At 67.6% G+C, this 49,424-nt stretch carries 56 protein-coding genes (1 of these 56 cut by a window edge); 33 read left to right on the top strand and 23 right to left on the bottom strand.

Annotated features, from left to right (window positions below; translation table 11 throughout):
* From KM176_RS03370 to KM176_RS03390, 5 genes are all read left to right on the top strand, one after another.
* Window positions 1-358, top strand: partial view of a carbohydrate ABC transporter permease gene (locus KM176_RS03370; RefSeq protein ID WP_160896308.1) — the 3' end only. The gene continues 473 nt to the left of window position 1, outside the view; the window shows 358 of its 831 coding nt (coding positions 474-831); its start codon lies beyond the left edge, outside the window; its stop codon occupies window positions 356-358.
* Window positions 359-368: 10 nt separating this feature from the next.
* Window positions 369-1,373, top strand: coding sequence for an ABC transporter ATP-binding protein (locus KM176_RS03375; RefSeq protein WP_160896307.1), 1,005 nt, complete (start codon window positions 369-371; stop codon window positions 1,371-1,373).
* 58 nt (window positions 1,374-1,431) lie between these two features.
* A complete protein-coding gene (locus KM176_RS03380) occupies window positions 1,432-2,898 on the top strand; it encodes a mannitol dehydrogenase family protein (RefSeq protein ID WP_160896306.1) in 1,467 nt (488 codons plus the stop codon).
* A gap of 255 nt (window positions 2,899-3,153) precedes the next feature.
* Window positions 3,154-3,708, top strand: coding sequence for a CHAP domain-containing protein (locus KM176_RS03385; protein WP_236045140.1), 555 nt, complete (start codon window positions 3,154-3,156; stop codon window positions 3,706-3,708).
* Window positions 3,709-3,886: 178 nt separating this feature from the next.
* Window positions 3,887-4,357 carry a DMT family transporter gene (locus KM176_RS03390; RefSeq protein ID WP_160896305.1) on the top strand — a complete coding sequence of 157 codons (471 nt, stop codon included), beginning with the start codon at window positions 3,887-3,889 and terminating at the stop codon, window positions 4,355-4,357.
* Window positions 4,358-4,361: 4 nt separating this feature from the next.
* Here the strand turns inward: KM176_RS03390 and KM176_RS03395 are convergent, their stop codons facing one another.
* From KM176_RS03395 to mnmH, 8 genes are all read right to left on the bottom strand, one after another.
* The gene (locus tag KM176_RS03395) at window positions 4,362-5,024 is read right to left on the bottom strand and encodes an ABC transporter ATP-binding protein (protein WP_160896304.1); all 663 of its coding nucleotides are present in this window, start codon (window positions 5,022-5,024) and stop codon (window positions 4,362-4,364) included.
* A 3-nt stretch (window positions 5,025-5,027) separates the two neighbouring features.
* Complete coding sequence (locus KM176_RS03400; RefSeq protein ID WP_160896303.1) at window positions 5,028-5,807, bottom strand: ABC transporter permease; 780 nt, start codon at window positions 5,805-5,807, stop codon at window positions 5,028-5,030.
* Complete coding sequence (locus KM176_RS03405; RefSeq protein WP_160896302.1) at window positions 5,807-7,021, bottom strand: lipopolysaccharide biosynthesis protein; 1,215 nt, start codon at window positions 7,019-7,021, stop codon at window positions 5,807-5,809. Before KM176_RS03405 ends, KM176_RS03400 begins: the two co-directional genes overlap by 1 nt.
* A gap of 6 nt (window positions 7,022-7,027) precedes the next feature.
* A complete protein-coding gene (locus KM176_RS03410; RefSeq protein WP_160896301.1) occupies window positions 7,028-9,100 on the bottom strand; it encodes a capsular polysaccharide biosynthesis protein in 2,073 nt (690 codons plus the stop codon).
* Window positions 9,101-9,241: 141 nt separating this feature from the next.
* Window positions 9,242-10,381: a polysaccharide biosynthesis/export family protein gene (locus KM176_RS03415; RefSeq protein WP_160896300.1), complete on the bottom strand. Its 1,140-nt coding sequence runs from the start codon at window positions 10,379-10,381 to the stop codon at window positions 9,242-9,244.
* The gene (locus KM176_RS03420) at window positions 10,378-11,739 is read right to left on the bottom strand and encodes a capsular biosynthesis protein (protein WP_160896299.1); all 1,362 of its coding nucleotides are present in this window, start codon (window positions 11,737-11,739) and stop codon (window positions 10,378-10,380) included. The genes KM176_RS03415 and KM176_RS03420 overlap by 4 nt, the downstream gene beginning before the upstream one ends.
* A 656-nt stretch (window positions 11,740-12,395) precedes the next feature.
* Window positions 12,396-13,454 (bottom strand): selenide, water dikinase SelD, encoded by a 1,059-nt coding sequence (gene selD, locus KM176_RS03425; protein WP_160896298.1) that lies wholly within the window; start codon window positions 13,452-13,454, stop codon window positions 12,396-12,398.
* The gene (gene mnmH / locus KM176_RS03430) at window positions 13,447-14,523 is read right to left on the bottom strand and encodes a tRNA 2-selenouridine(34) synthase MnmH (protein WP_160896297.1); all 1,077 of its coding nucleotides are present in this window, start codon (window positions 14,521-14,523) and stop codon (window positions 13,447-13,449) included. Before mnmH ends, selD begins: the two co-directional genes overlap by 8 nt.
* Window positions 14,524-14,762: 239 nt before the next feature.
* On the opposite strand from mnmH, the gene KM176_RS03435 reads away from it, so the two are divergent.
* From KM176_RS03435 to KM176_RS03475, 9 genes are all read left to right on the top strand, one after another.
* On the top strand, window positions 14,763-15,971 hold the full coding sequence (locus KM176_RS03435; RefSeq protein WP_160896296.1) for a D-alanyl-D-alanine carboxypeptidase family protein: 1,209 nt from the start codon (window positions 14,763-14,765) through the stop codon (window positions 15,969-15,971).
* A complete protein-coding gene (tmk, locus tag KM176_RS03440) occupies window positions 15,968-16,603 on the top strand; it encodes a dTMP kinase (protein ID WP_160896295.1) in 636 nt (211 codons plus the stop codon). The genes KM176_RS03435 and tmk overlap by 4 nt, the downstream gene beginning before the upstream one ends.
* Complete coding sequence (locus KM176_RS03445; protein WP_160896294.1) at window positions 16,600-17,721, top strand: DNA polymerase III subunit delta'; 1,122 nt, start codon at window positions 16,600-16,602, stop codon at window positions 17,719-17,721. The genes tmk and KM176_RS03445 overlap by 4 nt, the downstream gene beginning before the upstream one ends.
* Before the next feature lie 56 nt (window positions 17,722-17,777).
* Window positions 17,778-18,590, top strand: a complete 813-nt coding sequence (locus tag KM176_RS03450; protein ID WP_160896293.1) for a TatD family hydrolase — start codon at window positions 17,778-17,780, stop codon at window positions 18,588-18,590.
* Window positions 18,590-19,387, top strand: a complete 798-nt coding sequence (locus KM176_RS03455) for an MBL fold metallo-hydrolase (protein ID WP_160896292.1) — start codon at window positions 18,590-18,592, stop codon at window positions 19,385-19,387. Before KM176_RS03450 ends, KM176_RS03455 begins: the two co-directional genes overlap by 1 nt.
* 23 nt (window positions 19,388-19,410) lie before the next feature.
* Window positions 19,411-20,343, top strand: a complete 933-nt coding sequence (locus tag KM176_RS03460) for an AEC family transporter (protein ID WP_160896291.1) — start codon at window positions 19,411-19,413, stop codon at window positions 20,341-20,343.
* Window positions 20,344-20,433: 90 nt separating this feature from the next.
* Window positions 20,434-22,338 (top strand): sulfotransferase, encoded by a 1,905-nt coding sequence (locus KM176_RS03465; RefSeq protein WP_160896290.1) that lies wholly within the window; start codon window positions 20,434-20,436, stop codon window positions 22,336-22,338.
* A gap of 56 nt (window positions 22,339-22,394) precedes the next feature.
* Window positions 22,395-22,832 (top strand): type II 3-dehydroquinate dehydratase, encoded by a 438-nt coding sequence (gene aroQ, locus KM176_RS03470; RefSeq protein WP_160896289.1) that lies wholly within the window; start codon window positions 22,395-22,397, stop codon window positions 22,830-22,832.
* Window positions 22,833-23,323: 491 nt separating this feature from the next.
* Window positions 23,324-23,938, top strand: coding sequence for a hypothetical protein (locus tag KM176_RS03475; protein ID WP_160896288.1), 615 nt, complete (start codon window positions 23,324-23,326; stop codon window positions 23,936-23,938).
* An 82-nt stretch (window positions 23,939-24,020) separates the two neighbouring features.
* Here KM176_RS03475 and KM176_RS03480 read toward each other — a convergent pair whose 3' ends face one another.
* Window positions 24,021-24,266 carry an accessory factor UbiK family protein gene (locus tag KM176_RS03480; protein WP_160896287.1) on the bottom strand — a complete coding sequence of 82 codons (246 nt, stop codon included), beginning with the start codon at window positions 24,264-24,266 and terminating at the stop codon, window positions 24,021-24,023.
* A 114-nt stretch (window positions 24,267-24,380) separates the two neighbouring features.
* Here KM176_RS03480 and lgt point away from each other — a divergent pair, with 114 nt between their 5' ends.
* The 4 genes from lgt (at window position 24,381) to KM176_RS03500 (ending at window position 27,351) form a co-directional block, all read left to right on the top strand.
* Entirely contained in the window at window positions 24,381-25,274 is an 894-nt protein-coding gene (gene lgt / locus KM176_RS03485; protein ID WP_160896286.1) for a prolipoprotein diacylglyceryl transferase, read from the top strand.
* A complete protein-coding gene (locus KM176_RS03490) occupies window positions 25,271-26,362 on the top strand; it encodes a class I SAM-dependent methyltransferase (protein WP_375372135.1) in 1,092 nt (363 codons plus the stop codon). Before lgt ends, KM176_RS03490 begins: the two co-directional genes overlap by 4 nt.
* On the top strand, window positions 26,352-27,107 hold the full coding sequence (gene pgeF, locus KM176_RS03495) for a peptidoglycan editing factor PgeF (protein WP_160896285.1): 756 nt from the start codon (window positions 26,352-26,354) through the stop codon (window positions 27,105-27,107). The genes KM176_RS03490 and pgeF overlap by 11 nt, the downstream gene beginning before the upstream one ends.
* A 97-nt stretch (window positions 27,108-27,204) precedes the next feature.
* The gene (locus tag KM176_RS03500) at window positions 27,205-27,351 is read left to right on the top strand and encodes a hypothetical protein (RefSeq protein ID WP_160896284.1); all 147 of its coding nucleotides are present in this window, start codon (window positions 27,205-27,207) and stop codon (window positions 27,349-27,351) included.
* A gap of 4 nt (window positions 27,352-27,355) precedes the next feature.
* On the opposite strand, the gene KM176_RS03505 is transcribed toward KM176_RS03500, so the two are convergent.
* A complete protein-coding gene (locus KM176_RS03505) occupies window positions 27,356-27,856 on the bottom strand; it encodes an Lrp/AsnC family transcriptional regulator (RefSeq protein WP_160896283.1) in 501 nt (166 codons plus the stop codon).
* Between the two features lie 202 nt (window positions 27,857-28,058).
* Here KM176_RS03505 and trxB point away from each other — a divergent pair, with 202 nt between their 5' ends.
* Window positions 28,059-29,027: a thioredoxin-disulfide reductase gene (gene trxB, locus KM176_RS03510; protein WP_160896282.1), complete on the top strand. Its 969-nt coding sequence runs from the start codon at window positions 28,059-28,061 to the stop codon at window positions 29,025-29,027.
* A 264-nt stretch (window positions 29,028-29,291) separates the two neighbouring features.
* Here trxB and KM176_RS03515 read toward each other — a convergent pair whose 3' ends face one another.
* On the bottom strand, window positions 29,292-29,516 hold the full coding sequence (locus tag KM176_RS03515) for a DUF1150 family protein (RefSeq protein ID WP_160896383.1): 225 nt from the start codon (window positions 29,514-29,516) through the stop codon (window positions 29,292-29,294).
* 5 nt (window positions 29,517-29,521) lie between these two features.
* Window positions 29,522-29,935, bottom strand: coding sequence for an Hsp20 family protein (locus KM176_RS03520; RefSeq protein WP_160896281.1), 414 nt, complete (start codon window positions 29,933-29,935; stop codon window positions 29,522-29,524).
* 161 nt (window positions 29,936-30,096) lie between these two features.
* Here KM176_RS03520 and KM176_RS03525 point away from each other — a divergent pair, with 161 nt between their 5' ends.
* The 3 genes from KM176_RS03525 (at window position 30,097) to KM176_RS03535 (ending at window position 32,046) form a co-directional block, all read left to right on the top strand.
* Window positions 30,097-30,321 (top strand): YdcH family protein, encoded by a 225-nt coding sequence (locus tag KM176_RS03525; protein ID WP_160896280.1) that lies wholly within the window; start codon window positions 30,097-30,099, stop codon window positions 30,319-30,321.
* Window positions 30,322-30,488: 167 nt separating this feature from the next.
* The gene (gene purE, locus KM176_RS03530) at window positions 30,489-30,977 is read left to right on the top strand and encodes a 5-(carboxyamino)imidazole ribonucleotide mutase (protein ID WP_160896279.1); all 489 of its coding nucleotides are present in this window, start codon (window positions 30,489-30,491) and stop codon (window positions 30,975-30,977) included.
* A complete protein-coding gene (locus KM176_RS03535) occupies window positions 30,970-32,046 on the top strand; it encodes a 5-(carboxyamino)imidazole ribonucleotide synthase (protein WP_160896278.1) in 1,077 nt (358 codons plus the stop codon). Before purE ends, KM176_RS03535 begins: the two co-directional genes overlap by 8 nt.
* Before the next feature lie 77 nt (window positions 32,047-32,123).
* Here KM176_RS03535 and KM176_RS03540 read toward each other — a convergent pair whose 3' ends face one another.
* From KM176_RS03540 to groES, 4 genes are all read right to left on the bottom strand, one after another.
* Complete coding sequence (locus KM176_RS03540) at window positions 32,124-33,254, bottom strand: alpha-D-ribose 1-methylphosphonate 5-triphosphate diphosphatase (protein WP_160896277.1); 1,131 nt, start codon at window positions 33,252-33,254, stop codon at window positions 32,124-32,126.
* Window positions 33,255-33,335: 81 nt separating this feature from the next.
* A complete protein-coding gene (locus tag KM176_RS03545; RefSeq protein ID WP_160896276.1) occupies window positions 33,336-33,857 on the bottom strand; it encodes a GNAT family N-acetyltransferase in 522 nt (173 codons plus the stop codon).
* A gap of 272 nt (window positions 33,858-34,129) precedes the next feature.
* Window positions 34,130-35,770, bottom strand: a complete 1,641-nt coding sequence (gene groL, locus KM176_RS03550; RefSeq protein WP_160896275.1) for a chaperonin GroEL — start codon at window positions 35,768-35,770, stop codon at window positions 34,130-34,132.
* A 62-nt stretch (window positions 35,771-35,832) separates the two neighbouring features.
* The gene (groES, locus tag KM176_RS03555; protein ID WP_160896274.1) at window positions 35,833-36,120 is read right to left on the bottom strand and encodes a co-chaperone GroES; all 288 of its coding nucleotides are present in this window, start codon (window positions 36,118-36,120) and stop codon (window positions 35,833-35,835) included.
* A 335-nt stretch (window positions 36,121-36,455) separates the two neighbouring features.
* On the opposite strand from groES, the gene KM176_RS03560 reads away from it, so the two are divergent.
* Window positions 36,456-36,809, top strand: coding sequence for a nuclear transport factor 2 family protein (locus KM176_RS03560; RefSeq protein ID WP_160896273.1), 354 nt, complete (start codon window positions 36,456-36,458; stop codon window positions 36,807-36,809).
* Here KM176_RS03560 and KM176_RS03565 read toward each other — a convergent pair.
* Window positions 36,788-37,474 carry a DUF2161 domain-containing phosphodiesterase gene (locus KM176_RS03565; RefSeq protein ID WP_160896272.1) on the bottom strand — a complete coding sequence of 229 codons (687 nt, stop codon included), beginning with the start codon at window positions 37,472-37,474 and terminating at the stop codon, window positions 36,788-36,790. The genes KM176_RS03560 and KM176_RS03565 overlap by 22 nt on opposite strands.
* A 118-nt stretch (window positions 37,475-37,592) precedes the next feature.
* Here KM176_RS03565 and KM176_RS03570 point away from each other — a divergent pair, with 118 nt between their 5' ends.
* Window positions 37,593-38,513 carry a manganese-dependent inorganic pyrophosphatase gene (locus KM176_RS03570; protein WP_160896271.1) on the top strand — a complete coding sequence of 307 codons (921 nt, stop codon included), beginning with the start codon at window positions 37,593-37,595 and terminating at the stop codon, window positions 38,511-38,513.
* A 70-nt stretch (window positions 38,514-38,583) separates the two neighbouring features.
* Here KM176_RS03570 and KM176_RS03575 read toward each other — a convergent pair whose 3' ends face one another.
* Window positions 38,584-39,771 (bottom strand): MFS transporter, encoded by a 1,188-nt coding sequence (locus KM176_RS03575; RefSeq protein WP_160896270.1) that lies wholly within the window; start codon window positions 39,769-39,771, stop codon window positions 38,584-38,586.
* A gap of 96 nt (window positions 39,772-39,867) precedes the next feature.
* Between KM176_RS03575 and KM176_RS03580 the strand changes: the two genes are divergently transcribed.
* The 4 genes from KM176_RS03580 to KM176_RS03595 all read left to right on the top strand — a co-directional run bounded on the left by KM176_RS03580 (window position 39,868) and on the right by KM176_RS03595 (window position 42,873).
* Window positions 39,868-40,470, top strand: a complete 603-nt coding sequence (locus KM176_RS03580; protein ID WP_160896269.1) for a TetR/AcrR family transcriptional regulator — start codon at window positions 39,868-39,870, stop codon at window positions 40,468-40,470.
* Between the two features lie 119 nt (window positions 40,471-40,589).
* Window positions 40,590-41,462 (top strand): TIGR01459 family HAD-type hydrolase, encoded by an 873-nt coding sequence (locus KM176_RS03585; RefSeq protein ID WP_160896268.1) that lies wholly within the window; start codon window positions 40,590-40,592, stop codon window positions 41,460-41,462.
* Window positions 41,463-41,569: 107 nt separating this feature from the next.
* Window positions 41,570-42,010, top strand: coding sequence for a MaoC family dehydratase (locus KM176_RS03590; protein ID WP_160896267.1), 441 nt, complete (start codon window positions 41,570-41,572; stop codon window positions 42,008-42,010).
* 41 nt (window positions 42,011-42,051) lie between these two features.
* Window positions 42,052-42,873: a DUF817 domain-containing protein gene (locus KM176_RS03595; RefSeq protein WP_160896266.1), complete on the top strand. Its 822-nt coding sequence runs from the start codon at window positions 42,052-42,054 to the stop codon at window positions 42,871-42,873.
* A gap of 13 nt (window positions 42,874-42,886) precedes the next feature.
* Here KM176_RS03595 and KM176_RS03600 read toward each other — a convergent pair whose 3' ends face one another.
* On the bottom strand, window positions 42,887-43,261 hold the full coding sequence (locus KM176_RS03600) for a hypothetical protein (RefSeq protein ID WP_160896265.1): 375 nt from the start codon (window positions 43,259-43,261) through the stop codon (window positions 42,887-42,889).
* 133 nt (window positions 43,262-43,394) lie between these two features.
* Here KM176_RS03600 and KM176_RS03605 point away from each other — a divergent pair, with 133 nt between their 5' ends.
* The gene (locus tag KM176_RS03605) at window positions 43,395-44,159 is read left to right on the top strand and encodes an alpha/beta fold hydrolase (protein ID WP_160896382.1); all 765 of its coding nucleotides are present in this window, start codon (window positions 43,395-43,397) and stop codon (window positions 44,157-44,159) included.
* On the opposite strand, the gene KM176_RS03610 is transcribed toward KM176_RS03605, so the two are convergent.
* Window positions 44,135-44,395, bottom strand: a complete 261-nt coding sequence (locus tag KM176_RS03610) for a hypothetical protein (RefSeq protein ID WP_160896264.1) — start codon at window positions 44,393-44,395, stop codon at window positions 44,135-44,137. The genes KM176_RS03605 and KM176_RS03610 overlap by 25 nt on opposite strands.
* 222 nt (window positions 44,396-44,617) lie before the next feature.
* Between KM176_RS03610 and KM176_RS03615 the strand changes: the two genes are divergently transcribed.
* Together KM176_RS03615 and KM176_RS03620 are read left to right on the top strand one after the other, a co-directional pair.
* Window positions 44,618-44,755 (top strand): entericidin A/B family lipoprotein, encoded by a 138-nt coding sequence (locus tag KM176_RS03615; protein WP_160896263.1) that lies wholly within the window; start codon window positions 44,618-44,620, stop codon window positions 44,753-44,755.
* A 126-nt stretch (window positions 44,756-44,881) separates the two neighbouring features.
* Window positions 44,882-44,998, top strand: a complete 117-nt coding sequence (locus KM176_RS03620) for an entericidin A/B family lipoprotein (RefSeq protein WP_160896262.1) — start codon at window positions 44,882-44,884, stop codon at window positions 44,996-44,998.
* Between the two features lie 259 nt (window positions 44,999-45,257).
* Here the strand turns inward: KM176_RS03620 and lepA are convergent, their stop codons facing one another.
* On the bottom strand, window positions 45,258-47,057 hold the full coding sequence (gene lepA / locus KM176_RS03625) for a translation elongation factor 4 (RefSeq protein ID WP_160896261.1): 1,800 nt from the start codon (window positions 47,055-47,057) through the stop codon (window positions 45,258-45,260).
* A gap of 454 nt (window positions 47,058-47,511) precedes the next feature.
* Between lepA and KM176_RS03630 the strand changes: the two genes are divergently transcribed.
* Complete coding sequence (locus tag KM176_RS03630; protein WP_160896260.1) at window positions 47,512-47,856, top strand: hypothetical protein; 345 nt, start codon at window positions 47,512-47,514, stop codon at window positions 47,854-47,856.
* Between the two features lie 4 nt (window positions 47,857-47,860).
* On the opposite strand, the gene KM176_RS03635 is transcribed toward KM176_RS03630, so the two are convergent.
* Window positions 47,861-48,319, bottom strand: a complete 459-nt coding sequence (locus tag KM176_RS03635) for a low molecular weight protein-tyrosine-phosphatase (protein ID WP_160896259.1) — start codon at window positions 48,317-48,319, stop codon at window positions 47,861-47,863.
* A gap of 64 nt (window positions 48,320-48,383) precedes the next feature.
* Between KM176_RS03635 and KM176_RS03640 the strand changes: the two genes are divergently transcribed.
* Window positions 48,384-49,070 (top strand): NAD-dependent deacylase, encoded by a 687-nt coding sequence (locus KM176_RS03640; RefSeq protein ID WP_160896258.1) that lies wholly within the window; start codon window positions 48,384-48,386, stop codon window positions 49,068-49,070.
* Window positions 49,071-49,073: 3 nt separating this feature from the next.
* Here KM176_RS03640 and KM176_RS03645 read toward each other — a convergent pair.
* Window positions 49,074-49,424: SLC13 family permease (locus tag KM176_RS03645; protein WP_215558754.1), on the bottom strand; the 351-nt coding region annotated here is incomplete at its 5' end.

Here is a 49,424-nt window from a genome sequence, read left to right on the forward strand (position 1 = left end):
GCTCTACACCTACTTCAAGGAAATCCCCGTCGACATTCTGGAAGCCGCCCGGATGGACGGCGCCGGCCTGCGCAACGAGATCCTTTACGTGCTGACGCCGATGGCGGTGCCGGGGATCGCCTCCACGCTGCTTCTGAACATCATCCTGGCGTGGAATGAGGCCTTCTGGACCCTCAACCTGACGGCCGCCAAGGCCGCCCCCCTCACGGCCTTCATCGCCAGCTATTCCAGCCCCGAGGGCCTTTTCTACGCCAAGCTCTCGGCCGCCTCGACCATGGCGATCGCGCCGATCCTGATCATGGGCTGGTTCAGCCAGAAACAACTTGTCCGCGGCCTGACCTTCGGCGCGGTGAAATAGGAACGAAACGATGGGACGCATCACACTCGACAAGGTACGCAAGGCCTTCGGCCCCGTGGAAGTCATTCCGCCGCTGGACCTGACCATCGAGGATGGCGAATTCGTCGTCTTCGTCGGCCCCTCGGGCTGCGGGAAATCCACCCTGCTGCGGCTGATCGCCGGGCTGGAGGATGTCTCGGGCGGGGAAATCCGCATCGACCGGGTCGATGCCACCACCCTGCCCCCCGCCAAACGCGGCCTCGCCATGGTGTTCCAGAGCTACGCGCTCTATCCGCACATGTCGGTGCGCAAGAACATCGCCTTCCCGATGAAGATGGCGGGCGTGCCGAAGGACGAACAGGACCGCCGGATCGAGGCCGCCGCGAAGGCGCTGAACCTGACGGACTATCTGGACCGGCGTCCGGGGCAGCTTTCGGGCGGGCAGCGCCAGCGGGTCGCCATCGGGCGGGCCATCGTGCGCGAACCCTCGGCCTTCCTCTTCGACGAGCCGCTCTCGAATCTCGATGCCGCGCTCAGGGTCGGGATGCGGCTGGAAATCTCGGAGCTGCACGCGCGGCTGAAGACCACGATGGTCTACGTGACCCACGATCAGGTGGAGGCCATGACCATGGCCGACAAGATCGTCGTGCTGCGCGCCGGACGCATCGAACAGGTCGGCGCCCCGCTGGAGCTGTACCAGAGCCCGCGCAACACCTTCGTCGCGGGGTTCATCGGCTCTCCGAAGATGAACCTGATCGAGGGGCCCGAGGCCGCGCGCCACGACGCCCACACCATCGGCGTGCGCCCCGAACACATCGCCGTCTCGACCGAGGGCGGCCAGTGGCAGGGCCGCGTCGGGGTCAGCGAGCACCTGGGCTCGGACACCTTCCTGCATGTCCACGACACCGGGCTGGCCGAGGCGCTGACCGTGCGCGTCGGCGGCGAGGTCGCGCTGCACCAGGGCGATACCGTCTGGCTGAGCCCCGAGGCCGACAAGATCCACCGCTTCGACGCCGACGGGCTGCGGATCGGCTGACACCCCCCGGGGGCGGCCCGCCGCCCCCTTCCCGGAACCGCTTTACGGTAGATTTCTGATGAAACTGTCCAACGCCACCCTCAAGGATCTGCCCGACGGGATCGAGGGCCCGTCCTATGACCGGGCCGCGCTGAGCGCCGGCATCGTGCATATCGGGCTGGGCAACTTCCACCGCGCGCACCAGTCCTGGTACCTGCACCGGCTGATGCAGCAGGGCCTGGCCCATGACTGGGCGATCCTGGGCGCGGGCGTGCGCCCCTACGACGCCGCCATGCGCGACCGTCTGGCCGCCCAGGACTACATGACCACCCTGATCGAGCTGGACCCCGAGGGCAGCCGCGCCGAGGTCGTGGGATCGATGATCGGCTACCTGCCCATCGAGGACGGCAATGCCCCCCTGATCGCCGCCATGGCCGATCCGGCGATCCGCATCGTCGCGCTGACGGTGACCGAGGGCGGCTATTACATCGACCCGGTGACCAAGGGCTTCCACGCCGATCACCCCGACATGGTGCATGACGCGGCCCATCCCGACAGCCCCCGCACCGCCTTCGGGGCGATGATCGCGGCGCTTAAGATCCGCCGCGACGCCGGCACCGGCCCCTTCACCGGGCAAAGCTGCGACAACCTTCAGGGCAACGGCGCGATCCTGCGCCAGACGCTGGTGTCGCTGGCGCGCCTGTCGGACCCTGAGCTTGCCGACTGGATCGACAGGCACTGCACCTTCCCCAATTCGATGGTCGACTGCATCGTCCCCGCCACCGGCCCGAAGGAACTGGAGCTGGTGCGGACCTTCGGGATCGAGGACGCCGCCCCCGTCACCCACGAGAACTTTCGCCAATGGGTGATCGAGGACACTTTCTGCGCCGGTCGCCCCGACTGGGACCGCGCCGGGGCCACTTTCTCGGACGACGTGCATGCCTACGAGACGATGAAGATCCGCATCCTCAACGGTGGCCACCAGGTGATCGCCGATGTCGGAGAGGTGCTGTCGGTCGAAACCATCTCGGGCTGCATGGCGCATCCGCTGATCGGCCCCTTCTTCGAGAAGGTCGAACGAGAGGAGATCCTGCCCCATGTCCACGCCGTTCCGGGCTTTACCCCCGAACAGTACCTGGAGCTGATCCGCACCCGCTTCTCGAACCCGAAGATCGTCGACACGACGCGGCGGGTGGCTTTCGATGGCTCCTCCCGGCACCCGGGCTTCATCCTGCCATCGGTGCGCGAGGGGCTGAAGGCGGGCCTGCCGGTCGAGGGGCTGGCGCTGGTTTCGGCGGCCTGGGCGCGCTACTGCACCGGCACCCGCGAGGACGGCAGCACGGTCGCGCGGAACGATCCGTTCTGGGCCGACCTCCAGCCGCGCGCCGTCGCGGCGGCGGACAATCCGCAGCTCTGGCTGGAGAACCGGGTGCTTTACGGCGAGCTGGCCGACACCCCCGGATTCGCCGAGCCCTTCGCGCGCTGGATGAAGATCCTCACCGCCGGCGGCACCGAGGCCGCGCTGCGCAGCTACCTGGGCGTCTGAGCCCCTCCTCCAACGCCGCAAAAATGATCATTTTACGGGCCGTCCCGCGCCGCCGCCCGGGACGGCCCGAAGCTTTTTTGCCCCGATACGTGCATGTTCACATTCGGTTCCGCATGTCACCCGGCGGGAACCGGCAAGTTTCCTCCGATCACGAAAATGAACGCTTTGTTTCGCGGCAGTGATCGGGTCATGGTGCCCTCGGACCTCGTGGGGAACATTGCGGGGCCGGGACAGTGGGAAATATCGAGGGAATTCATGAGCGTGAAAAGCGCCCACGCGCGCCGGTTCGGCCTGCCGGCAGCCTGTGCTATGTTGTTGCTGACGGCCGCATGCACCACTCCGCACAATACCACCCAGGACATTCCGAGCATTGATCAGGACCGCAAGGCCCTGGCCTTCGCCGAGGTCAAGGACCTGCAGACGCGCGGCCAGCGCGTCTGGTGCGTGCCCTTCGCGCGCAACATCAGCGGCATCGACATCTACGGCGACGCCCGGACCTGGTGGAACCAGGCCAAGGCCGCGCTGTTCCCGCAGGACAACAAGCCCCAGATCGGGGCGGTGATGACCTTCAAGCCCACGAAGCGCATGCCCCTGGGGCACGTGGCGGTGGTCTCCAAGGTCGTCTCCGATCGCGAGATCCTCGTGGACCATGCCAACTGGCACAAGAACAGGATCTCCATGAACATGCGCGTCGTGGACGTGTCGAAGAAGAACGACTGGTCCGCCGTGCGTCTGGAAAGCAACCCCGGCACGCTTGGTTCGGTCTACCCGGTCGAAGGCTTCATCCTGCCCCAGCAGGCCGACAGCTAAGCCCCCCTTCCCCACATGTGCCCCGGCAGCCCGTCCCGGCTGCCGGGCCTGTTCCTTCGCGGCCCCTGCCGCGGCGTTCCCCCGGGCCGCAAGGGCGCTGATGCGGGCGCGCGCTCTGGCCCCTCCCGGCGTTCCCTGACAGCGTGCCGCCACGCCCAGATGCCCGGAGATCCGCCCGATGAACCTCTTCTACCTCGTGATGGCGCTTTGCGCCGGGTCCATGCTGTCGGTGCAGGCGGCGGTCAACAGTCGCCTCGGCGCGGGCCTGGGCGGGCAGCCCCTGGTCGCGGCCTTCGTCAGCTTCGCGGTCGGCACGGTCTTCCTGGGCGTGGTGGCCCTGCTGAAGGCCGACTGGCAGCCGGTGGCCTCGGGGCTGGGGCAGCAGGGCTGGTGGCGCTTTACCGGCGGCGTGCTGGGGGCCTGCTTCCTGTTCACCTCGGTCTTCCTTGCGCCCAGGCTGGGCGTGACCAACGCGATGTTCCTGTTCATCATCGGCCAGCTGTGCGCCGGGATGCTGATCGACGGGCTGGGGCTGATCCAGATGCCGGTGCGCCCGCTGCACTGGTGGAAATTCGCGGGCCTGGCGATCATGCTCGGGGGGCTGGTGCTGTTCACCTTCGGGGACCGCTTCTTCCGGTCCTGGAACTGAGGCCTCAGAAGCCTTCGCGCAGGGTGCGGCGGTAATCCTCGATCAGCGCCTCGACATCCTCGTAGAAGCGGATGCCCTGACGGGTCAGGAACAGCCCGCAGTTGCAGTAGTTGCGGATCTCGTTGACCGAGTGCGAGATCATCACGATGTTGCTGCGCTTCAGCTTCTCGGTGAAGACCTTCTTCGACTTGATGCGAAAGTTCTCATCCCCCACGGCGGTGATCTCGTCGATCAGGTAGGTGTCGAAGTCGATCGCCATGGAGACCCCGAAGGCCAGCCGGGCCTTCATGCCGCTGGAATAGGTGCGCACCGGCAGCCGGATCGAGGGGCCGATCTCGGCGAAATCCCTGACGAAATCCAGCACCTCCTCGGTGTCGGCGCCGTAGATGCGGGCCAGGAAGCGGACGTTCTCGATCCCGGTCATGGTGCCGTTGAAGCCGCCGGAAAAGCCCAGCGGCCAGCTGACCCGGGTCGAGCGGTAGATGCGCCCGCTGTCGGGGGGCTCGGTGCCCGCAAGCATCCGCATCAGGGTCGACTTGCCGGCGCCGTTATGGCCCATGATCGCCACGTTGCGGTCATCGGGGAAGGTAAAGTTCAGATCCTCGATGAGGTTCTTGCGCACGCCCTTCTGGGTGTAGCCCTTGCAGACATCGACCAGCTCGATCATGGCTCAGGTCCGTTTCTTGCGGGTCAGGCGTTCGCCGCCCAGCCCCAGCAGGGTCAGCCCGATGGCAATCCCCAGAGGATACCAGGCATCGAAGATCCGGCTGTCGTAATTCGGATAGTAGCCCATGCGGAACCACTCCACGAGGTGCAGGATCGGGTTCCACCACAGCACCGCCTGGGCCTCGGGGGGCAGCAGCGAGGGCACGTAGAACACGCCCGAGATGAACATCAAAGGCCGGGTCAGGATCTTCTCGATATGGCGCCAGCTTTCCCACTGCGACAGGATGACGGCATTCACCGTGCCAAAGCCGAAGCCGAGGAACCCGGTCACCAGCACCGCCTCGATCACCTTGTCGGGAAAGGCCGGGGCCTGGGCCAGTCCGAACAGCACCAGCCCGCCGAAGAACAGCAGCATGATCAGGATGTAGGTGGCGGTGATCAGGATGGTGCGGGCGAACAGCGTGTCCGTCACCTTGATCACCGGATAGGTCAGCAGCGCCTTGTTGGCATCCATCGCCCCGATCAGCCCGTTCGAAAGCTTGTTGAAGTACTCCAGCGTCAGCACCCCGGTGGCGAAGAACAGCGCGAAGCTGTTGCCGAAGGGCGGGCTGCGCCCGACAAGCGAGAAGATCGTCACCAGCACCGCGACGCTGGCCGCGGGCGTGATGATGGCCCAGAGATAGCCGATCTGCGACGACCCGAAGGTCGCGCGGGTCTCGCGCAGGACCAGGGCGCCGATCACGCGGACCTGTAGCGCCAGAAGCTGCCGGGTGCTGATCGCCATCAGGTCAGGTGATCCCGCACCGCGTAGACGATCAGCGTGCCGATGCCCCAGAGCGCGCCCAGCACCGACAGGATCAGCAGCACGCTGAGCGCCCGGCGCGGATACATGGCCTGCTGCGCCACCATCGGCTGGCTGTAGACGGCCAGATAGCGCTGCTGGCGGTCGGCATCCATCCGCGCCTGCTCAAGCGAGCTGAGCGCGGAGGCATAGCTTTTCTCGGCGAAGGTCTTGTCGACCTCCAGCGTCTCGTATTCCGACAGCAGGTCCGACATCTTCTTGCCGTCCGGATCATCCGAGATGCCGCCCGAGTAGTTGTCGATCTGCTGCTGGATCGAATCCTCCTGCCGCTTCAGCGCCTGCATCGAGGGGGCATTGGCATCCACGTTGCCCTCCAGCGCCGAGATCCGCGCGCGGATGTCCACCAGCTTGGACTGGAGCGAGCCCAGCAGCTCGATGTCGAGCTGGGCGCTGGCCGCCGGGTTGATGGAGCGCTCCTTCTCGCGGAAGGCACGCATCTGGGTCATCGACTCGCGCAGGCGATCCTCGGAACGCGACAGCTCGCCCTGGGCGAAGCGCAGCGCGTCCTGGCGGGCACTTTCCGACAGGTCGTTCACCAGGTCCTTCACATGCACAAGGATCGCCTTGGCGATGCGGTCCGCATCCCCGGGACTGAAGGCCTGGACCTCGAAGGTGATCATGCTGGAGGTGTTGTCGAAGGTGGTGCTGATCCGTCCGTCCCAGTACTGCACCACGTCCTCGATCGGCGCATCGGGATGCAGCCGCGACAGCGGATCGACCCCCTTGCCCTGGTAAAGCGCGGTCAGGTCCACGTCCTTTTCCAGAAGTTCCACCAGATCGCGGCTCTTGAGGTAGTGCAGGATGATGTAGCTGTCGGAGGTGGTAGAGCCCGCGCTGGCCAGCCCGGTCAGCGCCCCCAGCCCGTCCATCGACACGCCGCCGTCGATGCTGCGCACCGAGAAGCCGGCGGTCGAGACATAGCGGTCGGAGGCCACGAAGGCGTAATAGGCAGAGCCGATCAGCCCCGGGATCAGCACGCAGATCACGAAGGAGGCGGCCAGGTACATGCGCCGCCGCGCCTGCGGGCGGCGGGCGGATTTCTTGCCGGATCCCGGGGTCTTGGTCAGCTCGACCACGGTCGGGGCCGGCTTGGCCTCCTTCGGATCGGATTTGGGGGTTTCCTTGCTGTCAGCCATGGGATGTCACCCGTTCTTTTTCAGGCCAGAGGCGACCCAGAGCTGGAGGATGCGGCGCTTGCCGCGGCGCAGGAGGCCGGGACGCGACGGTCCCGCCTGCTTCCAGGCGACAAGCTCCTCGATGGCGCGCTCGGGGGTTGTGAAGTGTCCGCTCGTGCGGCTGATGTAGCGGGGATAGGTGATCAAGGCAACGGCGACCAGCTCCTCCAGCGTGCCGGGGCGGGTGCGGCGGGGATTGGGCAGCATGTCGGTGGTCAGCCCCCAGCCGGAATAGAAGGGCTGGCCGTAGCAGGTCACCGGCACGCCGCGCAGCAGCGCCTCGAACCCGATGAGGGAGGTCATCGTGTGCACCTCGTCCACCTGCCCCAGAAGCGAGACCGGATCGGCCTCGGTAAGCACCTCGTCGCAGTACTGTGCGGCCTCGCCCTCGCCCGCGCCCTGACGGCGCAGGCCGGCAACCACGTCGGGATGCGGCTTGTAAAGGATATGCGCGCCCGGATTGGCGGCCCGCACCGCGCGCAGCAGCGCGATGTTGCCGCGCACCCCCGGCGCGCCGTATTTCAGCGAGGCATCGGCCTCCACCTGGCCGGGCACCAGGATCACCTTCAACAGCCCGCCGGGGCGGCGCCAGGGCGCGGCGCGCAGGTTGTACTTGGTCACCCCCGCCGCAACGATGCTGGCGCGCAGCGCCTGCGCCCGGGGCAGCAGCGCCGGGTCGGGGCCCGCCTGCATCAGCTCTTCCAGCCGCGAGGGGCGCGTGCTGTCATAGTAGATCCCGCGATCATCCACGACCCAGGACAGCGGTCGCACCAGATCCGCCCCCAGCCCCGAAGAGCGCAGGAAGCCGTCCTCAAGCCGCAGGATCTTCACGTCCCGGGGCAGGCCCGGCGGCGTCTCGTTCCCCCAGAGCGCCAGAGTCGCACCCGCCGGCACCGCCTCGGGATCGCGCAGGAAGATCACCCGGGAGCCCTGAAGGAAATCGCGCAGCACCTCGCGCTTCCAGGGAGAGAAGCCGAGCGCATGGATCTCTTCGGGGAAGGCGCCGCGCAGGGCGCGCTGCAGCCCCATGCGGGCCACGGCGGCCTCGGGTGTGCTGCGGGCGCCGCGTTCGGGATCGACATAGGCCGGGTAGCCGATCAGCGTCGCGTGCACCAGCTGGGCCAGCGTCGCGCCTGCGGCACGGCGCGCGGGGGCCGGACGGGCATCCTCGGTCAGGCCCCAGCCGGCGTAGAAGGGCATCCCGAAGCACCGCACACGACTGCCGTGCAGCAGCGCCTCGAACCCCACCTGGGAGGTCACGGTGTAGACCACCTCGGCGCCGCGCAGCAGCCGCACCGGATGACAGGGCGTGCCAATGATGTGCAGGCGCGGGTGCGCCGCCAGCGCCTCCAGGTCGAAATGGCCGCTCCGCGCCCGGGTGAAGACATCGGGATGCACCTTCAGCAGCACCTCGGCCTCCGGGTTCTCTTCCAGGGCGGCCTCCAGCATCCGGGTGAAATCTGCGGGCTCTGCCCCGCCCCGGGGGATCGACAGATCGCCGGCCACCTGGTCCAGCACCAGCACGTAGCGCGGCGGCAGGTCGCCGGCATGATCGCGGCTGCCGTTGTATTTCGACACGCCCGCGCGGCGCCAGTCCAGCGCCAGTGCCATGGCACGGGCCTGGGCCTCGGGCGTCAGGGGCGCGCCGATCAGCGCCTCAAGCCGCGAGGGGGCGTGGCAGTCGTAGTAGATGCCCAGGTCATCCAGCACCAGCGAGACCGGCGCCTCCTCGCGTCCGAGCGAGCGCAGGAAGCCGTCCTCGACCACGATGCCGCGGGCGCCGCGTGCCTGCGCGACCGCCCGGGCCCGCCGCCCCGAGGCGCGCTGCCCCCAGCCGTAGATCTCGCGCGGGCGGCCGGGCCAGAGCCGCGACTGCACCTGAGGCGCCTCTCCTAGCACCGCCGCCAGCGCCGGCGTCCGGCACAACTCGACCGAAGTGGCAGTGACCTGCGGGGCCGGGCCGCCCAGGCGCCCCGCCATCGAGGCGCACCAGTAGCCGACGCCGCCCAGGCGCCGCAGCAAGAGCGCGCGCGGGATCATCGGGCCGCCTCCGCCGCCGTCTGCTCCGGACAGGTGCCGGGAAATTCCATGGGCCGGTCTCCTTCGTCCCGGGGTTCGGCCAGCGCCACGGCGCCGGCCCTCCGGAGGCCCCGCCACGCGCGATGGCGGGGCGGGACGGGATCAGTTCAGGTCGTTGACGTCGCTGACGGTGCTGACGAAGGGCGACAGGATGATCTGCATGAACTTGCGCAGCTCGGCCGCCGGTGCGTTGGCCACGTAGATCATGTCCTGGTCCTGCATCGCGAAGTTGCCGGCCAGGAAGAAGGCCTGCGGAGAGCGGAAATCGACCTGGTAGATCGTCGGCACCCCGGCCTTGGGCCAGCTTTGCGGCAGCGACACGCCGGCGGCCCGCAGCCGTTCGGGGCTTTCGTAGCGGAACAGGAAGACGCCGCCGGCATCGGCCAGGGAATCGTTCAGGCCGCCGGCCTGCGCCAGCCCCTGCGCCAGGGTGACATGCTGGGTCTTCAGCTGGTTCAGGCTTTGCTGGCGCACCGCGCCGAAGGCCATAAAGCTGCGCGGACGGCTGGTCACCTGGACCACGTCGCCGGGATGCATCCAGACGTTGTTGGAAGCCCGCTCCACCACCGATTCCAGCCGGATATCGGCGGTCCGCCCGGCGCGCAGCAGCGTCAGCTCGGTGTCGTAGGCGGGCTGTGCGGGGCCGCCGGCCAGGGCCACCGCGTCCAGCAGCCTCATGCCGTTCTCGGGCACATCGAAACGTCCCGAATGATTGACGTCGCCCTCGACCGACAGCTCCCGGCCGATCTTGCCGGTCAGCTCGACCTGGACCTGGGGTTCCACCGCCTTGCCCTGAAGCCCATCGGCAATCGCCCGGCGGGCATCCTCGACCGAGCGCCCCTCGACCTGGATCTGGCCGACATAGGGGAAGAAGATCGTGCCATCGGTGCCGACCGTGGTCTGCAACGCCGTGCTCTTCTGTTCGGAGGTCGAGAACAGCCCGTCCGGAGAGCTTTCCCAGACCGCGATCGAAAGCTGGTCGCCCACCCCGATGATCCGCCCCGAGCGCGACGGCGCATTGCTGCGGAAGGCCTGGGGAATGATCTGCGGGGCCGGCTCGCCCAGCTGGTCGGCCAGCGCCGGGGTCAGCTTGACCACGGCGAATTCACGCGCCAGCGCATCGGCATTGTCGGAATTGGTCAGGGCCACATCGACGGTACTGGGACCGGTCCCGGGCAGAGAGGCACAGCCTGCCACGGACAGGACGATGCAGAGCGCTTGCAGCGCCGGTAGTGACTTCATGTACCGACCTTCCGCGGCATTTGGTATTCTGCCGCGGCACGGGCCGCGGGCTTTTCGTAATCCATTGTAGGCCGCAGAACCGGCATGTCGATCCTCGGACCGTCATTCAGCACGCGGGCGACGCTGGAACAGGCGGTTTCGATGCCGGCCCGGCTGTAGAAATCGCCCGGCACCAGCGCCTCGGTCTTCAGCCAGGCCAGGAAGGTGCGGCGCAGCTCGGGGCGGGCAACATGGCCGCCGCTCCACCAGTCGTCGAAATCGGGCTGGCCCTGGGCACAGGTCGCCAGCGCCGGATGGGCGTAGATCGCCTTGCCCAGCACCATCAGGCGGCAGCCGTGGCTGATCGCCGACAGGCCGGAGGTCGAGTTGATCGTGATCATCCCGGCGCTGTGCCGCGCCAGCAGCCCCAGCGATCCGGTGTCGATCACGTCCACCCGGTCGGCGACGCCGCAGGCGGCGGCGGTATCCAGGATCAGCGGCGTCAGGGAATTGTGACCGCGCTCCATCGGGTGGGTCTTGAAGACCAGCCGGGTGCCTGCGGGCGCGCGCCGCGCGAAGGAGGGGATCAGCTCGGCGATCAGACGGGCCGAGTTCCAGCCGCAGGCGGCAGTGCCCATGTTGCTGTCGGCGGCGACCTGAAGCGGGACGATGTAGTAGCGCCCGTCGTGATGCTCCAGCAGGCGTTCGATCCGGCGGAAATCGCGTTCGCCGTTGAAGATCCGGCGGGTCGCGTTGCGCGTCCAGTATAGGATCTCCATCAGCAGGGTCATGCGGCGATGGTAGAGTTCGCGCTGAGGGCCGATCCCGAACAGGCCCCGGGCGGTATAGTAGAAGCCGCCAAGCCAGCACATGCGGTTGAAATTGGCGCCATTCACGTCGGGCTTGGGCACCTGGGGCACGAAATCGGCGGGCGGCAGGCGCCCGGCCAGAGGCGAGGCGGCGTTGTTGCCGCCCTCCTCCACCGTGACATAGCCCGGGCGGATGTAGCCCTCTTCCAGCGCCAGCACGCGCACGCCCAGCTTTTTGCAGACCTCGCGCGCGATGCGATGCGCCGGACGGTCGGAGCCGAAGAGGATCAGCGTCTCGAACCGGCCATCGGCCAGCAGCGCCTCAAGCCATTTCTGCCATTCCATCTTGCCGCCGAAAAAGCGGATCACCCGCTTGCGCGGCGCAAACAGCAGATCGCCCGCGTTGAAGCAGACGCGCCAGGTCTCGTGTCCCTGGGCTTCGAGAGACGCCTGAAGTTGACGGAAAAAGGGGCCAACCGGCCCCTGGAGCAACAGCACCCGCCCGCCCTTGGGCAAAGCCTGTACCAGGCCTCCGGAGGCGTTATCCTTAAGCACACGTTCCTGCGTCACCACACCGACTTCCCGTTACTCACTTGCCCGTACCGGGACGAAATGCCGCCCCCGTGGTCAAAACTGAGGTAGATAAATGGCGCGATGTTTCCAAGAAAACCAGCCAGCCAGGCCTGAACCTCGGCGAGTCGCCGCCGGGCGCGGGTCTCATTCTCTCTTCGCACGGATGCGCTGCTCTACCTGTTTCGCCTCGTTACGCCCGCAAGTTGCATTAACACCTACGGTTGGGCCCCCTTTTCCCTACACGCTCTGCGATCCTTGGGGCAAGCCTGACACTCGCCACAGGATCAGGCACGGCTGACCCAGGGTCCGCCGGACCTCCGCGCGCCGGAAAAACCCCGCCTGCCCGCATACGGGGCACAACAGTTTGAGATCGCGCCACTTCTGAAAATATGTATGCCAAATCCAGCACATAGCGGGCGCCCTTCCAGCTGGAAAACGGCTGGGGCCCGGCCTTTGTGCTGTGGCAAAAAAGCCCCTTCGGCAGTGTTCCCGTGCCACTTTGACGGGCATTCAGGGGCTCGAAACGGGCCCGTTTCGGCCCTCTGTCGGGGGTCGGCGGGCGGGGTATCACGCCCGCCGCACCGCATGTTTCGGATTGTTTCACCCAATCGGCGAAATTCCCGCAAGGGTTGTGGCGGGAAATCACCGGCGGATCAACACACCCCCACGCCCTGCCCCACCGACACCCGACCGATCTGCGCCGCCGCCGCGAAACCATGGCTGCGGAACAGCGCCAGCACGGCCTCGGCGGCCTCGGGCGCGCAGGAGACCAGCAGCCCGCCACTGGTCTGCGGATCGCACAGCAGAGCCCGGTCGATGGCGTCCAGCCCGTCGCCCAGCGTGACCTCGGCGCCGTAGCTGGCCCAGTTGCGCCCCGAGGCGCCGGTGATGTGGCCGGCCTCTGCCAGGGCGCGGACTTCGTCCAGCAGCGGCACGGCGGACCAATCGATCTCGATCCCCAGACCCGAGCCGCGCGCCACTTCCAGCGCGTGGCCGGCAAGGCCGAAGCCGGTGACATCGGTGATCGCATGGACTCCGTCCAGCTGCGCCAGTGCCGGCCCCGGGGTGTTCAGCCGGGTCATCGTCTCGATCATCGTGTCGTAGAGGGCGGGCGCCAGCAACTCTTTCTTCAGCGCGGCGGAATAGATGCCGACGCCAAGCGGCTTGCCCAGGATCAGCACGTCGCCGGCCTGCGCCTGGTCGTTCTGCTTCATCCGCTTCGGATCGACGATGCCGATGGCCACCAGGCCGTAGATCGGCTCGACCGAGTCGATGGTATGGCCGCCCGCAACGGGAATGCCCGCCCCCGCCGCCGCCTTGGCGCCGCCTTCCAGGATCTTTCCGATGGTCTCGGGCGCCAGCACGTTGACCGGCATCCCCACGACCGCCAGGGCAAACAGCGGCGTGCCCCCCATCGCGTAGACATCCGAAATGGCGTTGGTGGCGGCGATGCGGCCGAAATGTTCGGGATCATCGACGATGGGCATGAAGAAGTCGGTGGTGGCGACGATCGCCTGATCGTCCGAGATCTTGTAGACCGCCGCATCGTCGGAACTGCCGATGCCCACCAGCAACTCGGGCGGGACCGGCAGGGCCTTCGTGCCCTGCAACAGCCCCGACAGCACGCCGGGCGCGATCTTGCAGCCGCAGCCGCCGCCATGGCTGAGCGAGGTCAGGCGGGGTTCGAGCGGGGTTTTCGGGCTTTCAGTCATAGCGGGGTCCTTCCGGCAGGGTCAGGGTCGTCAGTGTTTCGGCCAGCCGTTCGGCCAGCCCCGGCAGGGCGGCCTCGGCCAGGCTGGGGGCCTCCAGCGGCGTGATGGACACCGGGTCCATCCGCGCGCGGTGGCGGGTGTAGGTTGGATCGTAGCGCAGCTCCATCAGGCTGCGGGCCAGCGCGCGCATGTCGCCGGCATCGGCCTGGGCATGCCAGGCCGCGATCTGATCGGCCGAGAGGTAGCGGCGCAGGGCGTCGATGGTGTCGTGCAGGCGGCCCATGTCGGCGCTGACGTCGGCATAGGCGCGGGTCAGGTAGTCGGCGCGTTCCTCCAGCGGGGCGATCACCTCGATCCGGGGGGCGTCGCGCATCGCCTTCCAGAGCGCGGGCGGGATGCGGCAATTGCCGACCTTGGCGCTTTCGGCCTCGACCAGCACGGGCCGGGTCGGATCGAGCGCCTGCACCTGCATCGCCAGCGCGGTCTCGAAGCCGCGCTGCTGCGGCTGGGCGCCCATCGCCCCGAACAGCGAACCACGGTGATTGGCCAGCCCCTCAAGATCCAGCACCTGCACGCCCAGATCCGGCAGCCGCTTCAGCAGATCGGTCTTCGCGGATCCGGTATTGCCATCCAGCAGCACCACCGGCGCCGGGAAAGGTTGTTCGTACAGCGCATCGACCACCAGGCCGCGAAACCGCTTGTAGCCGCCCTCGACCCGTTCGACCCGCCAGCCGATCATCTTCAGGATCACCTCGAAGGAGCCCGAGCGCTGGCCGCCGCGCCAGCAGTAGACCAGGGGTTTCCAGCCGCCGTCGCGATCCGCAAGCGGCCCCTCCAGGTGACGCGCGGCATTGCGCGACACCAGCGCCGCGCCCAGCTTGCGCGCGGTAAAGGGAGAGACCTGCTTGTAGAGCGTGCCGACGCGGGCGTGCTCCTCTCCGTCGAGGACGGGCAGGTTGATGGCGCCGGGCAGGTGATCCTCGGCGAATTCCGCGGGGGTCCGGACGTCGATGATGTCATCGAAGTCGTGGCCGGCCAGCTGGGACAGGGATGTGAGCGTGAACGTCATGCCCCGCAGATACCGCATTCCAGGCGCTGCGGGAAGCGCCCCCGACGGACTAGAACAGGGCCGGCCGCATCCCGGTTCCGCCGCGCAAGCTCGCGCAGACGCGATCTTTGGGGCCGCATCAGGGCTGGCTCTCCGGGGCGCTTCTCGGTTATCACGGAGTTGAGATTAAGAGGCCGGTCCCGGCGCGGAACAGGCGCCGCCCGGCCCCCATGCCGATGCCGAGCAGGAGTGATTGCCCCATGCCGAAGCCCTTCAAGTCCCTGCGCCTCTTTGCGGCCGTCACCCTGGGCGCGCTGCTGTCGATGACGGCCATTCCGGCGCAGGCCTTCGATACCTCTGCACGGGCCGCCTATATCTTCGACGTGACGACGCACACGGTGCTGCTGGCCAAGAACGCCGACGAACCGCTGCCGCCGGCCTCCATGTCCAAGCTGATGACGCTCTACATCGCCTTCGAGGCGATCAAGTCCGGCCAGCTCAGCATGGACGAGGAACTGCCGGTGTCGCAGCACGCGATGGATTACGGCGGCTCCACCATGTTCCTGGACACCACCGACCACGTGAAGGTGAAGGACCTGCTGCAGGGCATCATCGTGCTGTCGGGCAATGACGCCTGCGCCGTGATCGCCGAGGCGCTGTCGCCCGATGGCACGGAGGCGGGCTTTGCCCGGCTGATGACCAAGCGGGCGCAGGAACTGGGCATGACCCATTCGCATTTCGCCAATTCGAACGGCTGGCCGGATCCGCAACAGCGCATGTCGGTGCATGACCTGGCGATCCTGGCGACCCACATCATCCAGGATTTCCCGGAATACTATCCGTTCTTCGCCGAGCAGACCTACAAGTTCGACGGTCGCGCGCCGCAGAACATCCACAACCGCAACCCGCTTCTGGCCATGGGCATCGGCGCGGACGGCATGAAGACCGGCCACACCCAGGAAGCCGGCTACGGGCTGGTGGGCTCGGCCAAGCAGGACGGGCGCCGCATCGTCTTTGTGGTCTCGGGCCTCGACAGCGTGCAGGCGCGGGCCGAGGAAAGCCGCTCGATCGTCAACTGGGCGTTCCGGCAGTTCTCCGAAGGGACCCTCGTGAAGGCCGGCGAGACGGTGACCACCGCCGCCGTGCACGAGGGCAGCGTGCCCAGCGTCAAGCTGACCGTTGCCAATGACCTGACGACGCTGATCCCGGTGCTTCAGGGCGGCGACATCAACGCCGAGGCCGTCTACAACGAGCCGCTCTCCGCGCCGATCGCCAAGGGCCAGGAAATCGGCAAGCTGATCCTGCGCCCCGAAGGCCTGCCCGAGAAATCCGTGCCTCTGGTCGCCGCCGAGGCCGTGCCCTCGGGCGGGTTCACCGCCAAGATCAAGAGCGCCGCGACCTACCTGCTGCGCCGTGTCAGCGAAGGCCAGAAGGACGCCGCCACCCCGGCCCCGGAGGCCACTTCTTGAGCACCGGACAGGGCCTGTTCCTTTCCTTCGAAGGCATTGACGGATCGGGGAAGTCCACCCAGGCGCGCCGCCTGGCAGAGGCCCTGCGCGCCCAGGGCCTTGAGGTCGTGCTGACGCGCGAACCCGGCGGCTCTCCCGGTGCCGAGGAGATCCGCGCCCTGGTGCTGAACGGCGATCCGGACCGCTGGTCGGCGGAAACCGAGATCCTGCTGTTCACCGCCGCCCGCCGCGACCATCTGGAACGCACGATCCGCCCCGCCCTGGCGCGCGGCGCCGTGGTGATTTGCGACCGTTTCGCCGACAGCACCCGGGTCTATCAGGGGATTTCCCGCGGCGATCTGCGCGCCACGGTGGACAGCCTGCACGCGCTGATGATCGGGCGCGAACCCGACATCACCCTGCTGATCGACATGGACCCCGAAGAGGGCCTGTCGCGCGCGCTTGGCCGCGCCGGCACCGACACCCGCTTCGAAGGGTTCGGCAGCGACCTCCAGAAGGCGATGCGCAAGGGGTTCCTCGATCTGGCCGCCGCGCATGAGCGCTTCCGAGTCATCGACGGCAAGGGCGATATCGACACCGTTTTCACCCGGCTCTCGGCCGCGCTGCCGGAATTCTTCAAGGCCCCGGCATGAGCGACGCACAGCCCGAACCCGATCGCGTCGAAGGCGCGCCTCATCCCCGTGACACCGCCCGCCTGATCGGCCAGCAGGCCGCCGAGGCCGAGTTCCTTGAGGCCTTCAACACCGGGCGGCTGCACCACGGCTGGATGATCACCGGGCCGCGCGGGTCCGGCAAGGCGACGCTGGCCTGGTCCATCGCGCGATTCCTGCTGACCACCCCCGCCCCCGAGGACGGCCCCTCGCTGTTCGGCGAAGCCCCGAAGCCCGACAGCCTGCACGTGAACCCCGATCACCCGGTGGTGCACCGCATGGCCGCGGGCGCGGAACCGGGGCTGTTCGTGCTGCGGCGCGGGCTGAACGAGAAGACCGGCAAGCTGAAGACCCAGATCACCGTGGACGAGGCGCGCCGCCTGAAGGGCTTTTTCACGCTGTCGGCCACCGATGGCGGGCGCCGGGTCGTCATCGTCGATGCCACGGACGAGATGAACCCCTCGGCCGCCAATGCCCTGCTGAAGCTGCTGGAGGAACCGCCCGCGCGCACCACGCTGCTGCTGGTCACCCATCAGCCCTCGGGTCTGCTGCCGACGATCCGCTCGCGCTGCCGGGTGCTGCGCCTCGCGCCGCTGTCGCCGCAGGACCTGGGCGAAGCGCTGGAGCAGGCAGGCGTGGTCACCGATGCCCCCGATGAACTGGCGGCCCTGGCCGGCGGTTCGGTGGGCGCGGCGGTGCGTCTGGCGAACCTCGACGGGCTGGCGCTGTACGGTGAATGGATCCGGCTGCTGGGCACGCTGCCGAACCTTGACCGGGGCCGCGCCATGGCGCTGTCGGAAGCTGCCGCCACCCGTGGCGCCGAGGAACGCCGCGACCTGCTGGTGAGTCTCCTGGATCTGGCATTGGCGCGCATGGCGCGCGCGGGCGCCACCGGCCAGCCCCCCTTCCCCCAGGCCGCCCCCCATGAGGCCGAAATTTTCGCCCGCCTCGCCCCCGATCCGCACCGAGCGCGTCATTGGGCAGCACAGGCGCAGGAGATCGGGCAAAGGCTGCGTCATGGTCTGGCGGTCAACCTTGACCCTGCCGCGCTCATCCTAGATACGATCTTCAAGTTACAGAAAGCCGCTGGCTCCGCCTGACCTCCGGGATGTGCCCGGGGGTGGAGGACGGGGCGCGGCTGCAAGGCAGGCCCCGCATGACGAACACGCCCACGATCACCGACAGCCACTGCCATCTCGACTTTCCCGATTTCGAAGGCCAGATCGACCAGATTGTTGCCCGCGCCGCAGAGGCCGGCGTGACGCGCATGGTCTCCATCTGCTCGCGGCTGCGCAACGAAGCCAATGTCCGCGCCATCGCCGAAGCCCATGACCCGGTGTTCTACGCCGTCGCCACCCACCCGATGTCGGTGGCAGATGAGCCCATGGCCACCGTGGACCAGCTGGTGGCCTTCGCGAAACATCCCAAGATGGTCGGCATCGGCGAGACCGGGCTGGATTACCACTACACCGCCGAAAGCGCCGAGAAGCAGCAGGAAAGCCTGCGCATCCACTGCGCCGCCGCCCATGAAACCGGCCTGCCGCTGATCATCCACGCCCGCGCCGCGGATGAGGACATGGCCCGCATCCTGGCGGAAGAACACAGGAACGGCGCCTTCGGCTGTGTGCTGCACTGCTTCAGCTCTTCGGCGGAACTGGGCCGCGCGGCGCTGGATCTGGGCTTCTACCTGTCGATGTCGGGCATCACGACCTTCAAGAAAAGCCAGGAGCTGCGCGACATCTTCGCCACCGCCCCGGTCGATCGCATCCTGGTCGAGACCGACAGCCCCTACCTGGCCCCCGTGCCCCATCGCGGCAAGACCAACGAACCCGCCTACACCGCCCTGACCGCCAAGGTCGGCGCCGAGGTCTTCGGCATGGACTATGCCGCCTTCGCCGCCCAGACCCAGGCCAATTTCGACCGCCTCTTCGCCAAGGCCGCGGCCTGGACACCGGAGGTCGCCGCCTGATGGCCATGCTGCGTTTCACCATCCTCGGCTGCGGCTCTTCCGGAGGCGTGCCCAGGATCGGCGGCCACTGGGGCGCCTGCGACCCCGAGAACCCGAAGAACACCCGGCGCCGCTGCTCTCTCTTGATCGAGCAGGAAGGACCCGGCGGCTGGACCCGCGTGCTGATCGACACCTCTCCGGACATGCGGATGCAGCTGATCGACGCCGGGGTCGGCGAACTGGACGGGGTGGTCTTCACCCATGCCCATGCCGACCACGTGCACGGCATCGACGACCTGCGCCAGGTGGTCTTCAACATGGATGCCCGGGTGCCGGTCTGGGCCGATGCCCATACCGCGAAAGAGCTTGAGCACCGCTTCCACTACGTCTTCACCACGCCCGAAGGATCGCCCTACCCGCCGATCCTGGAGATGCGCCGGATCGAGGGCGCCGTGACGGTCACCGGCAAGGGCGGCCCGGTCACGCTGCTGCCCTTCCGGGTCAATCACGGCTCCATCGACGCGCTCGGTTTCCGGATCCGCGACCTGGCCTATCTGCCGGACGTGCTGAAACTGTCCGACGAGGCCTGGGAGGTCTGCGCGGGCCTGGATTGCTGGATCCTCGACTGCCTGCGGCGCAAGCCCCACCCCAGCCATTCGCACCTGGCGCAATCGCTGGCGTGGATCGAACGCGCCGCGCCCGAGCGCGCCGTGCTGACCAACCTGCATATCGACCTGGATTATGCCGAGCTCGACGCGGAAACGCCCGATCACATCGTACCGGCCTATGACGGGATGCAGATCACCTACGAGATCTGAACCCGCCTTTCGGGGAACCGCCCATGAGCGCTCTTTTCAATATCATCCTGCCGGTCTTCCTGCTGATCGGCGCCGGGTACGCCTGCACGCGCTCCGGTTTCATCAAGCTTTCGGCGGTGGAAGGGGCGCTGACCTTCGCCCAGAACGTCGCCCTGCCCTGCCTGCTGTTCCGCGCCATCTCGACCTTCGATCTGGGCGCGGAATTCCACCTGCCGCTGCTGGCCAGCTTCTACATCGCCGCCATCGCCTGCTTCGGCCTGGGGATCGCGGGGGCCAGGCTGCTGGGCCGGGCGCCCGAGGATTCGGTGATCATCGGCTTCTGCTGCCTGTTCTCGAACTCCATGATGCTGGGGGTGCCGATCACCGAACGCGCCTTCGGCACCGATGCGCTGGCCGGCAACTTCGCCATCATCGCGATCCATTCACCGGTCTGCTACACGCTGGGCATCGTCGCGATGGAGGTCACCCGGGCCGGGGGATCGGGCCTGGATGCCTGGCCGCTGGCGCGCCGCATCCTGAAGCAGATTTTCACCAACCCGCTGGTGATCGCACTGATCCTGGGCTTCGTGGTCAACCTCTCGGGGCTTTCGGTGCCGCTGCCGCTGGGCGATGCGCTCGACATGCTGGGGCGCGCGGCGCTGCCGACGGCGCTGTTTGCCGTGGGCGGCGTGCTGGTGCAGTACAAGCTGGAGGGCGACTGGCGCCTGATCGGCATGATCTGCCTGATCGCGCTGGCGGTGCATCCGGCGCTGACCTGGCTGATGGGCAAGGGCTTTGGCCTCGATGATGCGGGCTTCCGCTCTGCCGTGCTGACGGCGGCGACGGCGCCGGGGGTCAACACCTATGTCTTCGCCAACCTCTACGGGGTGGGCAAGCGTTCGGCGGCCTCCTCGCTGCTGATCGCCACCGGGGTCTGCCTCTTCACCATCTGGTTCTGGCTGGCCGTCATCCCCTGAGCCGCGGCGCTGCACGCAATCTTTACGCCCCCCGGGGCAGAAATCGGGTAGACGACCGTCACGCCCCGTCCCGGGGCCGGAGAGCCGAAGATGAGCGCCAAGGCCCCGCCCCGTCCCGCCCTGCCCGAAGCCGCGCTGGCGCGCGCGCGCACCGCCTTCGAAGCCGGGCGGATCTCTCTCTGCTGGCAGGAGATCGCGCCGCTGCTGGCACAGGACACCCCGCCCGAGGTCGCGCGGGCGCTGGAATACCTGCAACTGGGCTGCGCGCTGTATCACATCGGCGATCTGGAGGCGGCGCGCGCCCTGAACGCCCGCCTGCCGGTCGCGCAATGGACGACCATGCGCTACCGGCTGTCGCTGCGACTGCGCGATCCCGCCATGGCGAAGCGGCTGCGGGGCGCGCCCGGGCTTTCGCCGCGCGACCGGGACGATTTCCGCACCTCGGCGGGGCTCTACTGCCTCTGGCACAAGCGGCCCCGGGCCGGCCTGCCCCTGTATGCGGCGCGCCACAACGCGGTGCATTTCCCCAAGCTGCTGCCCGCCGGCGTGGCCCACCAGCCGCTGGGCGCCCCGCAGGACGACACCGACCTGATCGTGCTGGAGCAGGGTCTGGGCGACGTGCTGTTCCATCTGGCCCATATCCGCGCCTGCGGCGGCCATGAGGGATCGACCTTCACCGGCCTGCCGAAATACGGCGCGCTGGTGCGCCGCTACTTCCCGAAGGCGCGCTTCCTGGCGGCGGGCGACCTGCCCGAAGGCCCCCGCCCCGGCCATCTGGCCGGCGATTTCATCGCCCGCAGCTTTGCCCGCACCGGCCGGATCGCCCCCGGGGGGACGCTGGACAGCCCGCTGCGGCGGGGCGTCGACGCGCCGGTCTTCGGGCTGTGCTGGCGCGGCGGCTCGGGGCAGAACCGGCGCGAGGAACGCCATATCCCGCTGGGCCATCTGCTGGACCTGCTGCCGCCCGACATGCGGATCCTGGCGCTGCAATTCGACATCACCGAGGCCGAGCGCGCCCGCCTTCAGGCCGATCCCCGCGCCGCCGTGCCGCTGGCCGACCTGACCCGCAACCCGACCGAGGTGATCGACATGATCCGCCCGCTCGCCGGCGTGATCTCGGTCGACAGCGCGAACTGGCACATGGCCGGCTTTTCGGGCGTGCCGCTGCTGGCGATCCTGAACCCCACCGCGCACTGGTACTGGGGCCCGCAGGAGGATGCGGCCAGCGTCTTCCCCTCTGCCACCACGCTGCGCAAGGCCGATCTGTCAGCCCCCGCCATCGCCCGCTGGGCGGAAACGGCAGAGGCCCGGTGGCAGGCCCGCCCTCTGGCCGCCCGCCCGGAAATGCCCCCGCACCAGAGGCCGCTTTTCGTCTGCGGCCTGCCGCGCTCTGGCACCTCGCTGGTGATGCGGGTGCTGGTTTCCCAGGGGCTCTGGACCGGAGAGACCATTGCCGGCAATGCCGACAACCCCGAGGGGTATCAGGAGAACCGCCGCATCCGCGAACGTCACCTGAAGCCCTTCCTCCAGGCCATCGGGGCCGATCCGCGCGGTGTCGATCCGCTGCCGCGCCCCGACACTCTGCCGCCCTTCCCGGGCCTCACGCGGCGCCTGCTGTCGAGCCTGCGCGAGGAAGGCCATGCCGGCCAGCCCTGGGGCTACAAGGACCCGAAGCTGACACTGCTCTGGCCGGCCTTCGCCCGCGCCTTCCCCGGCGCGCGCTGGCTGGTGGTGCGGCGCGGGCGCACGGCGGTGAAAACCTCGCTGTCGCGGGCCGGGTTCATGCAGATGCATTCCTCCAGCCCCGACTATTGGGACGCCTTCTGCGCCGCCTACGAGCGGCGGCTGGACGCGCTGGAAGCCTCGGGAGAGACGGTGTTTTCGCTGCAGGCCGAGGCGCTGATGGCGGGCGATGTCTCGGGCTTGGCGCCGGTCTGCACGGCCCTGGGGCTGCCTTTCGATGCGCAGGCCGCCCGCGCCGCGCTGCGCCGCTGAAGCCTCTGGTCTCCGTCCCGCTTCCTGCTAGAGATCGGGCATCAGAGGAGACAGACATGGCCCATATCCAGATCATCAACGGCCCCAACCTGAACCTGCTGGGCAAGCGCCAGCCCGAGATCTACGGGGCCGAGACCCTGGCCGATGTCGAGGCGAATTGCGCCGCCCTGGCGCAGGAGCTGGGGCTGGAGGTGTCGTTCTTCCAGTCCAACCACGAGGGCGCGATCATCGAATGCATCCATGCCGCGCGTGAAAATGCGCAGGGCATCGTGATCAACCCCGCCGCCTATACCCATACCTCGGTGGCGATCCTCGATGCGCTGAACGCCTTCGACGGCGCGGTGATCGAGGTGCATATCTCCAACGTCCACAAGCGCGAGAGCTTCCGCCACCATTCCTACGTCTCGGGGCGGGCGGATGCGGTGATCGCGGGGCTGGGGACCGAGGGCTACCAGGCGGCGCTGCGCCGGATGGTCACGCTGACCGCCGGCTGAGCATTTCCCGGGCAGGTGCCGGAAGTTTGATCGCCCTGCCCGGGGGGCAGGCAGGCCAGCCCCGGCGCCCGCGTTGACAGGCCGGGGCCCGGCGCCTCCCATGCCGCCATGACGGGGCCTGTCACGGACAGGTGCGGCCCGGCTCCGCTCCGCGGCGGGCCCGGACGCAGCTCCGCCAGATCCCGCGGCCGGTCGCAAGGCTCCGGCCGCCGGTCAGCGCGCCGTTCCACCGGGGCGGTGCCATGTCCCCTTCCGTGGTGCCGTTCCGGCTGCGGTCTCTCCCGGGACGGCGCGCTGGTCAGGGTTCCCCGCCGCTCGGCGAAACCGAACGCGCAGGCCCTCCGCCGGGGCTCCGCCCTTCGCGGCCATCGGGGCCGCGGCGGGCGGCGCGGCCTCGACGGCCGCGGTGCCTGCCCCCCGGGGATTTCCCTGCCCCGCGCTTCACGCTACCGTGACGCGGGGCCGCTGAAGCCGGCCCCCAAGGAGGCCCCATGTCCCGCATCCTCGTGCTCTGTGCCGCCATCCTGGCCCTTGGCGCCTGCACCATCGTGAATTCCAACGTCACCGGCAGCTCGGCCATTCCCGCCGACCTCAGCCCCCGGACCGTCTTCATCCAGCCCGGCGCCGAAACCGACCCCGCCGATCCCCGCTGGCCCGTCTTCGCCGGCAAGCTGGCCGGTGCCCTCGCCGAGAAGGACTTCGCCTTCGTCACCGAGCGCAGCGCGGCCCGCCTGACCGCCCGCCTCGGCTACAGGATCGGCCCCGGCGAAAAAGTGACCGAGCGTGTGGAGGTGCCCGAATACGGCACCATCGGCTTCGACCGGGTGACCGGCAAGGACGGCAAGACCCGCCGGGTGCCGATCCGCGGCCTGATCGGCTACCGAATCGAATACCGCACCAGGATCCTCTATGCCCGCGAAGTGACCCTCGAGATGACCGACACCACCACCGGCAAGCAGGTCTTCACGGGCCGGGCCACCAGCCGCGATCAGTGCGGCGACCTCGCCCCGGTGATCGGGCCGATGATCGCGTCGATCCTGAAGGATTTTCCCAGGGCCCGGAACGGCCTGGTGGTGCGCGCCGACAAGCAGGTCTGCGCGTGGTAGCCCCCGCCACCCCCCCCCGAAACCCCACAAAAAAAGGGCGCCCGCCGTCGGACGCCCCTCAAAGCTGCCGCAGGCCGCAGCCTCAGGCCTTCTTGGCTTCCAGCGCCTCGATCCGCGCCAGCAGGGCCGCGTTTTCCTCGCGGGCCTTCTGGGCCATCAGGCGCACCGCGTCGAATTCCTCGCGGGTGACGAAATCGCGCTCGGCCATCCAGCGGTCGATCATCGAGCTGAAGGCGGTCTCGGCCTCGGCCTTGGCGCCCTGGGCAACGCCCATGGCATTGGTCATGAGCTGCGACATGTCGTCGAAGAACTTGTTTCTCGTCTGCATCTGGCCGCCTCTCGCGTGGCTGTTACATCTGCCCCCTATATGACCCGGAGCGCAGGCGGCAACAACCCTGCGGTCCGCTTGACCTGGACCTGAACCATACGGCAGAACCCCGCCATGCACGCCGCCATTCCCTTCCCCGATATCTCGCCCGAGATCGTCTCGATCCACCTCATGGGCCTTACCCTGTCGCTGCGCTGGTACGCCATGGCCTACCTCGTCGGTATCGTCATCGGATGGCTGCTTGCCCGCGCCGCCATCTCCCGCGCCCGGCTCTGGCCCGGCGACACCGGCCCCATGAGCCGCACCCAGCTTGACGACCTGATGACCTGGCTGATCCTGGGCGTCGTCCTGGGCGGTCGGCTGGGCTTCGTCCTGTTCTACGAGCCCGCCTACTACCTCTCGCATCCCGCCCAGATCCTGCAGGTCTGGAACGGCGGCATGTCCTTCCATGGCGGCCTTCTGGGCGTCACCGTGGCCATGCTGGTGTTCTGCCGCAAATACGGGCTGCCGATCCGTTCCACCATGGACATGCTGGCGCTGGCGGCCCCTCCGGGGCTGATGCTGGGCCGCATCGCCAACTTCATCAACGGAGAGCTCTGGGGCCGCCCGACCGATCTGCCCTGGGGCGTGATCTTCCCCTCGCCCGAGGCACAGACCTGCGCCGGCGTCATCGGCCCCTGCGCCCGCCACCCCTCGCAGCTGTACGAGGCCGGGCTGGAGGGGCTGATCCTGGGCACCCTGCTGCTGATCCTGGCCTTCGGCACCCGCACGCTGAAACGCCCCGGCCTGCTGACCGGCATCTTCGTCATGGGCTACGGCATCGCCCGCTTCATCGTGGAATTCTTCCGCCTGGCCGATGCCCAGTTCATCACGCCGGACAACCCCCATGGCCATGTGCTGCGCTTCACCGCCGAATACGGGCTGACCATGGGCCAGCTGCTCTCCACGCCGATGATCCTGCTGGGGCTGATCTTCATCCTGGCCTTCGGGCGCCGGGCGCGCCCGTGACGCCGCTCGCCCGCCTTCTCGCAGAGCGCATCGCCCTCGACGGGCCGATGAAGCTGTCGGACTACATCGCCGAATGCCTGCTGCATCCGGGCCTTGGCTACTATGCCACCCGCGATCCGCTGGGGGCGGCGGGCGATTTCACCACCGCCCCGGAAATCTCCCAGATGTTCGGAGAGATGCTGGGCCTGGCGCTGGCACAAAGCTGGCTGGACCAGGGGGCGCCCGCCCCCTTCGTCCTGGCAGAGCTGGGCCCAGGGCGCGGCACGCTGATGGCCGACGTGCTGCGCGCGACGCAGGGCGTTCCGGGTTTCCACGCCGCCCTGCGCCTGCACCTGGTCGAGGCCTCCGGACCGCTGCGCGCCGCCCAGTCCGAGCGCCTTTCGGCCCATGACCCGCAGTGGCACGACACCCTGGAAGACCTGCCCGACGGACCCCTGTTCCTGCTGGCGAACGAATTCTTCGATGCCCTGCCGATCCGCCAGTTCCAGCGCGACGGCCATGGCTGGCGGGAACGCCGCGTCGGGCTTGAGGGCGACCGCCTGACCCCCGGGCTGACCGGCATCACCCCCGAGCCCGCGCTGGCGCTGCGCCGCCTCGACACCCGCGATGGCGACATCGTCGAACTCTGCCCCGCCGGTCAGGCCATCGCCGCCGGGATCGGCGCCCGCATCGCCCGATTCGGTGGCGCCGCGCTGATCGTCGATTACGGCGACTGGCGCTCCGGGGGGGATACCTTCCAGGCGCTGAAGGCCCATGCGCCGGTCGATCCCTATGCCGAACCCGGGCTGGCCGACCTGACGGCGCACGTGGATTTCGAACAGCTCGCCCGCGCCGCCGCCCCGGCCCGCCATGCCGCGATGACCCCGCAGGGGGTCTTTCTGGAACGCCTTGGCATCACCGAACGGGCCCGCGCCCTGGCCTCCCGGCTTGGCGGTGCGGCGCTTGAGTCCCACATCGCCGCACATCGCCGCTTGACCCACCCCAATGAAATGGGGACGCTCTTCAAGGTACTCGCGCTCTACCCCGAGGGGCAGATGCCGCCCCCCGGCCTTGAAGCCGCCCCGCCGCTGGACCTCCATGACGCTTGAAATCCTGACATCCCCGGTACTTCGCCCCGCCCGCCACGGCTTCTTCACCCGCAAGGGAGGCGCCTCTTCAGGCATCTTCTCGGGGCTGAACTGCGGCGCCTCCTCGACCGACCAGGCCGAGATCGTCTCGATCAACCGGGCGCGGGTCGCCCAGGCGATGGACGTGCCCCCGGGCACGCTGGCGCAGGTGAAACAGGTGCATTCCGCCCGCGCCGTCACCACCACCGGCCCCTTCGACACCGCACCCGAGGCCGACGGCATGGCCACCGCCACCCCCGGCGTCGCGCTGGCGATCCTGACGGCGGATTGCCAGCCGGTGCTGTTCCAGGACCCGGTGGCGCAGGTGGTGGGCGCGGCCCATGCCGGCTGGCGCGGTGCGCTGGACGGCGTGCTTGAGGCCACGATCGAGGCGATGGAATCCCTCGGGGCAAGCCGCAGCAACATCACCGCCGCCATCGGCCCCACCATCAGCCAGAAGGCCTACGAGGTCGGCCCCGAATTCCTTGACGCCTTCCTGGACCAGGATCCCGACAACAGCCGCTTCTTCGCCGGGGGGACGGCGGATCGGATGCAGTTCGACCTGCCCTCCTACGGGCTGCACCGGCTGCGCAGCGCCGGCATCGCCCAGGCCGAATGGATCGGGCACTGCACCTATTCCGATCCCGGGCGTTTCTTCTCCTACCGGCGCACCACCCATGAGGGCGCCGCCGATTACGGGCGGCTGATCTCGGTCATCCGGCTGTAATTTGTCTTGAATGCAAGGCAGCTTCCGCCCGCGCCGCAAGCGGGCGGTAACCCCGCGCGCCCAGACTGCCGTCCGGGTGTGCGGGAAAGGAACGGCCATGCGCAAGCAGGAGGAACGTCTTCAGCGCCAGATCGCGGCGGCGGCCAAGGCCGCCGGGCATGTGCCCTATCGCCGGGGGCCACCCCGGGAGGCGCTGATCGCCCGCCGCAAGGCGCAAGAGCCCCCGCCCCAGCCCGAAGACTAGGGCCTCAGGCCTCGCGGGTCAGCCGTTCCTCGAGGATCTCGAAGGGCACGCCGGGCTCGTCCTTGGCGCCGCGGATCACCAGAGAGGTCTTCACGCTGGCGACATTTTCGGCCGAGGTCAGCTGCCCGGTCAGGAAGCGCTGGAAGGTCGACAAGTCGGGCGCCACGCATTTCAGGATGAAATCGACCTCGCCGTTCAGCATGTGGCATTCCCGGACCAGCGGCCAGGAACGGCACTTTTCCTCGAAGGCGACCAGATCGGTCTCGGCCTGGCTGACCAGCCCGACCGAGGCGAAGACCTGCACCTCGAAGCCCAGTTCGCGGGCATCGACCTCGGCGTGGTAGCCCCGGATATAGCCCGCCTCTTCCAGGGTGCGCACCCGGCGCAGGCAGGGCGGCGCGGAGATTCCGACGCGTTTTGCCAGTTCGACGTTGGTCATGCGTCCATCGGCCTGCAGTTCGGCAAGGATCTTGCGGTCGATGGGATCTAGACGGTTTCCGGCCATGCCTGTGCTCTCTCCGTTATTGCGTTTCTTATAGCAGCGCCAAATCCCTGCGCAATAATGTTTCAACCTCGCGCAACATATGACTCCGACCTCCGGCGCCCTGCCGCACAATCTTGTCATCTCGCGGCTCGTCTTGCGCGGCGCCCGGGGGCAGCCTAAGTAGGACCCGTTTCTGAATTCCCAAGATGAGCGGAGGGCTGACATGGCCGAGACTCGCAAGACCAAGGTTCTGATCATCGGCTCCGGCCCCGCCGGCTACACCGCCGGTGTCTATGCCAGCCGCGCCATGCTGGAGCCGATCCTGGTGCAGGGGATCGAACCCGGCGGCCAGCTGACCACCACCACCGAAGTCGAGAACTGGCCCGGCGTCGCCGAGATCCAGGGCCCCGAGCTGATGGTCAACATGGAGGCCCATGCCAAGGCGATGGGCTGCGAGATCGTCGGCGACATCATCACCGATCTCGACCTGTCGAAACGTCCCTTCGTGGCAAAGGGCGACTCGGGCACGGAATATGTCGCCGACGCGGTGATCCTGGCCACCGGCGCCCGCGCCAAGTGGCTGGGCCTTGACTCCGAAGAGGCCTTCAAGGGCTTCGGCGTCTCGGCCTGCGCCACCTGCGACGGCTTCTTCTACCGCGGCCAGGAGATCGTGGTGATCGGCGGTGGCAACACCGCCGTGGAAGAGGCGCTGTTCCTGACCAACTTCGCCTCCAAGGTGACGCTGATCCACCGCCGCGACGAGCTGCGCGCCGAGAAGATCCTGATCGACCGCATGTCGAAGAACCCCAAGATCGAACCGCTGTGGTTCCACGAGCTGGTCGAGGTGGTGGGCGAGGACACGCCCAAGGGCGTGACCGGCATCAAGGTCCGCGACGTGCGCAGCGGCGCTGAATCCGAGATCCCCGCCAAGGGCGTCTTCATCGCCATCGGCCACGCGCCGGCCTCCGAGCTGGTGAAGGACCAGCTGGAGCTGCACCACGGCGGCTACGTCAAGGTGAACCCCGGCTCGACCGAGACCTCGGTGCCCGGCGTCTTCGCCGCCGGCGACCTGACCGACCACAAGTACCGCCAGGCGGTGACCTCGGCGGGCATGGGCTGCATGGCCGCTCTGGATGCAGAGCGTTTCCTGGCCGAGGCGGGCCTCGCCGAAGGCGGCGAAGCCGCCGCCTGAACAGCGCCCCCTCGCGACAAGAAAGAAGGCCCTTCCCCTGGGAAGGGCCTTTCTCATGCGCCCCAAACAAAAGGGCCCCGCGCCTCCCGCCGCCGGAGCCCTTCCGGACATTCCGCCAGCCCCGGGCTCGCTCTCATCTGGCCGAAAATATCCCGGGGGTGTCGGCAAGGCCGACGGGGGCAGAGCCCCCAGCCCGGCCCGCCGCCAGCGCCCCGTTCAATCCATCGTCAGCCCAGCCATCATCCGCCCAGGCTCACTTCAAGGTCAATGCACCGTGACCGGCGCCAGGTCGTTCTCGCGCGCCAGGGCGAAGGCGAGGCTGCGTTCCTTGACCAGCGCCAGGCGCTCGCCCTCGGCATTGTGCACCGCAAAGAGCTGCGTCATGCCCGGCACCTGTTCGCGCACATCCTCGGGCAGGTCCTCGATGCGCACGGCGCGGACATAGACGGTCCGGTCATCGCCGAAATCGAATGCGTACTTGTGGTCCATGGTCTTCATCCTTTCCTGATCGAGATGCGCTGCACGATCCGCTCGGGCTCGGCCCGGGTGAGGTCCACGTGCAGAAGTCCGTTCTCCATCACCGCCTCACCGACCTCGACGCCCTCGGCCAGCACAAAGCTGCGCTGGAACTGGCGGGCGGCGATGCCGCGGTGCAGGAAGACACGTTCTTCCTCCTCGTCGCCCTGGCGGCCGCGGATCACCAGCTGGCGATCCTCGAGCGTGATGGCCAGGTCATCCTCGGCAAAGCCCGCCACGGCGAGCGTGATCCGATAGGAATAGGCGGAGGTCTGTTCGATATTGAAGGGCGGATAGCCCTCGTTGCCGGACTTGGCGCTGCGCTCCAGCAGCCGCTCCAGCTGTTCGAACCCGAGAAGATAGGGGTGGGACCCCAGGGTCAGCTTGCTCATCCGATCGCGTCCTTTGTCTAAGCGACGTATCACGCGGATCCCCGACATCGGCGAACCCGCTGATTTCAATATGGGTAGAGCGGCCAGCGGCTGCAAGAGCTTTGCGATCCTGCCCGTCCTGGCCTATCCTAAGATCCCGACAACCAGTGATCGAATCAGCCATGAACGCCTTCAATGATCTCTCCATGAAAACCGACGAGGTCCTGAAGGTGGAGCTTGAGGTGTTCCGGCGCGAACACCGTGACCTCGACGATGCCATCTTCGCCCTGCACGAACAGGGGCGCGCAGATGCCCTGACGCTGCAGCGGCTGAAAAAGAAGAAGCTGGTGCTTAAGGACAAGATCCGGCTGATCGAGGACCGCCTGACCCCCGACATCATCGCCTGAGACCTGCCGGGCCGGGGGCTCCGCCCCCGTCGGCCTGCGGCCGCCTCCCCCGAGGTATTTCGGACAAGAAAATGCAAGGGCGGCGGTTTTCGGCGCCGCGCCGAGAGCAATTGCCCCTGCGCGTGAAATCTCTATAAGCCAAGGCTCCGATATTCAGGAGGCAAGGCATGAGCGAGGTCAAGGTCGGGATCATCATGGGCAGCCAGTCGGACTGGCCCACCATGAAGGAAGCCGCCACCATTCTCGACGAGCTGGGCGTGGCCTACGAGACGCGGATCGTCTCGGCGCACCGCACCCCGGACCGGCTGTGGGACTACGGCAAGACCGCCGTGGACCGTGGCCTGCACGTGATCATCGCGGGCGCGGGCGGGGCTGCGCACCTGCCCGGCATGATGGCCTCGAAGACCCGTGTGCCGGTGATCGGCGTGCCGGTGCAGACGCGGGCGCTCTCGGGCCTCGACAGCCTCTATTCCATCCTGCAGATGCCGAAGGGCTTTCCCGTGGCGACCATGGCCATCGGCTCGGCCGGTGCCGCGAACGCGGGCCTGATGGCGGCCGGCATCCTGGCCGTGTCCGACGCGGCCCTGGCCGAACGGCTGGAGGCCTGGCGCGCGGCCCTGTCGGCTTCGATCCCCGAGGTGCCTTCCGATGACTGACGTGCTTCCCCTCGGTTCGACCATCGGCATCCTGGGCGGCGGCCAGCTGGGCCGGATGCTCTCCGTCGCGGCTTCGCGTCTGGGCTTCCGCACCCATGTCTTCGAGCCGGGCGCCAACCCGCCCGCCGCCGACGTGGCCCATGCGCTCACCACCGCCTCCTACGAAGACACCGAGGCGCTGAAGGCCTTCGCCGCCTCGGTCGACGTGGTGACTTACGAGTTCGAGAACATCCCCACTTCGGCCCTCGACGTGATCGAAGCCCTCAAGCCGATCCGTCCGAACCGCGAAGTGCTGCGGATCTCGCAGGACCGGCTGACCGAAAAGGACTTCCTGACCGGCCTCGGCCTGACCACCGCGCCCTATGCGGATGTCCCCGACCTTGCCGCCCTGGAACAGGCGCTGGCCGATCTGGGCGCCCCGGCGATCCTGAAGACCCGCCGCTTCGGCTATGACGGCAAGGGCCAGGTGCGCATCACCGACGCCACCCAGGCGGCCCAGGCCTTTGCCGAGATGAAGGGCGCCCCCGCCATCCTCGAAGGCTTCGTCGATTTCACGATGGAGATCTCGGTCATTGCGGCGCGTGGCCTCGACGGCTCCGTCGCCTGCTTCGATCCGGGGCGCAACGTCCACCGCGAAGGCATCCTGCGCGAGACCACCGTACCCGCCGGCATCCCCGCGCGCCTGCGCACCGATGCCATCATCCTCGCGGGCCGGATCCTGAACGCGCTGGACTACGTCGGCGTCATGGGGGTCGAACTTTTCGTCACCCCCCAGGGCCTGCTGGTGAACGAGGTCGCCCCCCGCGTCCACAATTCCGGCCACTGGACCCAGAACGGCTGCGCCACCGACCAGTTCGAACAGCACATCCGTGCCGTCACCGGCTGGCCGCTGGGGGACGGCTCGCGCCATTCCGACGTGGTGATGCAGAACCTGATCGGCGACGACATGGACGAGGTTCCCACCCTCGCCGCCCGCCCCGGCACCGCGCTGCACCTCTATGGCAAGGCCGAAAGCCGCCCGGGCCGCAAGATGGGCCATGCGAACCACGTCAAGCCGCAGCAGGCCTGATCCATTTTCTTGTCCGAAATACCTCGGGGGTGAATTGAGCCCACAGGGCTCAAGAGGGGGCAGCGCCCCCTCCCCCATCACCCGAAGAACCGGGAGGCCATCTCCGGCCCCAGGTAGGCCAGCCGCCCGCCCGCCACGGTCGCGCCGACGCGCCCCGTCTCGGGGTCCAGCAGCAGCAGGTCGGCGCGCAGCCCGGCCTCGATCCGGCCACGATCCGTCATCCCCAGAACCCGCGCCGGCCCGTCCGACACCAGCGCCCAGGCGGCTTCCAGCCCCATCGTTTCCGCCAGTTTCAGCGCGCCCTGGCGCGGCGCCGGGTAATGGTAATCCGACGCGAGCGCCGCGCAGAGCCCCTGCCCGATCAGCGCCTGCGCCGAAACCTTGCCGGCATGAGAGGCGCCGCGCACCACGTTGGGCGCACCCATGATCACCGGCTCGCCAGCCGCGACGGCGGCCTGCGCGGCCTCAAGCGTCTCGGGAAACTCCGAGATCCCGGCGCCAAGCGCCCGCCAGAAGGCCCGCCGTTCAGCACTGTCGTCATCATGGCTGCCGAAGCGCACGCCGGGCAGGCGCGCCACCAGCGCCGCCACCGCCGGGCCGACCTCGGCGCTGCGCTGATGCAGCGCCTGCATCAGCGCCAGATGCGCCTCCGGAGAGCGTCCGCTCTTAAGCGCCTGTCCGGTCAGACGCGGCGGTTTGCGCCCCTCCGACAGCTGGCGGTGCGGCAGGTGATCGTTGAACACGACATAGCCGACCCCGAAGCGCTCCACGCAGGCGGCAATGGCGTCGAAATCGTCCAGAAGATGGCTCTCGACCCGCAGCTGCACGCGCAGGTCCACCGCCTGAAGCGGCGCCACGGCGGCGTGGGCCTCCAGCATGGCACGGGCGAAATCGGGGCCGCGCATCCCCCCCTCCCAGGACCAGAACTGCGCCAGCATGGCGGTGGTGATGCCGTTCGCGGCCAGCTCGACCGCCAGCATCGCCAGCCCGTCGCCCATGTCGAGCATGGCGCCCCGGCGCGGCGCCAGGTGGCGTTCGAAGCCGTCACCATGGGGATCGACGATCCCCGGCAGTAGCAGGAAGCCCGAGGCATCCACCGCCCGTCCGCAGGGCGCATCGACGATCCGCCCCTCGGTGATCCCGACGGGCGTTTCGATCAGCCCGCCCGGGCGCAGCACCCGGGCACCGGTAAAATGGAACGGAATCATGCCGCAACTCCGGCGGCGCTGGCGCAAGCTCTGTCAGTCATGCCCCCCGCTAGCACGGCGCAGCGGGCGGGCGGAAGACCCTCAGCGCGTAGGCGCCATGTCCAGGGCGTCGAAGGCCTCGGCATAGACCAGGCGCTCATGGGCGAAGGCAGTACCGGGCTTGATCGGATACATCAGCGTCTGCTGCGCATCATAGGGAGTCGAGAGGTTCTGCGCCGCCTTGTAGGTGAAACCGAAGCGCTGGTAGTAGCGCCCGTCGCCCAGCACGGTGACCGCCGCCGCCCGCGCCCGGCGGGCATAATCCAGCCCGTAGCGGATCAGATCGGCACCGATGCCGCTGCCATGGTAGCTGGGAATCACCGAAAGCGAGGACAGCGCGAACCAGTCCTCGGGGCTGACATGGCGCGAAAAGCCGATATAGCCGACGGCCTCGTCCCGTGCATCGAAGGCCAGAAGCTCGACCGCCATGTCGCCGTTGTCGCGCAGGGTGCTGACCAGACGCGCCTCTGCCGGGGTCTCGTACCCCTGGGTCAGCACGTTGCCGACCCGGACTTCGTCCCCGGGCTCGAACAGCCGCATGGTGATCTTCACGTTCTTCGCCATACCAATAATCCCGGCTCAAATCTGACATTGCGGGCACTGGGCCCCGCACCGGATCAACTGTACCGCGCGGCCCGGGCGGTGCAGCCCCCCGGATGCGGCAGAGCGGCGATATATCGCAAATCTTTAACGCATGTGATGAATTTGCAGCCGTTTCCGTGTCCGGACCCTGGTATCCGCACCTTGGCGTTTACCGGAACCGATTGCCCGCAAACGAAAAAGGGGGGCCGAAGCCCCCCTTTCCCGCCGGGCCGAAGCCCGAATGTTCGGATGAATTACATCATGCCGCCCATGCCGCCCATGTCGGGCATGCCGCCACCTGCGGGCGCGTCCTTCACCGGCTTGTCGGCCACCATTGCTTCGGTGGTGATCAGCAGGCCTGCGATGGAAGAAGCGTCTTCCAGCGCGGTGCGGGTCACTTTCGCGGGGTCGATGACGCCGAATTCGAACATGTTGCCATATTCTTCGGTCTGCGCGTTGAAGCCGAAGTTCAGGTCTTCGGATTCGCGAACCTTGCCGGCAACCACGGCACCGTCGACACCGGCGTTTTCGGCGATCTGGCGCAGCGGCGCTTCGATCGCGCGGCGCACGATGGCGATACCGGCGTTCTGGTCGGAGTTGAAGCCGACGAGGCCTTCCAGCGCCTTGCCACCCTGAACCAGGGCAACGCCGCCGCCGACCACGATGCCTTCCTGAACGGCCGCGCGGGTCGCGTTCAGGGCGTCATCAACGCGGTCCTTGCGCTCTTTCACTTCGACTTCGGTCGAGCCGCCGACCTTGATCACGGCAACACCGCCGGCCAGCTTGGCCACGCGCTCTTGCAGCTTCTCACGGTCGTAGTCCGAGGAGGTTTCCTCGATCTGGGTGCGGATCTGGGCAACGCGTGCTTCGATCTCTGCCTTGTCGCCAGCGCCGTCGACGATGGTGGTCTCGTCCTTGGTGATGGTGACGGTCTTGGCCGAGCCCAGCATGTCCATGGTGACATTCTCGAGCTTCATGCCCAGATCTTCCGAGATCACCTGGCCGCCGGTCAGGATCGCGATGTCCTGCAGCATGGCCTTGCGGCGATCACCGAAGCCCGGTGCCTTGACGGCTGCGATCTTCAGACCGCCGCGCAGCTTGTTCACGACGAGGGTCGCCAGGGCTTCGCCCTCGACGTCTTCGGCGATGATCAGCAGGGGCTTCTGCGACTGGATGACCTGCTCCAGCAGGGGAACCAGCGGCTGCAGCGAGGAGAGTTTCTTCTCGTGCAGCAGGATGATGCAGTCATCCAGCTCGGCAACCATCTTGTCGGCGTTGGTCACGAAGTAGGGCGACAGGTAGCCACGGTCGAACTGCATGCCTTCGACGACATCCACTTCGGTTTCCATGCCCTTGGCTTCTTCGACGGTGATCACGCCGTCGTTGCCGACTTTCTGCATCGCGTCCGCGATCATCTTGCCGATGGCTTCTTCGCCGTTGGCCGAGATGGTGCCGACCTGAGCAACTTCGCCCGAGTCGTTGACGGGGCGCGAAGCGGCTTTGATGGCTTCGACGACCTTGGCGGTTGCCATGTCGATGCCGCGCTTCAGATCCATCGGGTTCATGCCGGCGGCAACGGCCTTCAGGCCGTCCTTGACGATGGCCTGAGCCAGCACGGTTGCGGTGGTGGTACCGTCACCGGCTTCGTCGTTGGTGCGGGAAGCAACTTCCTTCACCATCTGTGCGCCCATGTTCTCGAACTTGTCTTCCAGTTCGATTTCCTTGGCGACCGAGACACCGTCCTTGGTGATGCGCGGTGCGCCGAAGGACTTGTCGAGGACCACGTTGCGGCCTTTCGGGCCCAGGGTCACCTTGACGGCGTCGGCGAGGATGTTGACGCCCTTGAGCATCTTGTTGCGAGCGTCGGTGTTGAACTTGACGTCCTTAGCAGCCATGTCTCTCTCCTGAAATTCTAGTACGGGGGTCAGCGATCAGGGTCAGTGCCAATCCGTGAGGATCAGGCGATGACGCCCATGATGTCGCTTTCCTTCATGATCAGCAGCTCTTTGCCGTCCAGCGTGATCTCGGTACCGGACCACTTGCCGAACAGGATGCGGTCGCCTTCCTTGACGTCCATGGCAACGCGGTTGCCAGCATCATCCTTGGCGCCTTCGCCAACGGCAATGACCTTGCCCTCGGCGGGCTTTTCTTTAGCGCTGTCGGGGATGATCAGACCGCCGGCGGTCTTTGCTTCGCTTTCGACGCGCTCGACGAGCACACGGTCATGCAGCGGTTTGAATGCCATCTCTGAGGCTCCTTGGCTCAAAGTTTCTCCCTTGGGCCCGCCCCTGGCGGGCATTAGCACTCGGTCTTGATGAGTGCTAACGGCACCTGAGATAGGCAAGCGATCCGGAGCTGTCAACGATCCTGTCCGGAAAAAACTTCCTGCTGCGAAGCAGAGCGAAGAAAGCGGGCAGTCGGGTCAAGGCACCACAAGATATGGGGACACCCCGCCTTGCGGATAAGGGCCTCGGCACCGATCTGCCACGCAGGGAAAAGAATCGCCTGCCCCGGGGAACCGGGGCGCCCCCTGCGGCGTCTTGACCACACAGCGCCATCGCACCCTCCGGGAGCCCCGCCATGCAGACCAGAACCGTGACCCGCCTTTGGCAGCAAGAGCGCCAGCTCTGGACCGGCGACAGCGCCCGCTTCGCCCGCCGCCTGTCCCCCGCCTGCCTGATGGCCTTTCCCGACGGCGCCATCCTGCGCGGCGCCGAGATCCTGCGCTCCCTGAGCGCCGCGCCGCGCTGGCAGGCGGTCGAGATGCACGGCCAGCGCCTGTCGGAACACCATGGCGCCGTGGTACTGGCCTACCGGGCGCGGGCCCGCCACGCCGGGCGCGCGGATTACGATTGCCTGTGCACCTCCTGCTGGGTGCCGCGCGACGGCGTCTGGCAGATGATCCAGCACCATCAGGCGCCGCTGGCCGCCTGAGCCTCCAGCGCGTCCCGCCCTTCCGGGCGCAGCGCGTAGACCCCCTTCTCCACCCGCTCGAACCAGCCGTAATGATCGTCGCGCATGATCTGGGTGGCGCGCGGCACGGCGGCGGCGCGGGCGACTTCGGCGCCCCGGCAGGCGCCGGCCAGCGCCAGATGCGCGGCGCAGCGCAGCGCATCCTGGCGGTAGGCGGTGACGATGCCCGCCCGGCTGCCCCCCGTATTGGGATCGCCCTGCCGTTTCGAGAATTCCCGCAGCAGCCGCCCCTGCCGCGCCTTCACCTTGCGCGGCGCATAGGGACCGGGATCGCACTGCGCCTCGACATAGCCATCGCGCAGCCGCACCGTCAGCAGACCCAGCCCCAGCCGCCGGCACAGCGCCACGTGGCGCGCCAGCGTCTTGCGCCCCTTCACCGCCGGCACCGCAAGATAGACGAAATCCGTCACCCCCAGCCGGTCGATCCCCTGCTGGATCAGCTGCAGGCTCATCGCGGTCTTCATCTCGACGATCACCGGGTCCGGGTCATCCCCGCGCATCGCCATGACATCGGCGCCCGCGACCTCGGCCTTCACCGCGTAGCCCTGCCCTTCCAGGTAGGCCTTCACCGGGGCGTAAAGATCCGTTTCCTTCAGCGTTTCCCTCCTTCGATGCCGCCCCGACATGCGCCTGTGGCTGCCCTGCGCCGTTTTCGCGCAAGCCGCAGCGCGACCGGGTGACTTCGTTTCGCGCCCCACTTATAAGGGCCGCGGATTCCATTTTTCGCAACGACGGAAGCATCTCATGACGATCAAGGTCTTTGGCCACAAGTCCCCCGACACCGATTCCACCGGCTCCCCGATCATCTGGGCCTGGTACCTCTCCGAGGTCGAGGGCAAGCCTGCCGAAGCCAAGCTGCTGGGCGAGCCCAACACCGAAGCCGCCTTCATCCTGGAGAAATGGGGCTTCGACAAGCCCGAGATCATTTCCGAAGTCACCGCTGACGACACCGTCGTCATCGTCGACACCAACAACCCCGCGGAACTGCCCGCCGCGATCAACGACGCCAACGTCGTGCAGATCATCGACCACCACAAGCTGGTCGGCGGCCTGGAAACCAAGGGTCCGATCGACATCACCATCAAGCCGCTCGCCTGCACCGCGACCATCATGTACGACCTGATGGGCGATGCCGCGGCCAAGATGCCCGACAACATCAAGGGCGCGATGCTGTCCTGCATCCTGTCGGACACGCTGGAATTCCGTTCGCCCACCACCACCGACGTGGACAAGGCCCTGGCCGAGAAACTGGCAGCCGAGCTGAACCTGGACATCGCGTCCTACGCCTCGGAAATGTTCGAAGCGAAATCCGACGTCTCGGCCTTCTCCGATGCGGAACTGATCCGCATGGATTCGAAGGAATACGAGGTCGGCGGCACCAAGTTCCGCGTCTCGGTGCTGGAAACCACCGCGCCGAAGATCGTGCTGGATCGCAAGGCGTCGCTGATGGAAAGCTTCAAGGCCGTCGCCGCCGAGGATGGCGTGGACGAGGTGCTGCTGTTCGTCGTCGACATCCTGAACGAGGAAGCCACCATGTTCATCCCCAACGACCTGGTGAAGGGCGTGGCGGAAAAGAGCTTTGGCGCGACCGTTTCGGGCGACACCGTGGTCCTGCCGGGCATCATGTCCCGCAAGAAGCAGATCATCCCGAACCTGGCCGTCTGAGGTTTCGGACCCGGGAACGGAAAGGGGCGCCCCGCGGGGCGCCCCTTTTGCATTCGGCAAGGCCCTTCCTTCAGGCCCGCACCGGCATCACCGCGCGTTCGCGGAACAGCAGCACCGACAGGCCCGCGCAGACCAGCGCGGCCACCCCGAAGATCGAGAAGGCGGTGGTGAAGCCATGCGTCCCGATGATCGGCTGAGAGATCAGGGGCGACAGGAACTGGCCGAGGAAGATCGAGGTGCCGATCAGACCCGAGCACAGGCTGCGCCGCCTGGCCGGTGCCACGTCCATGACCGAGGCCATCACCGTCGGCACGATCAGCCCCGGGCCGGTGCCCAGCAGCAGGCCCGCGATGGTGGCGAAGACCATGTTGGAGGACTGGCCCATCAGTTCGAATCCCGCGCACATCAGCACGAAGCCGCAGGCCATGACCCCGGCACGGCCCAGGGCGGCGCGCAGCTTCGGATAGATGAAGGTGACCGAACCCGAGGCGAAGAAGGCTGCCACCAGCACGATGGAGGCCGCCATCGGCTCCGGATGGCCGATCTCGGCCATGTAGAAGGCGATCTGGGTGGGCACGATGTAATAGCCGACAAAGACCATCAGCCCCAGGAACAGCGCCACGCCCAGCATCAGGCCCCAGCCCGGCTGACCGCCGCCGCCCGCCTGGGCATGGGCCGTGGCATGGTCGTGATGCGCAGGTTCGCTCAGGGAAACCGCCATGACCGGCAGGTAGATCAGGCCGACGAAATACAGCACGAAGGGCAGGAAGGCGGAATGGCCCGCCAGATCACCGGCGATGCCGATGAAGACCACGCCGCCGTAGCTCATGAAGGCCATCTGCAGCGCCATGAACTTGCCGCGCACGGGGCCGTGGAAATACTCGGCCGCCAGAGCGGTCAGCGGCGCCATGACCAGCGCCACGGCCAGGCCCAGCAGCAGGCGGCTGGCCAGCAGCAGCGGCAGGGTCGGCAGCCACAGGCCCCCGGTCCCGGCGATGGCGAACAGCGCCGCGCCGGTCATGATCATCCGCTTGCGCCCGAAACTGTCGGCGAAATGCCCGGCGATGGGCGCGCAGATCGCCACCAGCAGAGAGGGGGCGGTGACCAGCAACCGCGTCAGCAGCCCGGCATTGGGCGTGTCCCTGAAATGGTCGGCAATCCCGGCGAGGCCGGGGCTGATGATGGCGTTGGACATGATCGTCAGTGTTGCGGCAAGCAGCAGGGCAATCGCCCGACGGTCCTTGAGCAAGGAACCCATGGGTGGTGTACCTTCGAATCTGGAGAGGAGAGTTACAACTTTCACTTTCCGTAACTTGTAACTAAATTGCTCGCAAGACTGTGAGGAGAGGATCGGATGCCGCGCACGGGGCTTTCTGCCGAAGAGCTGAAACAGACGGCGGTGCGCATTGCCAGCGCCCGCATCACCTCTCAGGGATATGCCCGCCTGCGGATGACCGATGTCGCGGCCGAGATCGGCGTCAGCCATGCCGCCCTCTATGCCCATTTCCGCGACAAGGCCGCGCTGCTGGACGCGGTGGTGGATTGCTGGCTGATCACCGCCCGCCACCGCCTGAAGGAGATCGCCGAGGGTCCGGGCAGCGCCGAGGACCGGCTGGAGACCTTCTTTGTCGAGCGCGTGCGCCTCAAGCGCGAGGGGGCGCGGCGCGACCCCGAGCTGCACGAGGCCTATTGCCAGGTTTCGGACCGGCTGCGCGATGTGGTGACCGGGCACCTGGATGACATGCAGGCGACCATCGCGGTGCTGCTTCGGCAGACCATCCCGACGCTGGCGGACCCGGCCCATGCGGCGGCGGTGCTGCAAACCGCGCTGATCGGCTTCAACCACCCCCGCCTGGTGCGCGACTTCCTGCATATCGACGATGCCACCACCGAACGGCGCCTGCGCGACACGCTGCGCACCATGCTGCGGGGGCTGCGCGCCGACCCGACCGCCTGAACGGGCGTGCCCCCGGCGCAACCCTGCCACCGGGATCCGCATCGCCTCTGGCCCCCGGGGGGCATCTGCGCCATATCTCTGCCCGAGCCCACCGCCCAACAGCCTGGACCAGAGATCACATGACCCGGATCATTTCCTCCCTCGCCGACATCTCCGACGATTACGACGCGCTTTTCGTCGATCTCTGGGGCTGCGTGCACAACGGCATCACCGCCTATCCCGCCGCCGTCGCGGCCCTTGAGGCCTATCGCACCAAGGGCGGCACCGTGGTTCTGGTGACGAACTCTCCGCGCACCCGCGCCGCCGTGACCAAGCAGCTGGTGGGCTTTGGCGCACCGGAAAGCTGCTACGACACCATCGCCACCTCGGGCGACGCCGCGCGCACCGCGATGTTCGAGGGCGTCGTCGGTCAGAACGTCTGGTTCATCGGCAGCCAGGAAGAGACCGTCTTCTTCGAGCCGCCGAAGATCCTCGACAACCCGATGCAGATCAACCACGTCCCCCTGGACGAGGCCGAGGGCATCGTCTGCACCGGCCCGCTTGATCCGATGGCCGATCCCGAGGTCTACCGGGGCGAATTCCTGCTGGCCAAGACCAAGGGCCTAAAGCTGCTCTGTGCCAACCCCGACATCGTGGTGGACCGCGGCGATCACCGCGAATGGTGCGCCGGCGCGCTGGCCAAGCTTTACACCGAGATGGGCGGCGAGAGCCTCTATTTCGGCAAGCCGCATCCGCCGATCTACGACCTGGCACGCCGCCGGCTGGCGAAACTGGGCAAGGACGTGCCCTCGGACCGGATCCTGGCGATCGGCGACGGCATCCACACCGACATCCAGGGCGCCATGGGCGAAGGCATCGACAGCCTGTTCATCACCGGCGGACTGGCCGAGAAGGAAACCCGGACCACCGACCAGCCCGAGGAGGCCGCGCTGAAGGCCTATCTGGAGCAGGCGCAGATGGAACCGACCTTCTCCATCGGCTTCCTGCGTTAAGACCTTAGCAGGATTGCCCGAGACAATCGGATGGGTAATAAAATTACCCATCCGGCCACCTCCCGCGCCGGATTGTGACCTGCCCACAGACTCCCGGAGGAGGGTACATGGACAATTTCCCGCGCGGCACGATCTGCATCGAAGATATCGAGATGGGCATGACCCGGCACCTGCGCAAAGAGGTGACCGATGCCGATATCGAGAAATTCGCCGAAGTCTCGACCGACCGCAATCCGGTGCATCTGGATGACAGCTATGCCCGCGACACGATCTTCGGCGGGCGCATCGCCCACGGGATGCTGACCGCCGGGCTGATCTCGGCGGTGATCGGGGAACAGCTGCCGGGCCATGGCTCGGTCTATCTTGGACAATCGCTGAAATTCCTCGCCCCCGTGCGCCCCGGCGACGTGGTGCGCGCCGAGGTCGAGGTCGTGGGGATCGAGGTCGACCGCCGCCGGGTGACCCTCGATTGCCGCTGCGAGGTCGCGGGCAAGACCGTGCTGGCCGGAGAGGCGCTGGTCATGGCGCCCTCCCGCAAGTTCGACTGAGGGCGCTGGACAGGGCCCGCGGCAAGCCGCATGAAGACCGCATGAGCGCCTCAGACCCCAGCCTTCCCCGCCCCGCCGGTTTCCTCTCTGCCGCCGTGACCTTCGTGGCCCGGCAGCTCTGGGCGGGGCTGTTCGCCGTCATCATCCTGGGCGCGATCATCGGGACCAAGCTGATCTGGCAGCCCGGCTGGGCGCTGGAGCGTTACGACGCGCTGTTCCTGATCGCCATCGGCACCCAGATCGTGCTGCTGGCCACCCGGCTTGAGACCTGGGACGAGGCCAAGGTGATCCTGCTCTTCCACTTCACCGGCACGGCGATGGAATGGTTCAAGGTCAACCACGGCTCCTGGGGCTATCCGGAGGCCGGGATCTTCAAGATCCTGCACGTGCCGCTGTTCACCGGCTTCATGTATGCCTCGGTCGGCAGCTACATCGCGCGCTCGATCCGGATCTTCGACGCGGTCTTCGCCCCCTACCCGCCCTACTGGGTCAGCGTGCTTCTGGCCGTGGCGATCTACGTGAACTTCTTCGCCCACCACTACCTGCCCGACATCCGGGTGCTGCTGTTCATTGCCACGGTGGTGATCTTCGCGCGCACCCGGCTGTGGTGGCGGGTGGGCCAGCGGCGGATCTGGATGCCCTTCCCGCTGGCCGCGCTCGGCATCGGCTTCGCGCTCTGGGTGGCCGAGAACATCGGCACGCTCTCGGGCACCTGGGCCTATGCGGGTCAGGGCCGATGGCAGCTGGTCTCGACCTCGAAGATCGGCGCCTGGTACCTGCTGTTCTTCGTCAGCTTCGCCACGGTGACGCTGGTGATGCGCGACACGCTGCGCCGGGGGCCCTGGCGCCCCGGCCAGGACTGATCGCCGGAACCGATCACAGCCAGCCCTGCCACCAGGCCAGCGCCATCAGCAGAAGAAACAGGATCGCAAGGTTGATGCCCAGCCCGCTGGCCATCTCGTAGGCGATGCGGGCGCGGCGCTCCTTCGGATCAAAACCCTTCAGCCCGCGTTCAAGCGTGCGGAAACTGCGCTTGAGCGCCTTGTCGTCCAGTTGCCGCGCCAGTTTCGGATGGCCCATCATCTGACGGGCGCGCAGGATCTCCTCGGCCGCGCCCTGGGCACCGCGCGGCAACCGCTTGCCGGCCAGAAGCAACAGGCTCTCGAAATCACCATCCCGGCGCCGCATGCGACGGCGCAGCAAGGTTTCAAGCCGGGCTTCCTCCCGGCGGAATGTCTCGGCGTCGACCATCTGGCGCATTTCCTTCTGCTGGGCGGCCAAGGTAGCGCGCGCCGCCGCCCCCGCCAATCCCCGCCTTTCCCGCAGGGCGCCCATGCGCGCTTTGCCACTGGTCGGACGCTGCGGCTTTGGCTATCGCTGGGCCATGCTGAACACGATCCGCCATGATGGCCCCGCCGATGCCACGCCCCTCCTGATCGCCCACGGGCTTTTCGGCTCCGGGCGCAACTGGGGCGCGGTGGCGAAACAGATCGCGCAGGACCGCCCGGTGATCGCAGTGGACATGCGCAACCACGGCAACTCCTTCCGCGCGGACGAACACAGCTATCCCGCCATGGCCGCCGACCTGGCCCGGGTGATCGAGGCCGAGGGCCGCCCCTGCCATGTGCTGGGGCATTCCATGGGCGGCAAGGCCTCCATGGCGCTGGCGCTCTCGCGGCCCGAGCTGGTCGCCCGGCTGATCGTCGGAGACATCGCCCCGGTCAGCTACGGGCACACACAGCAGGACTTCATCGACGCCATGCGCAGCGTCGACCTGGACAGCCTGACCCGCCGTTCCGAAGCCGAGGCCCAGCTGGCCGCCGCCGGCGTGCCGAAATCGCTGCAAAGCTTCTTCACCCAGAGCCTCGACATCAAGGAACGGGCCTGGAAGCTGAACCTCGACGCGCTGGAGGCCGAAATGGCAAAGATCCTCTCCTTCCCGGAGGATCTGACCGGCCCCTTCGAGGGCCCGACCCTGTTCCTTTCAGGCAGCGAAAGCGACTACATGCGCCCCGAATACCGGGCCCGCATCAAGCTGCTCTTCCCCCATGCGCGCTTCGCGAAGCTGCAGGGCGCTGGCCACTGGCTGCATGCCGACAAGCCGCGCGAATTCATCGCGACGGTTCAGCAGTTCCTCGACAGGGGCTGAGACAGCGACCGGGAAAGCGACCGACCCGCCATCCGTTTCGGCGCAGGCTTCCCGCTGCGCGTGAGGCGCCGGACCAGCGGGCCGCTGGCCAGCAGGCAGACGGCACAGAGCGGCAGCAGTTCCGGCAGTTGCCAGCCCGACCGTGACAGGATCTGCAACCCGTCGGCCAGCTGCACCATCATCCCGGCCAGCGCCGCCCCGACAACAAGCTGAAGCAGAAGATTCATGCGGATCATCTGGGGTTCCTTCCTCCTAGGTCCCGGACATCTATGCGGGGACAGGCCCTCCCGGCCTTGACCTGTGTCAAATCAACGCGGAACGCCCGGAGGCGCCCGGTTCCCCGCAGCAGGATGACCCAACGTCACCTAAAAATCGAGCGATTTGTGGCGACCCCCAGGGAACCGGCACCGGCAAAGGGCGTTGACCCATGAAGCGTTCAACGGACCAAGGAGATGACCATGCTGCGTATTGCCGCCCTGACCGCCGCCCTTCTGAGCCTCGCCGCCTGCGAGACGATTCACGGCGCCGGACAGGATATCCAGAACGCCGGCGAGGGCATCCAGCAGTCCGCGACCGAGACCCAGGCGCAGATGTAAGCGTCCGGACAGCGTAACGAGTACGGGGCCGGCTTGCCGGCCCCTTTTGCGTTCCGCACCCGCTCTGGACGGAGCCGGACGGCGCCTCTAAGACTGTCCGCACCACCACATCAACCCGAGGGAAAGATGATCCGACTTTTCATCTGTCTGGCACTGCTGAGCGGACTTGCCGCCTGCGAAACCGTCAAGGGCGCCGGGCGCGACCTCCAGAATGCCGGTTCCGCCATGGAACGGGCCTTCTGAGGCTCAGAGGCACCGGCGCCACTCAGGATACCCCCGCCGCCCTTACCAAGATTCCGCCTCCGGCGGGGATATTTATGGCCAGATGACAGGGAGCGGACGGCTCTTTCATCTGGCCGGAAATATCCCGGGGGAGGCCCCGCAGGGGACGGGGGCGGAGCCCCCTTCTTTGCCCTCCCACTGCCCCCGCACGATGCACAAGACAAAACCCCCTCGGTTCAGACCGAGGGGGTTTTCATTTCCAGAGCTCTCCCGACCGGGCTCAGCTGTCCATCTTGAGCGCCGAGATGAAGGCTTCCTGCGGGATCTCCACCTTGCCGAACTGGCGCATCTTCTTCTTGCCGGCCTTCTGCTTATCCAGCAGCTTGCGCTTCCGGGTGGCGTCACCGCCGTAGCATTTCGCCGTCACGTCCTTGCGCAGCGCCGAGAGAGTCTCGCGCGCGATGACCTTGCCGCCGATGGCCGCCTGGATCGGGATCTTGAACATGTGGCGCGGGATCAGGTCCTTCAGCTTCTCGCACATGGCCCGGCCGCGCATCTCGGCGCGGTCGCGGTGCACCATCATCGAAAGCGCATCGACCGGCTCGTCGTTCACCAGGATCTGCATCTTCACGAGGTTATCCTCGCGGTAGCCGGTCAGGTGGTAGTCGAAGGAGGCATAGCCCTTGGAGACCGATTTCAGGCGGTCGTAGAAATCGAAGACCACCTCGTTCAGCGGCAGGTCGTAGACCACCAGCGGGCGGGTGCCTGCATAGGTCAGCTCTTCCTGGATGCCGCGGCGGTCCTGGCACAGCTTCAGCACGTCGCCGAGGTATTCGTCGGGGACCATGATGGTCGCCTTGATCCGGGGTTCCTCGATATGATCGACATAGGTCAGGTCGGGCATGTCGGCGGGGTTGTGCAGCTCCTGCATCGTCCCGTCCTTCATGAAGACATGATAGACCACCGACGGCGCCGTGGTGATCAGCTCGATATCGTATTCGCGCTCCAGCCGGTCGCGGATCACCTCTAGGTGCAGCAGCCCCAGGAAGCCGCAGCGGAAGCCGAAGCCGAGCGCCGCCGAGGTCTCCATCTCATAGGAGAAGGAGGCATCGTTCAGCGCCAGTTTCTCGATCGCGTCGCGCAGGTCCTCGAATTCCGCGGAATCCACCGGGAAGAGACCGCAGAACACCACGGGGATCGAGGGTTTGAAGCCCGGCAGCGGCTTGTCGGTGCCCTTCTTCTCGTGGGTGATCGTGTCGCCGACCTTGGTATCGCGCACCTGCTTGATCGAGGCGGTGATGAAGCCGATCTCGCCGGGCCCAAGTTCGTCGACGTTCTGCATCGCGGGGCGGAAGACGCCGATCCGGTCGATCTGGTGGATCGTGCCGTTGCGCATGAATTTCACGCGGTCGTTCTTCTTCATCACCCCGTCCATGATACGGACAAGGACGACGACGCCCAGGTAGCTGTCGTACCACGAATCGACCAGCATCGCCTTCAGCGGCGCGTCGCGGTCGCCCTTGGGCGCGGGCAGCTTGTGGCAGATCGCCTCCAGCGTCTCGTGGATGCCGAGGCCGGACTTCGCCGAGACCAGCAGCGCCTCGGAGGCGTCGATGCCGATGACGTCCTCGATCTGCTCCTTGATGCGCTCGGGCTCGGACGCGGGCAGGTCGATCTTGTTGAGGACCGGGATGATCTCGTGGTTGGCGTCGATGGCCTGGTAGACGTTGGCCAGCGTCTGCGCCTCGACCCCTTGCGTGCTGTCGACAACCAGCAGGGAGCCTTCGACGGCATGCATGGAGCGCGAGACCTCATAGGCGAAGTCGACGTGTCCGGGGGTATCGATCAGGTTGAGGACATAAAGCTCGCCATTGTCGGCGATATATTCGATGCGGACGGTGTTCGCCTTGATCGTGATGCCCCGCTCGCGCTCGATATCCATCGCGTCGAGCAGCTGCTCCTTCATTTCCCGCTCGGAAACGGTGTTCGTGGACTGGATCAGCCGGTCGGCCAGGGTGGATTTCCCGTGGTCGATATGGGCAACGATGGAGAAGTTACGGATATGCGCGAGATCGATCATGATGGGCAGCATATGCGGGGGAAAAGGCGTTTTGGCAAGTGGCCAGATGCGTCCGAAGCGCCCCCCGGCCAGCTGTTTTGCGACCTTCGTCCGGGGTCGGGGTCCGGGCCGTGCAGGGCGGGGCCCCGCATCCCGGCGCGCGGCCCTGCCGCAGCGGCAATCCGCCGGTCCCGATCACCCGGCGACGCCACCCCCGGGGACGCGCGCCTCATCGCCGATCTCCGCCGCCTTGCAGGCTTGGCCACGGGGCGCTTTGCGCCTGCGGACAGAAAGGCAAGCGGCATCGGCGGAACCCCGCCACCGCCCGCGACAAACCGTTGCCTGAAAGCCGCGAATCCCTCAGCATCCGGGCCATCTTCGGCCCGGGCAAGCGGGCCGGGAACCGTCCCCGACAACGGCTTAAGCCGGACCGGGCGGGCAGGTCTTCAGTATGGCAGAAGCCAGGGGCAGAAACATGACAGGCACCTTCCGCACCGCCCTCAGAGGCGGTCTTTTCCCGATTACGGCCCTCGCCTTTTCGGCACTTGTGCTGTGCGCGCTGCCGCAGGCCGGTCAGGCCGGTCCCATCGACAATGCCTGCATGAGCAGCGGACAGCGCCAGGCCAATGCCCGCGTCTGCTCCTGCCTGCAGGCCGTGGCCAACCAGACGCTGGGGCGCGGCGATCAGAAGCTGGCCGCCAAGCTGATGATGAAACCCGAGATGATCGACGATCTGCGGCAGTCCCCCTCCGGCGACCAGCGCGCCTTCTGGAGCCGCTACACGATCTTCGGCACCGCCGCGCAGAACAGCTGCTCCTGAGGAGTCACACCCGCCCGAGGCGGGCCAGCAGGCCCTTCGCGCAGTCCTCGATCAGGTCGAGGGCGCCGTCGAAGTCGCGCGTGTACCAGGGGTCGGGCACCTCGGTCGCGCCGAAATGCGCCGAGGCCTCGGGCAGGTAATCGGTGAACAGGCGCACCGGCGTGTCCCTGCCCGCCGGGCGCTGCGCCTCGATATCCTCAAGGTTCTGGGCATCCATCGCCAGGATCAGGTCGAAATCGTCGAAATCGGCGCGGCGGAACTGGCGGGCCCGCAGCCCCGACAGGTCATAGCCCCGCGCCGCAGCGGCCTGCTGCATCGGTCCGTAGGGCGCCTCTCCGGCGTGCCAGCCGCCGGTTCCGGCGGAATCGAGCGTCAGCCCGGGCGCCAGCGCCCGCGTCACTCCCTCCGCAGAGGGCGAACGGCAGATGTTTCCCAGACAGACGAACAGGATCGAGGTGGTCATGGCGGCTCCGGCTGTGGCAGTCTTCCTGCAAGCTAGAGCGATGAACAGACGGGGAAAAGGGCGGATGGAGAAGATCGTGATCCTGACCGGGGCCGGAATCTCGGCCGAGAGCGGCATCAACACCTTCCGCGACAGTGGCGGGCTGTGGGAAAACCACCGGCTGGAGGATGTCGCCACCCCCGAAGCCTTCGCCCGCGATCCCGTGCTGGTGCAGGGCTTCTACAACGCCCGCCGCGCCGCCGCCGCGCAGGCCCGTCCAAACCCCGCCCACACCGCGCTGGCCGAATTGCAGCGCCACTTCCCGGGCGAGGTGATCATCGTGACCCAGAACGTCGATGCCCTGCACGAGGCTGCCGGGGCGCAGGTGCTGCACATGCACGGATCGCTGGACCAGGCGCTCTGCGCCGCCTGCGATCACCGCTGGCCCGCCCCCCTCCAGATGCGCGTGCCCGAGCCCTGCCCCGCCTGTGGCGCGCCCCGGGGCCGCCCCGACATCGTCTGGTTCGGAGAGATCCCCTACCACATGGAAGAGATCATCGGGCATCTGGAAAGCTGTACGCTGTTTGCCGCCATCGGCACCTCGGGGCAGGTCTATCCGGCGGCGGGTTTCGTCCAGGCCGCCGATGCCGCCGGCGCCCATACGGTGGAACTGAACCTGGAGGCTTCCGCCGTCTTCAGCGATTTCGCCGAGGTCCGCCAGGGCCCGGCCAGCCGGATCGTCCCCGCCTGGGTCGCTGAGCTGCTGCCCTGAGCCTTACAGCCACAGGACCCTGATGGCTGCGGAGACGATGAGGCCCATGGAGAGGTTGAGGGGGATGCCGATCCTCAGGAAATCCGAGAAGCGGTAGCCGCCGGGCCCGTAGACCAGGGTGTTGGTCTGGTAGCCGATGGGGGTGGCGAAGCTTGCCGAGGCGGCGATCATCACCGCGATCACCAGGGGGCGCGCATCGATCCCCATGGCGCCGGCCAGGCCCACCGCGATCGGGGTCATCACCACGGCGACGGCGTTGTTGGACACCAGCTCGGTCAGCACCGAGGTCAGCAGGTAGACCGACCAGATCACCAGGAAGGGCGGCAGATGCGACATCGCCGGGGCGATGGCATC

The organism is Pseudooceanicola endophyticus (assembly GCF_018760365.1).
Lineage (GTDB): Bacteria > Pseudomonadota > Alphaproteobacteria > Rhodobacterales > Rhodobacteraceae > Pseudooceanicola > Pseudooceanicola endophyticus.

Bases quoted from the DNA above. Each gene is read 5' to 3' on its own strand.
- KM176_RS03375 (WP_160896307.1), top strand. From the start codon at position 369: ATGGGACGCATCACACTCGACAAGGTACGCAAGGCCTTCGGCCCCGTG.
- KM176_RS03380 (WP_160896306.1), top strand. From the start codon at position 1,432: ATGAAACTGTCCAACGCCACCCTCAAGGATCTGCCCGACGGGATCGAG.
- KM176_RS03385 (WP_236045140.1), top strand. From the start codon at position 3,154: ATGAGCGTGAAAAGCGCCCACGCGCGCCGGTTCGGCCTGCCGGCAGCC.
- KM176_RS03390 (WP_160896305.1), top strand. From the start codon at position 3,887: ATGAACCTCTTCTACCTCGTGATGGCGCTTTGCGCCGGGTCCATGCTG.
- KM176_RS03395 (WP_160896304.1), bottom strand. From the start codon at position 5,024: ATGATCGAGCTGGTCGATGTCTGCAAGGGCTACACCCAGAAGGGCGTG.
- KM176_RS03400 (WP_160896303.1), bottom strand. From the start codon at position 5,807: ATGGCGATCAGCACCCGGCAGCTTCTGGCGCTACAGGTCCGCGTGATC.
- KM176_RS03405 (WP_160896302.1), bottom strand. From the start codon at position 7,021: ATGGCTGACAGCAAGGAAACCCCCAAATCCGATCCGAAGGAGGCCAAG.
- KM176_RS03410 (WP_160896301.1), bottom strand. From the start codon at position 9,100: ATGATCCCGCGCGCGCTCTTGCTGCGGCGCCTGGGCGGCGTCGGCTAC.
- KM176_RS03415 (WP_160896300.1), bottom strand. From the start codon at position 10,381: ATGAAGTCACTACCGGCGCTGCAAGCGCTCTGCATCGTCCTGTCCGTG.
- selD (WP_160896298.1), bottom strand. From the start codon at position 13,454: ATGACTGAAAGCCCGAAAACCCCGCTCGAACCCCGCCTGACCTCGCTC.
- mnmH (WP_160896297.1), bottom strand. From the start codon at position 14,523: ATGACGTTCACGCTCACATCCCTGTCCCAGCTGGCCGGCCACGACTTC.
- KM176_RS03435 (WP_160896296.1), top strand. From the start codon at position 14,763: ATGCCGAAGCCCTTCAAGTCCCTGCGCCTCTTTGCGGCCGTCACCCTG.
- KM176_RS03445 (WP_160896294.1), top strand. From the start codon at position 16,600: ATGAGCGACGCACAGCCCGAACCCGATCGCGTCGAAGGCGCGCCTCAT.
- KM176_RS03450 (WP_160896293.1), top strand. From the start codon at position 17,778: ATGACGAACACGCCCACGATCACCGACAGCCACTGCCATCTCGACTTT.
- KM176_RS03455 (WP_160896292.1), top strand. From the start codon at position 18,590: ATGGCCATGCTGCGTTTCACCATCCTCGGCTGCGGCTCTTCCGGAGGC.
- KM176_RS03460 (WP_160896291.1), top strand. From the start codon at position 19,411: ATGAGCGCTCTTTTCAATATCATCCTGCCGGTCTTCCTGCTGATCGGC.
- KM176_RS03465 (WP_160896290.1), top strand. From the start codon at position 20,434: ATGAGCGCCAAGGCCCCGCCCCGTCCCGCCCTGCCCGAAGCCGCGCTG.
- aroQ (WP_160896289.1), top strand. From the start codon at position 22,395: ATGGCCCATATCCAGATCATCAACGGCCCCAACCTGAACCTGCTGGGC.
- KM176_RS03475 (WP_160896288.1), top strand. From the start codon at position 23,324: ATGTCCCGCATCCTCGTGCTCTGTGCCGCCATCCTGGCCCTTGGCGCC.
- KM176_RS03480 (WP_160896287.1), bottom strand. From the start codon at position 24,266: ATGCAGACGAGAAACAAGTTCTTCGACGACATGTCGCAGCTCATGACC.
- lgt (WP_160896286.1), top strand. From the start codon at position 24,381: ATGCACGCCGCCATTCCCTTCCCCGATATCTCGCCCGAGATCGTCTCG.
- pgeF (WP_160896285.1), top strand. From the start codon at position 26,352: ATGACGCTTGAAATCCTGACATCCCCGGTACTTCGCCCCGCCCGCCAC.
- KM176_RS03500 (WP_160896284.1), top strand. From the start codon at position 27,205: ATGCGCAAGCAGGAGGAACGTCTTCAGCGCCAGATCGCGGCGGCGGCC.
- KM176_RS03505 (WP_160896283.1), bottom strand. From the start codon at position 27,856: ATGGCCGGAAACCGTCTAGATCCCATCGACCGCAAGATCCTTGCCGAA.
- trxB (WP_160896282.1), top strand. From the start codon at position 28,059: ATGGCCGAGACTCGCAAGACCAAGGTTCTGATCATCGGCTCCGGCCCC.
- KM176_RS03515 (WP_160896383.1), bottom strand. From the start codon at position 29,516: ATGGACCACAAGTACGCATTCGATTTCGGCGATGACCGGACCGTCTAT.
- KM176_RS03520 (WP_160896281.1), bottom strand. From the start codon at position 29,935: ATGAGCAAGCTGACCCTGGGGTCCCACCCCTATCTTCTCGGGTTCGAA.
- KM176_RS03525 (WP_160896280.1), top strand. From the start codon at position 30,097: ATGAACGCCTTCAATGATCTCTCCATGAAAACCGACGAGGTCCTGAAG.
- purE (WP_160896279.1), top strand. From the start codon at position 30,489: ATGAGCGAGGTCAAGGTCGGGATCATCATGGGCAGCCAGTCGGACTGG.
- KM176_RS03535 (WP_160896278.1), top strand. From the start codon at position 30,970: ATGACTGACGTGCTTCCCCTCGGTTCGACCATCGGCATCCTGGGCGGC.
- KM176_RS03540 (WP_160896277.1), bottom strand. From the start codon at position 33,254: ATGATTCCGTTCCATTTTACCGGTGCCCGGGTGCTGCGCCCGGGCGGG.
- KM176_RS03545 (WP_160896276.1), bottom strand. From the start codon at position 33,857: ATGGCGAAGAACGTGAAGATCACCATGCGGCTGTTCGAGCCCGGGGAC.
- groL (WP_160896275.1), bottom strand. From the start codon at position 35,770: ATGGCTGCTAAGGACGTCAAGTTCAACACCGACGCTCGCAACAAGATG.
- groES (WP_160896274.1), bottom strand. From the start codon at position 36,120: ATGGCATTCAAACCGCTGCATGACCGTGTGCTCGTCGAGCGCGTCGAA.
- KM176_RS03560 (WP_160896273.1), top strand. From the start codon at position 36,456: ATGCAGACCAGAACCGTGACCCGCCTTTGGCAGCAAGAGCGCCAGCTC.
- KM176_RS03565 (WP_160896272.1), bottom strand. From the start codon at position 37,474: ATGTCGGGGCGGCATCGAAGGAGGGAAACGCTGAAGGAAACGGATCTT.
- KM176_RS03570 (WP_160896271.1), top strand. From the start codon at position 37,593: ATGACGATCAAGGTCTTTGGCCACAAGTCCCCCGACACCGATTCCACC.
- KM176_RS03575 (WP_160896270.1), bottom strand. From the start codon at position 39,771: ATGGGTTCCTTGCTCAAGGACCGTCGGGCGATTGCCCTGCTGCTTGCC.
- KM176_RS03580 (WP_160896269.1), top strand. From the start codon at position 39,868: ATGCCGCGCACGGGGCTTTCTGCCGAAGAGCTGAAACAGACGGCGGTG.
- KM176_RS03585 (WP_160896268.1), top strand. From the start codon at position 40,590: ATGACCCGGATCATTTCCTCCCTCGCCGACATCTCCGACGATTACGAC.
- KM176_RS03590 (WP_160896267.1), top strand. From the start codon at position 41,570: ATGGACAATTTCCCGCGCGGCACGATCTGCATCGAAGATATCGAGATG.
- KM176_RS03595 (WP_160896266.1), top strand. From the start codon at position 42,052: ATGAGCGCCTCAGACCCCAGCCTTCCCCGCCCCGCCGGTTTCCTCTCT.
- KM176_RS03600 (WP_160896265.1), bottom strand. From the start codon at position 43,261: ATGGTCGACGCCGAGACATTCCGCCGGGAGGAAGCCCGGCTTGAAACC.
- KM176_RS03605 (WP_160896382.1), top strand. From the start codon at position 43,395: ATGCTGAACACGATCCGCCATGATGGCCCCGCCGATGCCACGCCCCTC.
- KM176_RS03610 (WP_160896264.1), bottom strand. From the start codon at position 44,395: ATGATCCGCATGAATCTTCTGCTTCAGCTTGTTGTCGGGGCGGCGCTG.
- KM176_RS03615 (WP_160896263.1), top strand. From the start codon at position 44,618: ATGCTGCGTATTGCCGCCCTGACCGCCGCCCTTCTGAGCCTCGCCGCC.
- KM176_RS03620 (WP_160896262.1), top strand. From the start codon at position 44,882: ATGATCCGACTTTTCATCTGTCTGGCACTGCTGAGCGGACTTGCCGCC.
- lepA (WP_160896261.1), bottom strand. From the start codon at position 47,057: ATGATCGATCTCGCGCATATCCGTAACTTCTCCATCGTTGCCCATATC.
- KM176_RS03630 (WP_160896260.1), top strand. From the start codon at position 47,512: ATGACAGGCACCTTCCGCACCGCCCTCAGAGGCGGTCTTTTCCCGATT.
- KM176_RS03635 (WP_160896259.1), bottom strand. From the start codon at position 48,319: ATGACCACCTCGATCCTGTTCGTCTGTCTGGGAAACATCTGCCGTTCG.
- KM176_RS03640 (WP_160896258.1), top strand. From the start codon at position 48,384: ATGGAGAAGATCGTGATCCTGACCGGGGCCGGAATCTCGGCCGAGAGC.